Annotated in this window: 52 protein-coding genes, 1 other RNA gene, 2 pseudogenes and 1 riboswitch (2 of these 56 only partly in view); of the genes and pseudogenes, 39 read left to right on the top strand and 16 right to left on the bottom strand. The window is 68.0% G+C overall.

Going from position 1 to position 56,209, the window contains the following annotated elements:
* The 10 genes in view from AC6CHL_RS17625 to AC6CHL_RS17580 are tightly spaced (at most 28 nt apart) and all read left to right on the top strand, a layout consistent with a single transcriptional unit that may run on beyond the window.
* Positions 1-184 carry the end of a hypothetical protein gene (locus AC6CHL_RS17625; protein ID WP_498295556.1) on the top strand. It extends 2,030 nt beyond the left edge of the window, so 184 of the gene's 2,214 nt are visible here — the last part of the coding sequence; its start codon lies beyond the left edge, outside the window; the stop codon is at positions 182-184.
* Between the two features lie 6 nt (positions 185-190).
* Positions 191-2,335 (top strand): glycosyl transferase family protein, encoded by a 2,145-nt coding sequence (locus AC6CHL_RS17620; RefSeq protein WP_448132988.1) that lies wholly within the window; start codon positions 191-193, stop codon positions 2,333-2,335.
* Entirely contained in the window at positions 2,332-5,154 is a 2,823-nt protein-coding gene (locus AC6CHL_RS17615) for an NfrA family protein (RefSeq protein WP_498295554.1), read from the top strand. Before AC6CHL_RS17620 ends, AC6CHL_RS17615 begins: the two co-directional genes overlap by 4 nt.
* Before the next feature lie 22 nt (positions 5,155-5,176).
* Positions 5,177-6,223, top strand: coding sequence for an alginate O-acetyltransferase AlgX-related protein (locus AC6CHL_RS17610; protein ID WP_038692517.1), 1,047 nt, complete (start codon positions 5,177-5,179; stop codon positions 6,221-6,223).
* Positions 6,224-6,227: 4 nt separating this feature from the next.
* Positions 6,228-7,352 (top strand): alginate O-acetyltransferase AlgX-related protein, encoded by a 1,125-nt coding sequence (locus AC6CHL_RS17605; protein ID WP_498295552.1) that lies wholly within the window; start codon positions 6,228-6,230, stop codon positions 7,350-7,352.
* 12 nt (positions 7,353-7,364) lie between these two features.
* Entirely contained in the window at positions 7,365-8,945 is a 1,581-nt protein-coding gene (locus AC6CHL_RS17600) for an MBOAT family O-acyltransferase (protein WP_498295551.1), read from the top strand.
* Positions 8,946-8,958: 13 nt separating this feature from the next.
* Complete coding sequence (locus AC6CHL_RS17595; RefSeq protein ID WP_038690541.1) at positions 8,959-9,189, top strand: acyl carrier protein; 231 nt, start codon at positions 8,959-8,961, stop codon at positions 9,187-9,189.
* A 28-nt stretch (positions 9,190-9,217) separates the two neighbouring features.
* Positions 9,218-10,693 carry an AMP-binding protein gene (locus AC6CHL_RS17590; protein WP_448132990.1) on the top strand — a complete coding sequence of 492 codons (1,476 nt, stop codon included), beginning with the start codon at positions 9,218-9,220 and terminating at the stop codon, positions 10,691-10,693.
* Positions 10,690-11,376: an alginate O-acetyltransferase AlgF gene (locus tag AC6CHL_RS17585; protein WP_498295549.1), complete on the top strand. Its 687-nt coding sequence runs from the start codon at positions 10,690-10,692 to the stop codon at positions 11,374-11,376. The genes AC6CHL_RS17590 and AC6CHL_RS17585 overlap by 4 nt, the downstream gene beginning before the upstream one ends.
* Positions 11,377-11,379: 3 nt before the next feature.
* Positions 11,380-12,513, top strand: coding sequence for an acyl-CoA dehydrogenase family protein (locus AC6CHL_RS17580; RefSeq protein ID WP_498295548.1), 1,134 nt, complete (start codon positions 11,380-11,382; stop codon positions 12,511-12,513).
* Between the two features lie 98 nt (positions 12,514-12,611).
* Here AC6CHL_RS17580 and AC6CHL_RS17575 read toward each other — a convergent pair whose 3' ends face one another.
* A complete protein-coding gene (locus AC6CHL_RS17575) occupies positions 12,612-13,610 on the bottom strand; it encodes a DUF4434 domain-containing protein (RefSeq protein WP_498295546.1) in 999 nt (332 codons plus the stop codon).
* 106 nt (positions 13,611-13,716) lie between these two features.
* Here AC6CHL_RS17575 and AC6CHL_RS17570 point away from each other — a divergent pair, with 106 nt between their 5' ends.
* Entirely contained in the window at positions 13,717-14,094 is a 378-nt protein-coding gene (locus AC6CHL_RS17570) for a hypothetical protein (protein WP_498295544.1), read from the top strand.
* The gene (locus AC6CHL_RS17565) at positions 14,075-14,428 is read left to right on the top strand and encodes a hypothetical protein (protein ID WP_498295543.1); all 354 of its coding nucleotides are present in this window, start codon (positions 14,075-14,077) and stop codon (positions 14,426-14,428) included. The genes AC6CHL_RS17570 and AC6CHL_RS17565 overlap by 20 nt, the downstream gene beginning before the upstream one ends.
* Before the next feature lie 47 nt (positions 14,429-14,475).
* Here AC6CHL_RS17565 and AC6CHL_RS17560 read toward each other — a convergent pair whose 3' ends face one another.
* From AC6CHL_RS17560 to ettA, 3 genes are all read right to left on the bottom strand, one after another.
* Entirely contained in the window at positions 14,476-15,792 is a 1,317-nt protein-coding gene (locus AC6CHL_RS17560) for an NCS2 family permease (RefSeq protein WP_313246142.1), read from the bottom strand.
* A 68-nt stretch (positions 15,793-15,860) separates the two neighbouring features.
* Positions 15,861-16,535, bottom strand: a complete 675-nt coding sequence (locus AC6CHL_RS17555) for an outer membrane protein (protein WP_498295541.1) — start codon at positions 16,533-16,535, stop codon at positions 15,861-15,863.
* A gap of 191 nt (positions 16,536-16,726) precedes the next feature.
* The gene (gene ettA, locus AC6CHL_RS17550) at positions 16,727-18,391 is read right to left on the bottom strand and encodes an energy-dependent translational throttle protein EttA (protein ID WP_038690533.1); all 1,665 of its coding nucleotides are present in this window, start codon (positions 18,389-18,391) and stop codon (positions 16,727-16,729) included.
* 236 nt (positions 18,392-18,627) lie between these two features.
* On the opposite strand from ettA, the gene AC6CHL_RS17545 reads away from it, so the two are divergent.
* The 6 genes from AC6CHL_RS17545 to ribD all read left to right on the top strand — a co-directional run bounded on the left by AC6CHL_RS17545 (position 18,628) and on the right by ribD (position 23,398).
* Entirely contained in the window at positions 18,628-19,104 is a 477-nt protein-coding gene (locus AC6CHL_RS17545) for an RcnB family protein (RefSeq protein ID WP_038690532.1), read from the top strand.
* 153 nt (positions 19,105-19,257) lie between these two features.
* On the top strand, positions 19,258-20,511 hold the full coding sequence (gene glyA, locus AC6CHL_RS17540) for a serine hydroxymethyltransferase (protein WP_447591873.1): 1,254 nt from the start codon (positions 19,258-19,260) through the stop codon (positions 20,509-20,511).
* The gene (locus tag AC6CHL_RS17535; protein WP_463600352.1) at positions 20,508-20,951 is read left to right on the top strand and encodes a hypothetical protein; all 444 of its coding nucleotides are present in this window, start codon (positions 20,508-20,510) and stop codon (positions 20,949-20,951) included. Before glyA ends, AC6CHL_RS17535 begins: the two co-directional genes overlap by 4 nt.
* Before the next feature lie 206 nt (positions 20,952-21,157).
* The gene (locus tag AC6CHL_RS17530; protein ID WP_185753374.1) at positions 21,158-21,637 is read left to right on the top strand and encodes a hypothetical protein; all 480 of its coding nucleotides are present in this window, start codon (positions 21,158-21,160) and stop codon (positions 21,635-21,637) included.
* An 83-nt stretch (positions 21,638-21,720) separates the two neighbouring features.
* The gene (nrdR, locus tag AC6CHL_RS17525; protein WP_038690528.1) at positions 21,721-22,242 is read left to right on the top strand and encodes a transcriptional regulator NrdR; all 522 of its coding nucleotides are present in this window, start codon (positions 21,721-21,723) and stop codon (positions 22,240-22,242) included.
* Positions 22,243-22,315: 73 nt separating this feature from the next.
* On the top strand, positions 22,316-23,398 hold the full coding sequence (ribD, locus tag AC6CHL_RS17520; RefSeq protein ID WP_463600353.1) for a bifunctional diaminohydroxyphosphoribosylaminopyrimidine deaminase/5-amino-6-(5-phosphoribosylamino)uracil reductase RibD: 1,083 nt from the start codon (positions 22,316-22,318) through the stop codon (positions 23,396-23,398).
* A gap of 26 nt (positions 23,399-23,424) precedes the next feature.
* On the opposite strand, the gene AC6CHL_RS17515 is transcribed toward ribD, so the two are convergent.
* A complete protein-coding gene (locus tag AC6CHL_RS17515) occupies positions 23,425-24,312 on the bottom strand; it encodes a hypothetical protein (protein ID WP_498295538.1) in 888 nt (295 codons plus the stop codon).
* A 605-nt stretch (positions 24,313-24,917) separates the two neighbouring features.
* Positions 24,918-25,556: an outer membrane beta-barrel protein gene (locus tag AC6CHL_RS17510; protein ID WP_498295537.1), complete on the bottom strand. Its 639-nt coding sequence runs from the start codon at positions 25,554-25,556 to the stop codon at positions 24,918-24,920.
* A gap of 160 nt (positions 25,557-25,716) precedes the next feature.
* Positions 25,717-25,861, top strand: a riboswitch (FMN riboswitch).
* A gap of 75 nt (positions 25,862-25,936) precedes the next feature.
* On the opposite strand from AC6CHL_RS17510, the gene AC6CHL_RS17505 reads away from it, so the two are divergent.
* From AC6CHL_RS17505 to thiL, 5 genes are all read left to right on the top strand, one after another.
* On the top strand, positions 25,937-26,563 hold the full coding sequence (locus AC6CHL_RS17505; RefSeq protein ID WP_447591885.1) for a riboflavin synthase: 627 nt from the start codon (positions 25,937-25,939) through the stop codon (positions 26,561-26,563).
* Positions 26,560-27,657, top strand: coding sequence for a 3,4-dihydroxy-2-butanone-4-phosphate synthase (gene ribB / locus AC6CHL_RS17500; RefSeq protein ID WP_038690524.1), 1,098 nt, complete (start codon positions 26,560-26,562; stop codon positions 27,655-27,657). Before AC6CHL_RS17505 ends, ribB begins: the two co-directional genes overlap by 4 nt.
* A gap of 203 nt (positions 27,658-27,860) precedes the next feature.
* Positions 27,861-28,328 carry a 6,7-dimethyl-8-ribityllumazine synthase gene (gene ribH, locus AC6CHL_RS17495; RefSeq protein WP_038690522.1) on the top strand — a complete coding sequence of 156 codons (468 nt, stop codon included), beginning with the start codon at positions 27,861-27,863 and terminating at the stop codon, positions 28,326-28,328.
* The gene (nusB, locus tag AC6CHL_RS17490) at positions 28,325-28,804 is read left to right on the top strand and encodes a transcription antitermination factor NusB (protein ID WP_038690521.1); all 480 of its coding nucleotides are present in this window, start codon (positions 28,325-28,327) and stop codon (positions 28,802-28,804) included. Before ribH ends, nusB begins: the two co-directional genes overlap by 4 nt.
* Before the next feature lie 268 nt (positions 28,805-29,072).
* Positions 29,073-30,038: a thiamine-phosphate kinase gene (gene thiL / locus AC6CHL_RS17485; RefSeq protein WP_038690520.1), complete on the top strand. Its 966-nt coding sequence runs from the start codon at positions 29,073-29,075 to the stop codon at positions 30,036-30,038.
* Between the two features lie 48 nt (positions 30,039-30,086).
* Here thiL and AC6CHL_RS17480 read toward each other — a convergent pair whose 3' ends face one another.
* Together AC6CHL_RS17480 and AC6CHL_RS17475 are read right to left on the bottom strand one after the other, a co-directional pair.
* Positions 30,087-30,812: a fimbrial biogenesis chaperone gene (locus tag AC6CHL_RS17480; protein WP_253079127.1), complete on the bottom strand. Its 726-nt coding sequence runs from the start codon at positions 30,810-30,812 to the stop codon at positions 30,087-30,089.
* A 57-nt stretch (positions 30,813-30,869) separates the two neighbouring features.
* The gene (locus AC6CHL_RS17475; RefSeq protein ID WP_038690518.1) at positions 30,870-31,382 is read right to left on the bottom strand and encodes a fimbrial protein; all 513 of its coding nucleotides are present in this window, start codon (positions 31,380-31,382) and stop codon (positions 30,870-30,872) included.
* A 311-nt stretch (positions 31,383-31,693) separates the two neighbouring features.
* Here AC6CHL_RS17475 and AC6CHL_RS17470 point away from each other — a divergent pair, with 311 nt between their 5' ends.
* Genes AC6CHL_RS17470 through AC6CHL_RS17460 form a run of 3 tightly spaced genes read left to right on the top strand, consistent with a single transcriptional unit; the run spans position 31,694 to position 35,840 of the window.
* The gene (locus AC6CHL_RS17470; protein WP_498295533.1) at positions 31,694-34,267 is read left to right on the top strand and encodes a fimbria/pilus outer membrane usher protein; all 2,574 of its coding nucleotides are present in this window, start codon (positions 31,694-31,696) and stop codon (positions 34,265-34,267) included.
* 29 nt (positions 34,268-34,296) lie between these two features.
* A complete protein-coding gene (locus tag AC6CHL_RS17465) occupies positions 34,297-34,821 on the top strand; it encodes a fimbrial protein (protein WP_498295532.1) in 525 nt (174 codons plus the stop codon).
* Complete coding sequence (locus tag AC6CHL_RS17460) at positions 34,821-35,840, top strand: fimbrial protein (protein WP_498295531.1); 1,020 nt, start codon at positions 34,821-34,823, stop codon at positions 35,838-35,840. Before AC6CHL_RS17465 ends, AC6CHL_RS17460 begins: the two co-directional genes overlap by 1 nt.
* A gap of 73 nt (positions 35,841-35,913) precedes the next feature.
* On the opposite strand, the pseudogene AC6CHL_RS17455 reads toward AC6CHL_RS17460, so the two are convergent.
* A pseudogene (locus tag AC6CHL_RS17455) lies at positions 35,914-36,030 on the bottom strand (FAD-linked oxidase C-terminal domain-containing protein); the annotation flags it as partial.
* Here AC6CHL_RS17455 and AC6CHL_RS17450 point away from each other — a divergent pair.
* The 5 genes and pseudogenes from AC6CHL_RS17450 to AC6CHL_RS17430 all read left to right on the top strand — a co-directional run.
* Positions 36,027-36,293 (top strand): annotated as a pseudogene (locus AC6CHL_RS17450) (autotransporter outer membrane beta-barrel domain-containing protein); the annotation flags it as partial. The pseudogenes AC6CHL_RS17455 and AC6CHL_RS17450 sit on opposite strands and share 4 nt — an antisense overlap.
* A gap of 345 nt (positions 36,294-36,638) precedes the next feature.
* Positions 36,639-37,373: a fimbrial biogenesis chaperone gene (locus AC6CHL_RS17445; protein ID WP_353099486.1), complete on the top strand. Its 735-nt coding sequence runs from the start codon at positions 36,639-36,641 to the stop codon at positions 37,371-37,373.
* A 114-nt stretch (positions 37,374-37,487) separates the two neighbouring features.
* Positions 37,488-37,991, top strand: a complete 504-nt coding sequence (locus AC6CHL_RS17440; protein ID WP_498295530.1) for a CS1 type fimbrial major subunit — start codon at positions 37,488-37,490, stop codon at positions 37,989-37,991.
* A gap of 101 nt (positions 37,992-38,092) precedes the next feature.
* On the top strand, positions 38,093-40,555 hold the full coding sequence (locus AC6CHL_RS17435; RefSeq protein ID WP_498295528.1) for a TcfC E-set like domain-containing protein: 2,463 nt from the start codon (positions 38,093-38,095) through the stop codon (positions 40,553-40,555).
* Positions 40,556-40,576: 21 nt separating this feature from the next.
* Complete coding sequence (locus AC6CHL_RS17430; RefSeq protein ID WP_498295526.1) at positions 40,577-41,785, top strand: hypothetical protein; 1,209 nt, start codon at positions 40,577-40,579, stop codon at positions 41,783-41,785.
* Between the two features lie 72 nt (positions 41,786-41,857).
* Here the strand turns inward: AC6CHL_RS17430 and AC6CHL_RS17425 are convergent, their stop codons facing one another.
* The 4 genes from AC6CHL_RS17425 to AC6CHL_RS17410 all read right to left on the bottom strand — a co-directional run bounded on the left by AC6CHL_RS17425 (position 41,858) and on the right by AC6CHL_RS17410 (position 46,004).
* Positions 41,858-43,249 carry an FAD-binding oxidoreductase gene (locus AC6CHL_RS17425; protein WP_498295524.1) on the bottom strand — a complete coding sequence of 464 codons (1,392 nt, stop codon included), beginning with the start codon at positions 43,247-43,249 and terminating at the stop codon, positions 41,858-41,860.
* Positions 43,249-43,788 carry a metal-dependent hydrolase gene (locus AC6CHL_RS17420; protein ID WP_313246832.1) on the bottom strand — a complete coding sequence of 180 codons (540 nt, stop codon included), beginning with the start codon at positions 43,786-43,788 and terminating at the stop codon, positions 43,249-43,251. The genes AC6CHL_RS17425 and AC6CHL_RS17420 overlap by 1 nt, the downstream gene beginning before the upstream one ends.
* A 120-nt stretch (positions 43,789-43,908) precedes the next feature.
* Positions 43,909-44,277 carry a YraN family protein gene (locus AC6CHL_RS17415; RefSeq protein WP_498295522.1) on the bottom strand — a complete coding sequence of 123 codons (369 nt, stop codon included), beginning with the start codon at positions 44,275-44,277 and terminating at the stop codon, positions 43,909-43,911.
* Between the two features lie 5 nt (positions 44,278-44,282).
* Complete coding sequence (locus tag AC6CHL_RS17410) at positions 44,283-46,004, bottom strand: penicillin-binding protein activator (protein WP_498295520.1); 1,722 nt, start codon at positions 46,002-46,004, stop codon at positions 44,283-44,285.
* 80 nt (positions 46,005-46,084) lie between these two features.
* Between AC6CHL_RS17410 and rsmI the strand changes: the two genes are divergently transcribed.
* Positions 46,085-46,906, top strand: a complete 822-nt coding sequence (rsmI, locus tag AC6CHL_RS17405) for a 16S rRNA (cytidine(1402)-2'-O)-methyltransferase (protein WP_498295518.1) — start codon at positions 46,085-46,087, stop codon at positions 46,904-46,906.
* 180 nt (positions 46,907-47,086) lie between these two features.
* Here the strand turns inward: rsmI and rnpB are convergent.
* From rnpB to AC6CHL_RS17390, 3 genes are all read right to left on the bottom strand, one after another.
* An RNA gene (gene rnpB / locus AC6CHL_RS17400) (RNase P RNA component class A) lies at positions 47,087-47,437 on the bottom strand.
* Positions 47,438-47,481: 44 nt separating this feature from the next.
* Positions 47,482-47,964, bottom strand: a complete 483-nt coding sequence (locus AC6CHL_RS17395) for a DM13 domain-containing protein (RefSeq protein WP_498295517.1) — start codon at positions 47,962-47,964, stop codon at positions 47,482-47,484.
* Positions 47,965-48,204: 240 nt separating this feature from the next.
* Entirely contained in the window at positions 48,205-48,981 is a 777-nt protein-coding gene (locus AC6CHL_RS17390) for an NRDE family protein (protein WP_498295575.1), read from the bottom strand.
* A gap of 325 nt (positions 48,982-49,306) precedes the next feature.
* Here AC6CHL_RS17390 and AC6CHL_RS17385 point away from each other — a divergent pair, with 325 nt between their 5' ends.
* The 7 genes in view from AC6CHL_RS17385 to mraY are tightly spaced (at most 14 nt apart) and all read left to right on the top strand, a layout consistent with a single transcriptional unit that may run on beyond the window.
* Positions 49,307-49,753, top strand: coding sequence for a division/cell wall cluster transcriptional repressor MraZ (locus tag AC6CHL_RS17385; protein ID WP_038690512.1), 447 nt, complete (start codon positions 49,307-49,309; stop codon positions 49,751-49,753).
* Between the two features lie 14 nt (positions 49,754-49,767).
* On the top strand, positions 49,768-50,736 hold the full coding sequence (gene rsmH, locus AC6CHL_RS17380; RefSeq protein WP_038690511.1) for a 16S rRNA (cytosine(1402)-N(4))-methyltransferase RsmH: 969 nt from the start codon (positions 49,768-49,770) through the stop codon (positions 50,734-50,736).
* Positions 50,733-50,996 carry a cell division protein FtsL gene (ftsL, locus tag AC6CHL_RS17375; RefSeq protein ID WP_038690510.1) on the top strand — a complete coding sequence of 88 codons (264 nt, stop codon included), beginning with the start codon at positions 50,733-50,735 and terminating at the stop codon, positions 50,994-50,996. The genes rsmH and ftsL overlap by 4 nt, the downstream gene beginning before the upstream one ends.
* Positions 50,993-52,837, top strand: coding sequence for a peptidoglycan D,D-transpeptidase FtsI family protein (locus AC6CHL_RS17370; RefSeq protein ID WP_038690509.1), 1,845 nt, complete (start codon positions 50,993-50,995; stop codon positions 52,835-52,837). The genes ftsL and AC6CHL_RS17370 overlap by 4 nt, the downstream gene beginning before the upstream one ends.
* Entirely contained in the window at positions 52,834-54,321 is a 1,488-nt protein-coding gene (locus AC6CHL_RS17365) for a UDP-N-acetylmuramoyl-L-alanyl-D-glutamate--2,6-diaminopimelate ligase (protein ID WP_498295515.1), read from the top strand. Before AC6CHL_RS17370 ends, AC6CHL_RS17365 begins: the two co-directional genes overlap by 4 nt.
* Positions 54,318-55,760 (top strand): UDP-N-acetylmuramoyl-tripeptide--D-alanyl-D-alanine ligase, encoded by a 1,443-nt coding sequence (locus tag AC6CHL_RS17360; RefSeq protein WP_038690506.1) that lies wholly within the window; start codon positions 54,318-54,320, stop codon positions 55,758-55,760. The genes AC6CHL_RS17365 and AC6CHL_RS17360 overlap by 4 nt, the downstream gene beginning before the upstream one ends.
* Positions 55,750-56,209, top strand: the 5' end (the start) of a protein-coding gene (gene mraY, locus AC6CHL_RS17355; protein WP_038690505.1) for a phospho-N-acetylmuramoyl-pentapeptide-transferase. 626 nt of this gene lie beyond the right edge of the window; only the first 460 of its 1,086 coding nucleotides appear in the window; the start codon lies at positions 55,750-55,752; the stop codon falls past the right edge of the window. The genes AC6CHL_RS17360 and mraY overlap by 11 nt, the downstream gene beginning before the upstream one ends.

Here is a 56,209-nt window from a genome sequence, read left to right as displayed (position 1 = left end):
CAGCGATTTCGACAGCCACGACCCCTATGGCGCGCGCCTGGCCGAGAGCGGCAATCCGCAGCCCTGGTGGCAACAGCACATGGTGTGGTTGCTGGTCCTGGTCGGGCTGGTGGTGTTCGCGCTGTTGGCGGCCCGTGTAACCCAGGTCCGTCGTCGCCGCACGTCCGCAAGCAACGGTCACTGACCGGCCGTGGACGGTCTGTTCTGGAACATCCAGCTGGCCAACTACTACGCTGCCCTGGAAACAGTGGCAGCGGCGGTCGCCGTGCTGATCCTGATCTCCAGCCTCGACGACCTGTTCATCGACATCTGGTACTGGGTGCGCGAAAGCTGGCGCACCCTGACCGTCAAGAAGCGCCGCGAATACCGCCCGCTGACCCAGCAGGACCTGCTGCAGCGTCCGGAACAACCACTGGCGATCATGGTGCCGGCCTGGGCCGAGTACGACGTGATCGCGCAGATGGTGGAGAACATGATCGATGTGCTCGACTACCGCGAGTACATCGTCTTTGTCGGCACCTATCCCAACGACGCCGAGACCATCGCCGAAGTGGAGCGCATGCGGCGGCGCTACAAGCGCCTGCGCCGCGTGGAAGTGCCGCATGCCGGCCCGACCAGCAAGGCCGACTGCCTGAACTGGCTGATCCTGTCGATCTTCGACTACGAGAAGCGCCACGACATCGAATTTGCCGGGGTGATCCTGCACGACAGCGAAGACGTGCTGCACCCGATGGAGCTGCGCTTCTTCAACTACCTGCTGCCGCGCAAGGACATGATCCAGCTGCCGGTCACCTCGCTGGACCGCGAGTGGTACGAGCTGATCGCCGGCGTGTACATGGACGAGTTCGCCGAATGGCATGCCAAGGACCTGGTGGTGCGCGAAAGCGTGTCCGGCATGGTGCCCTCGGCCGGCGTCGGCACCTGCTTCTCGCGCAAGGCGCTGCTGGCGCTGAGTGAGGCCACCGACAACCAGCCGTTCAACACCGACAGCCTCACCGAAGACTACGACGTGGGTGCGCGGCTGGCGGCGATGGGCATGCATTCGATCTTCGCCCGCTTCCCGGTGCAGTTCCGCGTGCGCCGGCCGTCGTGGTTCGGGTGGGGACCGGTGCGCGAGAGCACCCAGTCGATGGCGCTGTGCGTGCGCGAATATTTCCCCGACAACTTCCGCGCCTCCTACCGGCAGAAAGCGCGCTGGGTGCTGGGTATCGGCCTGCAGAGCTGGGAGACGCTGGGCTGGCGCGGTTCGCTGGCCACCAAGTACCTGCTGGCGCGCGACCGCAAGGGCATCGTCACCTCGTTCATCAGCATCATCGCCTACATCATCTTCCTGCAGCTGCTGCTGTTCTGGCTGTTGAACGTGACCGGGGTATGGACCACCCAGTTCCCGACCATTTTCCAGGCCGGCACCTGGCAGATGAACGTGGCGCTGATCACCACCGCCGCGCTGGCCACCCGCGTGGTGCAGCGCTTCTACTTCGTCAACAAGCTGTACGGCTGGGAACACGCGTTGATGTCGATCCCGCGCATGGTGGTCGGCAACATGATCAACTTCATGGCCACCGCGCGCGCGTGGCGGATGTTCCTGCTGTACCTGCTGTTCGGCAAGCGCATGGTGTGGGACAAGACCATGCACGATTTCCCCAGTGCCTCGCAGCTGGTGCAGACCCGCAAGCGCCTGGGCGAACTGCTCACCACCTGGCAGGCCGTGGAGCCGGAGCGGCTGGAGCAGGCGCTGCAGCAACAGCAGGGCGGGCGCCAGCAGCCGCTGGGCCGCATCCTGGTGTCGCAGGGCTGGTTGGACGATGAAACCCTGGCCGAGGCGATCGCCTTCCAGGGCGACCTGGCCCGCGCGGTGATCGACGTCGACTACCTGCAGGCCGGACAGTTCCCGCTCTCGGTCGAAGCCTGCGTGCAGTGGCGCCTGTTGCCGCTGCCGGGCAGCACCGCCGATACCTTGTCGATCGCGGTGGCCAACCCGCTCAGCGAGGCCGAGCAGGCCCAGTTGCTGCACGATGTGCATGCCACCGGACTGACGCAGTCGATCGCGCGCGAGAGCGAAATCAATGCGGGCCTGCGCCTGATCAGCGGTGAAACCTACCGCATCGACGCCGTGCCGCTACTGGGCGACCTGCTGGTGGAGATGCGGCTGATCGCACGCGACCAGTTCGAGCGCGTGCTGGACGAATACAAGCCGCAGCGCGACGGCCGCATCGGCGACTACCTGGTCAAGCACGGTGTCGCCACCGAAGCGGCGATTGCCGAAGCAGTGCGCGAGCAGCACCGCCGCTCGGGCCAACCCCAATACAGCGCCACCGGAGAGCTGAAGGCATGAGAACCACCCTGCTTTCCAGCGTGATCGCGCTGAGTCTGATCGGCCTGGGCAGTGCCAGCGTGCACGCGCAGGAATCGCTGCCGCTGTCGGGCAACGCGTACCGCATCGCCGAACAGGCCTTCGGTGCCTACGACCGTGGCGACTATCAACAGGCCTACCGTACCGCCAGCGAAGCGGTGCGGTTGCGGCCGGACGTGGCGCGCCTGCGCCTGCTGCAGATCTACGCGGCGCAGAAACTGGGCCGCACCGACGAGGCGCGCGCGCTGGCGCGACGGGCACTTGCCGATGGCATCAGCGACCCGGCCCTGCCGGGGCTGGCCGCCGCTGCACCGCGTGCCGCCGCCGCCGCTGGCACCAACGTGCGTGGTGCCACCGCCGCCCGCCCGACCGCGGCCGAGCTGGCCTATCAACGCGCGTTTCCCTTGGCGGCCCAGGCCTACGAGGCGTTCAACAGCGACCGTATGGAAGAAGCCGCCAGCAAGGCCGAGCAGGCCTTCCGCCAGCAGCCGCAGCAGGGTGCCTGGGCGATCCTGTGGGTGGCCTCGCTGGAGGCCGGCGGCAAGCTGGACGAGGCGCAGCAGGCGGCGGCCACCGCGCTGTCGCTGGGCGCGCCGAACCGCACCGATATTCTTGCCGCGCAGTTGCGGATCAAACGCGAGCAGGCGGTCGTGCCGGCGCAGGCCGGCTACCAGGCGTTGATCGCCTTGCGTCCGCAGGATGCCGTGGCACCCGCGCGCCAGGCGGTGGAACTGGCGCCGGAGTCGGGCAGCCATCGCTTGCTGCTGATGACCGCGTTGCTGCTCAGCAACCAGTTGCCCGAGGCGGTAGATGCCGCGTCCGATGCGATTGAACAGGACAATGAAGACACCAACGCGCTGGTGATGCGCGGCTACCTGCAGCAACGGCTGGGTCGCAGCGCGCAGGCCAATGCAGACTTCGACCGCGTGCTGGCCCAGGATTGGCTGGATGGCCAGCAGCAACGCAACGTGCGTCTGCTGGCGGTGGATGCGGCGCTGGCCGCCGGCGACCGTGAGCGTGCCGAGCGCCTGCTGGCCCCGCTGCGCACCGATCCACTGACCGACGAAGATGCCGATACACGCCGTGCCATCGCCGATGCGGTGGCGCTGCGCACCCGTTCGATGCGCTCGGCGCGACCGGGCGTGGCGCTCACCGACACCAGCTATCCCGCGCCGATCCAGCAGTGCCGCGAAACGCCCTACGGCACCCAATGCGAACTGACCCCCACCGACCTGCAGGGCGAGGGCGGCGCCGCCCAGCGTGCCTATGCCGCCTACGGTCGGCAGGACTACCAGCAGGCCATCGAGGAGGCGCGCAAGGCCGTGCAGGCGGCGCAGGACAGCGCGCCACTGCAGTCGCTGCTCACCACCTCGCTGGCCGCCGGCGACCGCAGCCAGCAGGCCGAAGCCCGCCAGCGCCTGGATACCGCGCTGGCCACCACGCCGCAGGATGCCGGGTTGCTGATGCAGCGTGGCTACCTCAACCAGCGCGCGGGTGATCCGCGCAGCGCACTGGGCGATTTCCAGGCGGCCGAGGCAACCGGCAAGGCACCGCCCACGGTGGTGCTGGACCAGGCCTATTCCAACGCGGCGCTCGGCCAGCACCCGCAGGCGGTGACGCTGCTGCGCGGGGCGATCGACAGCGCCGACGCCGGCACGCTGCCGTTGGATGCCGCGCAGCGCTACAACACGCGCAGCTCCATCGCCAACTATTCGCGGGAATGGGGCATGACGCTGTCGGCGGGCTATCGCGGCGCGCGCCAGGCCGCCACCAACCTGGGCGGCGCAGCCATCAGCACGCCCGGCGACTCGGTGTTCGGCACGCTCGAAGCGTTCTGGCGGCCGCAGAAACTCAACAACCAGCACGGCACGATGGAACTGTATGCGCGCCTGGCCAACACGCTGTATGACGAAGGCGGCACCTTCGAATCGCTGCAGGCGGTGGACCCGTGCACCGGCATCCCCAGCGAGGATGCCCGCACGCGCGCCGAGCGGCTCAGCCGCTCGCGGTCGATCGCCGGGTGGCCGTCCACCATCGGTGCGTTCGGTGCGCGCTACACCTTCGGCCAGACCGGCCTGAGCGCCGGCATCGAGCGCCGCCAGTTCCTCGGCACCGCCACCCGCAACGGCGGCGTGTACCCGGATTCGGCCGCCATCCAGTGCCGGATCCAGATCGAATCGAGCCAGCCGCTGCAGATGACCACCGCGGCCCGCTACCGCCTGCAGGACAACGCCGGCGGCTGGATGTCCTACCTCACCTACGGCTTCTACAAAGGCACCGGTGTGCGCACCGACGTCAACCAGTGGTGGACGCTCAGTGGGTACGCCCAGGCCGGCTTTACCTGGGATGACAACCGCGCGCGCTTCACCGTGGATCAGATCGACAGCAACGGCGACATCGTGGCGCGGCTGACCGACTCCGACGGTCGCCTGCGTCGCCAGCAGTGGTTCGGTGCCGCCGAACTGCGCGCCGGCCGCAGCTACCGCTTCGGTGCCGAGCAGACCCGCTGGGTGTTGAGCCCGTACCTGGTGATCGGCGCGGACTGGATCGACCAGCGCTCCAAGGTGCGCGGCATCACCTACCCGCTGATCGGCGCGCAATCGTTCGACCTGTCCGACACCGACCGCAGCTGGTCGCTCGGTGCCGGCCCCGGCGTGGGCGTGCGCTACTGGTTCCGCGAAGACCACTACAACGCGGCGCGGTCCTACCTGGACCTGGCCGTGCAGTACCGGTTCGCCCTGGGCGGCGGCGATACGCAGCGCGCCAAGGGTCTGTTCGCTACCGCTACCTTGTACTACTGACATTGGAAAAGGCATGAACGACATGGATACGCATTCTTTGCTGACCCCCACCGCTCCCCGCCGTCGCCTGCGTGCCGGTCTGCCGCTGCTGGCCGTGCTGTGCGCACTGGCCGGTACCGGTGTCGCGCAGGCGCAGGCGCCCGCCGCCGCACCGCCCGCCGCCAGCAAGGACGACTCGGCCATCGTGCTGGTCGGCAAGGACGGCTGGTTGTTCCCTGCATGGGGCAGCTTGAGCGAGGTGGACATGCAGGCGGTCGATGCCTCCACCCGCCTGATCGCCGAAACCAAGGCCCGCCTTGCCGCACGTGGCGTGCGCCTGGAGCTGCTGCTGCTGCCCGACAAGGTGCTGTTCTACGAAGATCGCCTGCCCGCGGGCAAGGTGGTGAGTGCTTCGGTGGAAAAGCGCTACGACACCATTCTTGGCTCGCTGCAGAAGGCCGGCGTCGATGCACTGGATGCGCGCAAAGTGCTGGCCGGCGTGCGCGCGGGCGGCACCGACGTGTTCTATCGCAGCGACCAGCACTGGACCCAGGCCGCCGCCGATGCCACCGCCGATGCGCTGGCGGCACGCATCAAGCAGGCCGTGCCGAACCTGGCCGGCGAGCCCGGCACGGGCACGCCGCTGGGCAAGGAAACCCGCGAGCGCCGCTATGGCGACCTGGCCGAACTGTTCCTGCCACCGGAACAGCGTGCCGCGGTGGGCCGCGAAACCTTCACCGTGCGCCGCGCCGCCGAATCGCAGGGCCTGCTCGACAGTGGCAAGGCACCGGTGCACGTGACCGGGCACAGCATGGTGCAGGCCTACTTCGGTTTCCCGCAGAAGCTTTCCAACGCGCTGGACCGCCCGGTCACGGTGAACTGGAAGGCCGGCAACGTGGGCCCGTGGATCATGCTGCTGGAGTACCTGGAGTCCGACGACTTCCGCACCAATCCGCCGCAGGTGCTGGTCTGGCAGATGTTCGAACCGGTGTACGGGTTCGGCCCGCAGGCCCAGGGCCAGTGGGACAACGCGTCGATCATGACCCCGGCGCAGTTCACCGCGCGCGTGAACAAGGCATTGGGGCAGTAACCCGATGAGTGCACGTCCCGGCGCGCCCGCGCCCCTGCCACCGGCCGCGCCGCCCGGTGCCCACCGTCCCACCGCCGCGCTGGTGATCGCGCTGCTGGTCATCGGCCTGCTGACCGGTGGCTGGATGCTGGGCAAGGCGAAGATCCCCGCGGCCGCGTTGGCACCGGCACGCTGGGCCGACGGCGAAGCTGGCCGCGCGATCAACGAAGCGCTCAAGTTGCCGGTGCAGGCCCAGGCCGACCTGGCCACGGCCGCGCTGCGCTATCGCCTGCTCGGCGACCTGGGGCCGCAGGTGGCACTGGGGTGCCCGGACTGGCTGTTCTACCGCGACGGACTGCGCCCGCCGCCGGGTGCGGGCGAGCAGGTGCTGCAGCAGCGCGTGCGGCTGATGCAGCACTGGACCACGCAGCTCAAGGCGCAGGGCGTGCAGGTGCTGGTGGTGGTGGTGCCGGACAAGTCACGGATCGAGCAGGCGCATACCTGCGGGTTGCGCCATTCAACGGCCATGCGCGCGCGGTTGGGCCAGTGGCAGCAGGCGCTGGGTGCCGCCCAGGTGGCCTCCACCGACCTGCTGCCGGTACTGCAGCAGGGCACGGCGCCGGTGTTCTTCCGCACCGACGTGCACATGAACCGGATCGGCGCGCAGCGCGCCGCCGACGCGGTGGCCGCCTCGGCGCTGCCGCTGCTGGGCGGACGTGGCGCGCAGGCGTTCGAGGTGGGCGCGCCCGGTGCGGCCAAGCCACGCATGGGCGACCTGATCGTGCTGGCCGGGCTGGAGAAGGCGCCGCCGGCCTGGCGCCCGGCGCTGGACCGCGAGCCGGAACAGGTGATCGCGCCGCTGCGCAGTGGCGGCCTGCTCGATGACACCCCGCCGGTCGAGGTGCTGCTGCTGGGCAGCTCCAACGGCCGCCGCAGCCTGTTCGCCGAACGCCTGGGCAATGCGCTGGGGCGCGAAGTGTGGAACCAGAGCCTGGATGGCGGGCAGTTCTCCGGTGCGCTGCTGGCGGCCTGGCCGCAGCGTGCGCAGTGGCCGCCCACGCTGAAGCTGGTGGTCTGGGAATTTTCTGAAATGGCCCTGTCCTTGCCGTTGACCGACGGTGAGCAGGCAACGCTGGCCGAGATCGACTGAGCGCTACGGACGATGCTTTTCAACTCCTTCCTGTTCCTGCTGGTGTTCCTGCCGATCGCGCTGGGCGTGCACTACGCCCTGGGCGCGGTGAAGCCACGCCTGGCCGCCCTGTGGCTGTGCGTGGCGTCCATCGTGTTCTACGGCTGGTGGAACCCGCAGTTTGTGATCCTGCTGTCGGGCTCGATCGTCTTCAACTACCTGGTCAGCCTGGTGATCCTGTCGCTGGCCAAGCGACCGAAACTGCAGCTGCTGGCCACCGTGCTGGGCGTGGCCGCCGACCTGCTGTTGCTGGTGCACTACAAGTACTTCGCGGCGATGGTGAACTTCGTCGGCGAGATGGACTTCAACGTCGGCCCGATGGATGCGCTGATCCTGCCGTTGGGTATCTCTTTCTTCACCTTCACCCAGATCGGCTACCTGCTCGACTGCCGCGCCGGCGTGGTCAACGACCGCAGCCCGCTCAGCTACGTGCTGTTTGTGACCTTCTTCCCGCACCTGATCGCCGGCCCCATCCTCCATCACAAGGAGATGATGCCGCAGTTCAGCAAGCGCGAAACCTACCGGTTCCAGGCCGACAACCTGTCGGTGGGCGGCATGTTGTTCGTGATCGGGCTGGCCAAGAAAGTACTGCTGGCCGACACCATCGCCCCGTATGCCGATGCCGGCTTCGCCTCCACCGGCGAGGTGCAGTTCTGGGGCGCCTGGGCCACCGCGCTCAGCTACGCGCTGCAGCTGTACTTCGATTTTTCCGGGTACTCGGACATGGCGCTGGGCCTGGCGCGCATGTTCGGCATCCGCTTCCCGCTCAACTTCAATTCGCCTTACAAGGCGACCAGCGTGATCGACTTCTGGGCGCGCTGGCACATGACGCTCACCCGTTACATCACCGCCTACCTGTACTACCCGGTGGCGATGGCGGTCACCCGCTGGCGCACCCGCCATGGCCGCGCCACCGGCCCGGCCGCGGTGGCCTCGGCGGGCGGCTTCCTGTCGATGATCGTGCTGCCCACGGTGTGGGCGATGGGCCTGGCCGGCATCTGGCACGGCGCGGGCCTGCAGTTCCTGATCTTCGGCCTGCTGCATGCCGGCTACCTGTCCATCAACCATGCCTGGCGCGTGTTCGTCGGCGGCCGCAAGCCGGCCGCGCTGCGCCAGCTGCGCTGGTACCAGCACGCCGGCTATGTGCTGCTCACCTTCGGTGCGGTACTGGTGGCGCAGGCGTTCTTCCGCGCCGACGGCGTGCACGATGCCTGGGAGCTGGTGCAGGCCATGTTCGGCGTGCGCGGTTGGGAAAGCCTGGAGAACCTGGGCTACCTTGGCGGCATGGGGCTGGGCGACAGCTGGCGCCTGCTGGCTGGCCACCACGTGCAGCTGCTCTACATCCTGGTGCTGCTGGCCATCGTCTGGCTGGCACCCAACGCGCAGCAGATCATGGGCGTGTACGGCCCGTCGCTGGCCAAGCCCAGCCCGGCGCCCCGCGCGTGGATGCGCTGGCAGCCCAACTGGCAGTGGCTGCTGGTGATGCTGCTGATGCTGGGGCTGTCGCTGCTGAGCCTGCACAAAGAATCCCGTTTCCTCTACTTCCAGTTCTGACAAGGTGAACCCGATGGATATCCAGACCCTCCAGGCCCAGTTGATCGACATCGTCGAAGCGGTGATCGGCACCCGCGTGCAGCCGGACGAATACATGGAGTCGCTGTTCGACTCGATGTCCAAGGTGCAGCTGATGGTCGAGGTCAAGGACCGCCTGGGCGTGACCTTGCCGGTCGATGAGATCGATGCGCTGGTCGATTCGGTGCAGGTGCTGGCCGACTACGTGGCCGCGCACCAGCGCTGAGCCCACCCCACCTGCAGGAGCTGTCCGCATGCGTTTCGATTTCGAAAACTGCCGCTTCGTCGCGCTGGAGCACGCCCCGCATGCACCGGCCCTGCACGATGCCGACGGCAGCCTGGACTGGGCCGCGCTGCATGCGGCCACCCAGGCCTGGATCGGGCGCGCGCAGGCGGCCGGCGTGCAGCCCGGCTACGCGCTGGTGATCTCCGGGCACAAGCAGTCTGCGTTCGTGGTGGCCATGCTGGGCTGCCTGCAGATGGGCGTCACCTATGTGCCGGTGGACACCATCAACCCGGCCGCGCGGCTGCAGCGGATCACCCAGCTCACCCATGCCGGCGCGGTCTACGATGCCGCCACCGATACCTTCGGGCCCGGTGCCGACGCACCGCGCGCGCTCAGCGTGCCGGACCTGGCCTACATCATGTTCACCTCCGGCAGTACCGGTGACCCGAAGGGCGTGCAGATCGGCCGCGACAGCGTGGCGCTGTTCACCGGCTGGATTACCGACTGCCTGCAGCTGGGCGAGGCGCCGGCCTTCCTCAACCAGATGCTCTTCAGCTTCGACTTCTCGCTGTTCGACCTGTGCGGTGCGCTCGGCACCGGCGGCAGCTGCGTGCTGTGCCCGCGCGAGGTGATCGCCGACAGCGAACGGTTTGTCGAACACCTGCGTCAGTCGGCGGTGGCGGTGTGGGCGTCCACGCCCTCGTTCGTGCGCCAGCAGATGCTCAACCCGCGCTTCAACGCCGAGCACCTGCCCTCGCTGCGCGTGTTCGTGTTCGGCGCCGAATCGCTCACCCCACGCGTGGCCGAAGAGCTGTGGGCGCGCTTCCCGCAGGCGCGCATCATCAACTCCTACGGTCCCACCGAGGCCACCTGTTCCACCACCTGGGTGGAGATCGACCCGGCGCTACGCGCGGCCGCGCCCAACCCGTTCCCGATCGGCGTGGCCAAGCCCTATGCCGAGGTCTTCATCGACGACGGCGAAATCTGCATGGCCGGCGACCACGTCATGCGCGGCTACCTGGATCGCCCGGACCTGGACCAGGGCGTGCTGTTCACCCATCACGGCAAGCGGGCCTACCGCAGCGGTGACCTGGGCGACCTGGATGCGGAAGGGCGGGTGACCTTCCGCGGCCGCAAGGATGACCAGATCAAACTCAACGGCTACCGCATCGAGCTGGCCGAAGTGGATGCTTCGCTGTCCACCCTGGACGGCGTGGTGGCCGGCGCGGCGGTGGTCCTGCGCCGGCCCGATGGCACCTTGGTGCGCATGATCGGCTTCGTCGAACTGTCCCAGCCCGGCGAAGGCGCGGTGCAGCCGCTGCCGGCGTCGCTGCAGGACTGGAAGGCGCAGCTGGGCCGTCGCGTGCCGCCGTACATGATTCCCTCTGAACTGATCGCCGTTGATGCGCTGCCGACCGGCACCAGCAACAAGGTGGATCGCCGACAACTGGAGCAGCGCTACGCAATGGCGCGCACGCTTCGCCGCCAGGAACCCACTGCATGAAACTGCCCTTGATCTCGCTCGCCGCCGCCGTGCTGGCCCTTTCGCCGCTGGCCGCCACCGCCCAGCAGACCGCCCCCGAAGGTCGCCTGGCCCAGCTGTATGCGGCACGGCCGCCAGCCGGTTCGGCGTTCGTGCGCGTGCTCAACCCGGGCAGCGCCGCGCTCAAGGTCGCCGTCGGTCCGGGCGCCGAACAGAGCATCGGCCCGGCCACGCGGGCCAGCCGCTACGCCATCGTCGAGGGCGGCAAGCCGTTCACCGTGCGCGTGGCCGGCAAGCCCCGCAGCCAGCCGCAGGTTGCCGCTGGCAGCTTCACCACCCTGGTGCTGGACGCCGCCGCCCCGTCAAAGCCGCTGGCCGCTCTCGCTGATGGCGGTGGCACCAGCGATGCGCTCAAGGCCGAGATCCGCTTCTACAACCTGGCCAGCGGCTGCGCGCAGGGGCGCCTGGCCATGGCCGACAAGGGCGCCGTGGTGTTCCCGGCGGTGGCCAGCGGCAGCAGCACTGCGCGCGGCATCAACCCGGTCAAGGCACGCCTGGTGGCCGGCTGCGGCGGCAAGGACAGCGCCCCGCTGGCCCTGCCGGCGCTGCAACCCGGCGACCACTACAGCCTGTTCCTGACCGGCAGCGCCACCGCCCCGGTGCTGCAGGGCCAGCTCAGCGGCACCGACCCGGTGGGCCGCTGATCCATGCACACCCGTCCGGTATTCGGTGAAGACCACGCGCTGTTCCGCGCGCAGGTGCGGCGTTTCATCGCCGAGCAGATCGCCCCGCACTACGCACAGTGGGAGCGCGACGGCATCACCCCGCGCGCGCTGTGGCGTGCGGCCGGGGAGGCTGGCCTGCTCAACTGCCAGCTGCCCGAGCCGTACGGCCTGGGCGGCGACATCGGCCACGCCGCCTGCGTGATCGAGGAACTGGCGCGCGCCAACTACCTGGGGATCGGCTTCTCGATCCACTCGGACATGGTGGCGCCGTACCTGATGCAGTACGGCAGCGACGAAGTACGCACGCGCTGGCTGCCGGCGATGGCGCGCGGCGAGGCGATCGGCGCCATTGCGATGACCGAACCGGGCGCGGGCAGCGACCTCAAGGCGGTCCGCACCCGTGCCGAACGCCAGGGCGAGCATTACCTGCTGAACGGCCAGAAGACCTGGATCACCAACGGCAGCAACGCCGACGTGGTGGTGGTAGTGGCCACCGTGGCGCCCGAGCTGGGCGCGCGTGGGCTCACCCTGTTCTGCGTGGACACCACCTTGCCGGGCGTCACCCGCGGCGCACCGATGGCCAAGATCGGCCAGCACGCGCAGGACACCAGCGAGCTGTTCTTCCAGGACGTGGCGGTACCGGTGTCGCACCTGCTGGGTGAAGAACAGCGCGGCTTCGACTACCTGGGCGAACAGCTGGCGGCCGAGCGCATGGCCATCGCGTTGCGCGCGGCGGCATCGGCCGAGGGCATGCTGGATGAAACCGTGGCCTACGTCCGCCAGCGCAAGGCATTCGGGCGCTTCCTGATCGACCACCAGAACACCCGTTTCGTGCTGGCAGGCGCGGCGGCCCAGCTGGCGATGCTACGCAGCTTCCTCGACCAGTGCCTGGCCGCGCAGCTGCAGGGTCGGTTGGACGCAACGGTGGCGGCGATGGCCAAACTCAACGCCACCGAACTGCAGGGCACGATCCTCGACGACCTGCTGCAGCTGCATGGTGGCTACGGCTACAGCAGCGAGTACGGCATCGGCCGCGCCTGGACCGACGCACGCGCGCTGCGCATCTTCGGTGGCAGCAGCGAAATCCTGCGCGAGATCATCGGCCGCACGCTGTAACCGCGGCGGACTGCATGCCCTGAACAAACCGTGCGGTACCACCGGCGGCGCTTTCGCGGCCGGATGTCCCACCCCGGCCGGTACACCCCACGCGCGCGCTACAACCCCCACTGCCGCCGCAACGCCTTCGCCTGCGGTGTGTCCTGCGACAACCACGGGTCCAGCGCATACACCAGCACGTGTTCGGCACCGCTGTCGCGCGCCCACGCCAGTTGGCGTTCAATCCGCGCCGCGTCGGCGGTTTCGCCCTTGAACTGGGTGCCGTCGTGATTCTCACCGGGCAGCTCGCGGAACAGTTCCACGATCGCATCGAACGCCACGCCGCGTTGTTTCAGCATCGCCAGCAACGGCTTGAGTTGCTGCACATTGCCGGCCCCGGCAACGCCCACGCCGTCCTGCACCATCGGCCGCAGCGGCACCTGGTCCAGCAGGCTGGCCCACACCGTCTCCAGGCGGCCGCTGGTCTGCAGGCGGCTGAAGTAGGTGGAGATGGCGCAGTCGCCGCCGCGCGCCTGGGCCGCTGCATGCAGGCCGTGCAGCCACTGGCCCAGCCACTGCACGCGGGCCGGATCGGCCCAGTGGTACTGCTCGATCTCATACGGCAGGTACCAGCCGCCGAAGGCCTGAAGGCGGGCCCACGGTGCCTGCGCCAGCCACTGCTGGGCGCGCGCCAGGCTGCTGGCGAAGAAGGCCTGCAGCGCGGCGTCATCGCCGCCGATTGCCTGCCACCACGATTGCTCGAAGGGCAGCCCCACCCGCACCGTGATGCCCGCTTCGCCTGCGGCGGTGAACAGCATGCGCAGGCCGGCATCGGTCAGTTGCCAATCGCCTTCCGGCGCGCCGTGGATACCGGTCCACTGCAGCACCAGCTGCTTGCAGCCCAGGCGCTGGGCCAGCCCCACCGAGCGCTGCCAATCGGCCATGGTCCAGTCCAGGTGGCTGCGCCAGGGCTGCAGGAACGTGCCCTCTACCTGCACCGGCATCGAACAGCCGGGCAGGGTGGCCAGTGCACCTACGGCGGGCGCCAGCAGCGCGGCACGCAGCAGCCGGCGACGCAACGGCGAAGACAGATCGACAGGCAGGGGAGAATCGCTCATGCCCCATCATCCCAGAGCCGCGTTGCGTAGGGGTGAACCGCGCGGCGTGCGCCCTGGACGTGGATGATCGCGTTGCGTAGTGCAGGGCCGGCTTCGCCCATGCGTCATGCCGACATCGAACGTTGATCGGGTCACGGCAGTCGGCAGGGGCGCGACCCTACCGGGGGTGCGGCATGGTCATGGCGCAGTTGCAGGTGCAGTTGGAGGGGCCAACGCCAACGCCAACTCTGCCGCCGACTCGGACACCGAAATCGCCACCGAAATCGCCACCGAAATCGACACCGAAATCGACACCGAAATCCCCACCGAAATCCCCACCGAAATCCCCACCGAAATCGCCGTCGCCGTTGCTGGTAGGGTCGCGCCCCTGCCGACTGCCGACCCTCTGCCCACATCCGGGAATGGCATGACCTTTATCGAGATGATCGGTTTCGACGTTGCAGAGCCGGCTTCGCTCATGCGTCATGCCGACATCGAACGTTGATCCGGTCTCGGCAGTCGGCAGGGGCGCGACCCTACCGGGGGTGCGGCATGGTCACGGCGCAGTTGCAGGTGCAGTTGGAAGGGCCAACGCCAACGCCAACTCTGCCGCCGACTCGGACACCGAAATCGACACCGAAATCCCCACCGAAATCCCCACCGAAATCCCCACCGAAATCCCCACCGAAATCGCCGTCGCCGTTGCTGGTAGGGTCGCGCCCCTGCCGACTGCCGACCCTCTGCCCACATCCGGGAATGGCATGACCTTTATCGAGATGATCGGCTTCGACGTTGCAGAGCCTGCTTCGCTCATGCGTCATGCCGACATCGAACGTTGATCGGGTCACGGCAGTCGGCAGGGGCGCGACCCTACCGGGGGTGCGGCTTACTCCAGCGCGTAGCGCAGCACGAACAAGCCGGCCACCAGCCACACCGCCGGGTGCACGTCGCGCCATCGCCCGGTGCCGGCCTTGAGCACGGCATAGGCGATGAAGCCGAACGCCAGGCCGTTGGCAATGGAGTAGGTGAACGGCATCGCCAGCGCACACAATGCGGCCGGCACCGATTCGGTCAGGTCGCTCCAGTCCACGTCCACCAGCTCGCGCAGCATCAGCCCGGCCACGAACAGCAGGGCAGGGGCGGTGGCATAGCCGGGCACCATCGCCGCCAGCGGCGAAAACAGCAGCGCGGCCAGGAACAGCGCGGCCACCACCAGCGCGGTCAGGCCGGTGCGGCCACCGGCCTGCACGCCCGACGCGCTTTCGGCAAACGCAGTGGTGCTGCTGGTACCCAGCAGCGAGCCGGCCACGATGGCGGTACTGTCGGCCAGCAGCGCACGCCCGAAGCGCTTGGGCGCGCCGGGCAACTTGAGCAGGCCCGCACGCCCCACCACGCCGTACAGCGTGCCGGTAGCGTCGAACACTTCCACCAGCACGAACACCAGCACCACCTGCAGCAACACCGCAATCGGCGCACCGCCGTTGTGGTGCAGCAGCCCGGGCAGGTCCAACTGCAGGAAGGTGGGGGCCAGGCTGGGCGGCAGCGACACCAGCCCATGGAACTGCACGTCACCGAGCAGCCACGCCGCGCCGGTGACGGCCAGAATGCCGATCAGGATCGCGCCGCGCACCTTGCGCGCTTCCAGGATCGCAATCAGCAGGAAGCCGGCCAGGGCCAGCAGCGGTGGCGCGGTATTGAGCGGGCCCAGCGCCACCAGCGTATCGGTGTTGGCGATGATCACCCCGGATTTCTGCAGCGCGATGATCGCCAGGAACAGGCCGATGCCCGCCACGATCGCCGCGCGCAGCGAGGGCGGAATGCCCGCCACCAGCCAGGCCCGCACGCCGGTCAGCGACAGCGCCAGGAACACCAGCCCGGAAATGAACACCGCCGCCAGCGCCTGCTGCCACGGCAGGCCGGCCGCGCCGACCACGGTGAAGGCGAAGAACGCGTTCAGGCCCATGCCCGGAGCCATGCCCACCGGGAAGTTGGCGGCGAACGCCATCACCAGCGAACCCAGTGCCGCGGCCAGGCAGGTGGCCACGAACACCGCGCCCGGGTCCATGCCGGTGGTGGCCAGGATGTCCGGGTTGACGAAGACGATGTAGGACATCGTCAGGAAGGTGGTCAGCCCGGCCAGCACCTCGGTGCGCACGGAGGTGCCGTGCTGCTGGAGCTGGAAGACGCGTTCGAACAGGGACATCGCAGATCTCTCGTGCCGGGGGCGCACTGCCTCGCCCAGGCGGACCTGCGGGTGCGTCGTGTGGCGGGTTAGAAGTGGTAATTCAACTTCAGCGTAACGCTGCTGTAGTCGGTATGGAAGCTGCGGCGGGCCGCGTCGGGGTAGTTCGGATCGTGCAGCTGCACCGGGCTGGAGCCCAGGTTGGTGTAGCGGTACTCCACGCCGGCGGACAGGCGCTCGTTGAACCGCACCAGCACGCCTGCGCCGACATTGACGCCGGTGGAGACATGGCGGGCGTCGGTCTCGAATTCCGCCACGCGGCAGCCGTTGGTTTTCTCGACCAGCGATTTATCGCAGCCCAGGGTGTACTCCTGGCGGGCCACGGTCACGCCGGTGGTCAGGTAGGGCAGCACCGGGCCGGCCGCGTAGCCGAGCATCAGGTTGACCGACCCCGACCGGGTTACCGCGTCCTTGCCGTAGTACGGGCTGTGCGGGTGGTTTTCGCGGTCCTTCCAGTCGCGGTCGATGCTGCCGACGGCAAGGCTGCCTTCGATGCCCATCACCACGTTGCTGTCGAACTGCCAGGTGCGACCGGCCTGCACGCCGCCGGTGAACCCGCGCGGGCTTTTTTCAGAGGCGTTGGCGTTGCTGCGGTCCTGGCTCTTGCCTTCTGCATGGCTCGCCTGAACGCCCATGTAGCTGCCTTCCCAGTTCGCCGGGGCCGCCGCGGCGGTGCCCGACAGCAGCAGGGCTGCGGTACTCATGACCAGTGCTTTCATTGGTGGTGTCCTACGTTGGTCGCAACTGCGTGGGGTGCAATTGCGTGAGGTGCGTAGGAGACCTGAAGTCGTTATCTATGGATATGCAATTAGTTGCATCCTGCTGCCTATGGCTAGCGGTGGGTACCGACCCGAATGCAAAACGGCCGCGCAGTGCGCGGCCGTTTCTCGTTCCGTTACTTCAGCGCCTTGAAGCGCAGGCGCTTCGGTGCGGCGTCGTCGCCCATGCGGCGGCGCTTGTCTTCTTCGTACTCGCGGTAGTTGCCCTGGAAGAACTCCACGTGCGAGTCGCCTTCGAACGCCAGGATGTGGGTCGCGATGCGATCCAGGAACCAGCGGTCATGCGAAATGACGAAGGTGTTGCCCGGGAACTCCAGCAGCGCATCTTCCAGCGCACGCAGGGTTTCGATGTCCAGATCGTTGGACGGTTCATCGAGCAGCAGCACGTTGCCACCCTGCAGCAGGGTCTTGGCCATGTGCAGGCGGCCACGCTCACCACCGGACAGCGAACCCACCAGCTTCTGCTGGTCCTGGCCCTTGAAGTTGAAGCGGCCGATGTAGGCGCGCGACTGGATCTCCACGCCATTGATGTTGAGGATGTCCAGGCCGCCGGCGATTTCCTGGAAGACGTTGTGGTTGCCTTCCAGCGCGTCGCGGCTCTGGTCCACGTAGGACAGCTTGACGGTCGGGCCGACCACGATCTCGCCGGTGTCCGGCTTTTCCTGGCCGGTGATCATCTTGAACAGGGTCGACTTACCGGCACCGTTGGGGCCGATGATGCCCACGATCGCGCCACCGGGCACCAGGAAATTCAGGTCGTCGAACAGCAGGCGATCACCGAACTTCTTGGAGACGTTCTTGAACTCCATCACCGCATTGCCCAGGCGCTCGCCCGGCGGAATGAAGATTTCGTTGGTCTCGTTGCGCTTCTGGTAATCCACCGACTGCAGTTCTTCCAGGCGGGCCAGACGCGCCTTGCCCTTGGTACGGCCGCCCTTGGCGTTCTGCCGCGACCACTCCAGTTCCTTCTGGATCGCCTTCTGGCGGGACTTTTCCTGGTTGTCTTCCTGGCGCAGGCGGTCGTCCTTCTGGGTCAGCCAGTCGGTGTAGTTGCCCTTCCACGGAATGCCGCGGCCGCGATCCAGTTCCAGGATCCACTCGGCGGCGTTGTCCAGGAAGTAGCGATCATGGGTGACCGCCACGACGGTGCCGGTGTAGCGCGCCAGGAACTGTTCCAGCCATTCCACGGACTCGGCGTCCAGGTGGTTGGTCGGTTCATCGAGCAGCAGCATGTCCGGCTTCTGCAGCAGCAGGCGGCACAGCGCCACGCGGCGCTTTTCACCACCGGACAGGGTGCCGACCACGGCCTCCCACGGCGGCAGGCGCAGCGCATCGGCGGCCACGTCCAGCTGGTTTTCCAGGGTGTGCGCGTCGCCGGCGGCCAGGATCGCCTCCAGGCGCTCCTGTTCCTTGGCCAGCTTGTCGAAGTCGGCGCCTTCCTCGGCATAGGCCAGGTACACCGCGTCCAGCGCGGCCTGGGCCTGCAGCACTTCGCCCACGCCTTCCTCGACCGACTCGCGCACGGTCTTGGTCGGGTCCAGCTCCGGTTCCTGGGCCAGGTAGCCGACCTTGATGCCGGCCTGCGGGCGGGCTTCGCCCTCGAAGTCGGTATCCACGCCGGCCATGATCTTGAGCACCGTCGACTTGCCCGAGCCGTTCAGGCCCAGCAGGCCGATCTTGGCACCCGGGAAGAACGACAGCGAGATGTCCTTGATGATCTGCCGCTTGGGCGGGACCACCTTGCTGACGCGGTTCATGGTGTAGATGTATTGCGAGGACATGAGGTCTCCGAAGGCGCAACCCTGCGCCCGTTCCAGGCGGAACAGGAACAGATGAATAAAGGGGTACCCCCGATTATAGCCGGAAGCGATGACAGACGCCGGTCTGCCCATGGGGCGGGGCTTGCCGGGGCCTGAATGGGCCGTCAAAGCCGTTGAAATGGAAACCGTTTCCAGCCGGAAACCGTTCAGATGCCGTCAGCATGATGGAGCCATCAATCCACCAAGCGAGGCCAATCATGCGCATGAATCGATTTGTGGTCGGGGCCGTCGCCTCGCTGCTGGCCCTTGGCACGGTGGCACCGGCCTTCGCCGACAACGACCACCGCGGCCGTGGGCACGACCGCCATGATGACCGCCACGACCGCCGCCACGATCGCCACGACCGGCATGATCGCCGCGACTGGCGCGACGACCGCCGCCGCGAGGCCCACCATGACCGTCGCTACTACGACAACCGCGGCTATTACCGCCCGGCACCGCCGCCGCGCGTGGTCTATCGCCCGGCCCCGGGCTACGGCTCCTATGGCTGGGCGCGCGGCCACCGTTACCGCGAGTACTACGGCGGCCCGGTGTACGTGGTCAACGATTACAGCCGCTACTCGGTGCGCCGCCCGCCGCGTGACCACCACTGGATCCGCGACGACCGCGGCAACCTGCTGCTGGTCGCCATCGCCACCGGCATCATTGCCGACTACGTGATCAACAACCGGTAAGCCCGGCGGCAGGCACGCTGCCCGGCCTGGACGGCGCCCTTCGGGGCGCCGTTCCGCGTTCCGGGGGCCGTGCGCCCGGATTGGTCACCCCGCGCCGCGGGGACTACAATCCAGAGCTCGCGCTGTACCCCCTCTGCCTGCCTGGAGTAACCGATGTTCCCGCGTGACGTCCGCATCGAAACCTACGATCCCGAACTGGCCAAGGCCATCGCCGCCGAAACCCAGCGCCAGGAAGACCACGTCGAGCTGATCGCCAGCGAGAACTACACCAGTCCGGCGGTGATGGAAGCCCAGGGCAGCCAGCTGACCAACAAGTACGCCGAAGGCTACCCGGGCAAGCGCTACTACGGTGGCTGCGAGTATGTGGACATCGCCGAACAGCTGGCCATCGACCGCCTCAAGCAGCTGTTCGATGCCGACTACGCCAACGTGCAGCCGCACAGCGGTTCGCAGGCCAACCAGGCGGTGTACTTCGCGCTGCTGCAGCCGGGCGACACCATCCTGGGCATGAGCCTGGCCCATGGCGGCCACCTGACCCACGGCGCCAAGGTCAATGCGTCGGGCAAGCTCTTCAATGCGGTGCAGTACGGCGTGGACGAAGCCGGCCTGATCGACTACGACGAAGTGGAACGCCTGGCCGTCGAGCACACGCCGAAGATGGTCGTTGCCGGTTTCTCGGCGTACTCGCAGGTGGTGGACTGGGCGCGCTTCCGCGCCATCGCCGACAAGGTCGGAGCCTACCTGTTCGTGGACATGGCGCACGTGGCCGGCCTGGTCGCCGCAGGCGTCTACCCAAGCCCGCTGCCGCACGCCCACGTGGTCACCTCGACCACCCACAAGACCCTGCGCGGCCCGCGCGGCGGCATCATCATCGCCAAGGGCGCTGACGAAGACCTGGTCAAGAAGCTGCAGTCGATCGTGTTCCCGGGCATCCAGGGCGGTCCGCTGATGCACGTCATCGCCGGCAAGGCCGTGGCCTTCAAGGAAGCGCTGGAACCGGCCTTCAAGACCTACCAGCAGCAGGTGGTCAAGAACGCCCAGGCGATGGCCAACACGCTCATCGCGCGCGGCTACAAGATCGTCTCCGGCGGTACCCAGAACCACCTGATGCTGGTCGACATGATCGGCAAGGATGTGTCGGGCAAGGATGCCGAAGCCGCCCTCGGCAAGGCCCACATCACCGTCAACAAGAACTCGGTGCCCAACGACCCGCGTTCGCCGTTCGTGACCTCCGGCCTGCGCCTGGGTACCCCGGCCGTCACCACCCGTGGCTACCTGGAGCAGGACTGCGTGGACCTGGCCAACTGGATCGCCGACGTGCTCGACGCCCCGGCTGACGAGGCCGTGATCGCCCGCGTGCGTGATGCGGTGAGCGCCCAGTGCGCGAAGTACCCGGTCTACGGTTGATCGATCTGTTCGATCAGCGCCGTTTCTACCTGGCCGTGGCAGCCCTGTTCGGGTTGCCCGGCCTGGTGCTGGGCGTGACCGGGGCGGGGCTGGGGGTGTGGGTCGGGCTGACCGAGCCGACGCATGCCGGCTTGCCGCCGCCGCCGGTACTGGTCGGGTGGGGCCTGGCTGGCCTGCTCGGCCTGCTGGCCTGGGTGCGCCTCAGCGCGGCATGGCTGCTGGCCGGGCAGGAGGGCCTGCGCTGGCTGCATCCTGCCTGGTGGTATCTGTTGGGGGCGGGAATGGCTGCCGCACTGGCACTGGTGGGCATGGCGATGGCAGACCGGATGCCCGGCCACACCCCCGTGCTGCTCCTGTTGGCGGGACCCCCGGTGCTCTTCCCCGCGGCACTGCTGCTGGTGCAGCGACGTCGCCTGCGCCGGGCGGGTCTGCACGGCTGACCGCCTGGTGCAGGGACGCCATGCGGTCGTGGCGTGATCGCCCGCGTACCGCACGCGGACTGACCTGCGCGCTCGAGCAGCCCGCGGCAGGCTGGCCCGCCTGGTCAGGCAGCCACGATTTTTCGGATTAATTGCATATTCGGTCGGGGCGGTTGCCTCTAGCGTGGCCCGTTGCCGTGACGTGCGGCTGTTTCGAGGCAGAACACGTGACGTATCCCGTCCCTCCGCAGTTGATTCCCTCGCCTTCCCGGTATCAGATCGGTTTCGCCGTCCATCTGCTGGCAGTAGGTCTGCCCTTGATGCTCGTCTCGTTGTCGTGCTTCGTGACGATCGTGCCGTTGGCCGCCTTTGAAGGCGGTGTTTCGCTGGTCGGACTGCGGCGGGGCTTCCTGGCGTGGTACGGCACAGTGCTGGCGGGCGCTGCGGCGATGGCGCGGCTGGGCTGGGACTGGTTGGTGCGGCGCCGGCCGCTGCGGCAAGGCAGCGCCCGGGCCTGGTGGTTCCTGCTGGCCGCGCTGCTGGTGCAGGCCGTGACGTGGTGGGCCATGCTGCGGTTCGGCAGCGGCCTGGAGTCCAGCCAGTACGGGCGTTACCTGTGGGCCGGCACGCCGCTGGCCGGTTGCGCGGCGCACCTGGCCTGGCTGCGGTGGCGGGAGGGGGCCGGGACGATGACCCTGCGCACCTGATATTTGTGCGGGCTGTCCTTCTCAGGTACCGTTGCGACGCTGCCGTGACCACGGCATGACGTTTTCCTGATGCAAGGCGTTCCATGTACTGTCCGTTCTGCCAGCATGCCGATACCCGTGTGATCGACTCGCGCGTCTCTGAAGACGGGGCGACGATCCGGCGTCGGCGTGAGTGCGAGGCCTGCAACGAACGCTTCAGCACCCTGGAAACCATCGAGTTGAAACTGCCGGCCATCGTCAAGAGCGACGGCAGCCGCGAAGCCTTCGACGCGCGCAAGGTGCGCAGTGGCTTCGATCGCGCGCTGCAGAAGCGCCCGGTGCCCGAAGACGAAATCGAACTGGCGGTGCGTGCGGTGATGCAGCAGGCACGTGTCTGCGGCGAACGCGAAATCCCGTCGATCAAGATCGGCGAGTTCGTCATGAATGAACTGCGCAAGCTCGACCATGTGGGCTATGTGCGTTTCGCCTCGGTGTACCGCAGCTTCGGCGACGTGGCCGATTTCCGCGAGGAAATCGAAAAACTCGAACGCGACCTGCCGGCCAGCACCGAGCAACTGCAGCTGCTGGGCGGTGTGATTCCGCTGGAAAAGAAAAAGAAGGGCTGATGCCGGTCGCCTCGCGGCGCCCCCGGCTGGGCTACCATCGGCGCTGCACGCCTGCCGCCGACTGATCATTGCCATGACTGAATTTTCCGCGCTCGACCACCTGCACATGGCCCAGGCGCTGCGTCTGGCCGAACGGGCGGCTTACACCGCGCGGCCCAATCCCATGGTGGGCTGTGTGATCGCCCACGGCAGCGAGGTGGTAGGGCAGGGTTGGCACCAGCGCACCGGTGGCCCGCACGCCGAAGTCTTTGCACTGCGCGAGGCCGGCGACCGCGCGCGGGGTGCCACTGCCTACGTCACCCTGGAACCCTGCGCGCACCACGGCCGCACCCCGCCTTGCGCGTTGGCCTTGATCGAGGCGGGCATCACCCGCGTGGTGGCGGCGATGCGCGATCCCTTCCCGAAGGTCGATGGCGGCGGCTTCGTGCTGCTGCGGGAAGCGGGGATCGAGGTTGCCGAAGGCCTCATGGCCGCGCAGGCGCGCGACCTCAACCGCGGGTTCCTGTCGCGCATCGAGCGCGGCCGGCCGTGGCTGCGGGTGAAGCTGGCCGCCAGCCTGGATGGCCGCACCGCGATGGCCGACGGCACATCAAAGTGGATCACCGGCGCGGCCGCGCGCGAGGACGTGCAGCACTGGCGCGCGCGTGCGGGTGCCATCCTGACCGGCGCGGACACCGTGCTGGCCGACGACCCGATGCTGACCGTGCGCCTGCCCGACACCGAGGTGCTGCCGCCACTGCGCGTGATACTCGATTCACGCCTGCGCTCGCTGGAATGCGCGCGCGTGCGCGAAGGAAATGGTCGCGCGCTGTACCTGCACGAGGCGGCAGTGAGTGCGCCGGACGCGGCCGATGCGGACTTTGCCAGCGTGGCCAGCCGCGAGGGTCGCCTCGACCTGGGCGCGGTGCTGGCGCTGTTGGCCGCGCGCGAGATCAACGAAGTGCACACCGAAGCCGGTGCGACGCTGGCCGGCGCATTGCTGGCCGGCGGCTGGGTGGATGAGCTGCTGCTCTACCAGGCGCCCACGTTGCTGGGCGAACACGGCTTGCCGCTGCTGTCCGGGCTGGGCATCCATGCGATGGAGCAGCAGCGTCGGATGCGCGTGGTGGACCAGCGCCAGGTGGGCGACGACCTGCGGCTGCTGCTGCGGCCCTGATCCGGGGATCAGGGCCGGCTTTCATCTCAACGGCAGGCGTCGGTCCACATCATTTCGGCAATCGAGCGCAGCGCCTTGCACTCCTGCACCATGGCCTCCACCGATTGGGTCTGGGCCTTGTCCCGCAACTCGTCGGCCATCGCATCCACGCCATTGAGCTGCTCCGGCGCGATCTTCGCCACGCACTGCCGGTGCTGCTGCAACAACAGGTCGCAGCTGGCCACGCCGGTCAGCGTCGGCGCGTCCTTTGCGGCAGCTTCCTGCTGCCACGCATCGAACGGCAGCAGCGCCTCCACCACCGGCGCCACCAGCGCGTCGAGGTTGCCGCTGTACCAGTAACCGTTGTCCTTGGCCGGGTACAGATCCACGCTGCCGCGTACCTCGCGGCGCGGACCGCTGCTGACCGCCGCCACGTAGCCGTCGGTGAAGCGCTTCAGCCCGGCCGGGGTGTTGTCGGCCACGCTGGCGTCGAACAGCGGGCGCAGGCTATCCAGTACGGTCACCTGGCAGGTGAAGTCGACCGTGGCGACCTTCGCGCCGTCCACGGCGTCGTTGTCGCGCAGGGTGCTGCCCTGCGCGCGGCACCGGGTCTTGCCCAGGTTGGCCGCGACCACGGCAGGCATCGCCTCGATACGCGCGTTGTCGCTGCCTGCTGCCGCGAGCAGGCCCTGCAGCGGTGCGGCGAGCGCACCGGCGAACGCGCCCTTGTTGAATTCAAGCGAGTCCTGGCCATCGAAGGCAGGGCGCAGCGCGTCATTGAGCGTGCGTGCCGCCGCGGCGTCGTCTTCCAGCATCACGCGGGCGTACAGGTCGAAGGTCTGTTCGGGCGTCAGCGGTGCCGGTGCAGCGGCAGTGGCCAGCAGCGGCATGCACAGCAACAGCGAGGTGGCGGCCAGTACGTGGCGGTTTTTCATGGCGGTCAGCGTCCAATGCAGGGCGCGGAAGCCTAGCGCATTTCACCTCTACATCGATGGCGCGCCGGAGAAGAGCCAAAAAAAGTTCTTCGCCCTTCTGTGGGGCAGGCAGAAACGTGCTTTGACGCTTTCCAGGCGCGGCCGTCGGCGGGTCGGGCACTGGGCCCCCATGCCCTTTCCGGCGAATGTCCCCCGGCGTCGGCCTGCGGCCGCCACCTCCTCCTTTATTTCGCCTCCAAGGGCATGGGGGCCCAGCGCCCGACCCACCGCCCAGCGTCAGAAAAGCGTGGCGTCCACCTGCGCACCGCAAGCCGAGCCCCGTAGCAGCCGGTAGGCTCCTGGGCAAAATAAAGGAGGAGGCCGCTACGCGGCCGGGGGACATTTGCACCAGGGGCCTACCGGCTGCTACGGGGCCCTCACGCTCGCGACCGGCCGGATCGGAGACGCCAGCCGGCCTGCACCCCCGGCTATCCGCGTCGCGGCGTACCCACTCTGCAACGGCCTTGCAACAAGACGCTCCGCTCAGATGGGCGAAGAAACAAAAAAAACGGGCCCCTTTCGGGACCCGTTCGATCACGGCGCAGCGGCGAACCGCTGCAGCCCGATCAGAAACTCGCGCGCACGCCCACCGAATACTGGGTGACTTCGTCGTACGCCTGCACTTCACCCACCAGACCCCAGGTCGGAGTGAAGTTGACCTGGCCACCAAGGGTGCCGGTCCAGGTGCCGTCCATGTCGCTGCCGTCGATGTAACCGGCCTTCAACCAGGCTTCGGTACGCGGCGAGGGCTTGCCACGCACGCCCAGGGTGGCGCGGGCAGCGTTGGTGTGTTCCTTGAAGCGCTCGGTGTCGAAGCCGTCGGCTTCGTACTTGGCTTCATTGTTGATGCGCAGCCAGGCGATGTCGGTGGTGAAGTCCACGCGGTCGCTCATCGGCATGTGGTAGCCGATGCCCATCTCCGGCTGCTTCAGCTCCTGCTTGACGCGCACGTCATAGCTGCCCAGGTCGTAGGTGTTGGTCTTGGACACCGTGCTGTAGGCACCGAACACGTGCACCTGCTCGGCGATGGCGAACGAGCCGCGGACGTAACCGCCGTCCAGCTTCGGCTTGGAGGGGGCGCCATTGCGGTCCAGCTGCAGCTGGGTCCAGCCACCTTCCACGTAGGTGTAGCTCAGGCCTTCGGCCGCAACGGCGGAAAGCGGGGCGGCGGCCAGCAGGGCGGCCGCCAGGAGAATCTTGCGCATGCAGGTTCCTTGGGTGGTGTTGAGGTCCATTTCAGCCGACCCATCAATGGGCGACAGGAGCGGCGATCACTGCCGCGCGAGCGGATTTTAACCAGAACTTCACAAAAAGCGAGCAGTCAGGTTGCCCTGTTACAATGGCCGCGCCGGCTCGCCGGTACACAAACGTCTTCAGGGCGGGGTGCGATTCCCCACCGGCGGTAGGTGCGCAAGCACGAGCCCGCGAGCGCTTCCGGCCCCGCCGGAAGGTCAGCAGATCCGGTCCAATGCCGGAGCCGACGGTATAGTCCGGATGAAAGAAGACGGTGCGACCGGGCCTTGGGCTCGGTGTGCACCTATATGCCTTGCGGCGTTTTTCGCTCACTTTTCGCGGAGAACGTTCCTTGTTTACTGGAATCATCGAAGGCGTCGGCCGTCTGGCCGCACGCGACACCCTCGGCGGCGACGTCCGCTTTACCTTCAACGTGGGCACCCTGCCGTTCGACAACGTGCAGATGGGCGAGAGCATCGCCATCAATGGCGTCTGCCTGACCGTCATCGCCCACGATGCCACGTCCTTCCAGGCCGACGCGTCCACTGAAACCCTCGGCCTGACCACGCTGGGCCAGCTGGCCGACGGCGCGGTGATCAACCTCGAACGCGCCATGCGCCCGACCGACCGCCTCGGCGGCCACCTGGTCAGCGGCCATGTCGACGGCCTGGGCCAGGTGCTCTCCATCCATGACGACGCCCGCGCCCAGCGCTGGCGCTTCGCCGCGCCGCCCGCGCTGCTGCGCTACATCGCCAAGAAGGGCTCGATCTGCGTGGACGGCGTCAGCCTGACCGTCAACGAGGTGGATGCGCAGGGCTTCGAGGTCGCGCTGATCCCGCACACCGTGGCCAATACCGCTTTCGCCGCCACCGGCGTGGGCAGCGCGGTCAACCTGGAAATCGACCTGGTGGCCCGCTACGTGGAACGCCTGATCAGTGTGCCGGCCACCGGTTCGCACGTACAAGGAGATGCGGCATGAACTTCGCCCCCATTCCGGAGATCCTGGAAGACATCCGCCTCGGCCGCATGGTGGTCATCGTCGATGACGAAGACCGCGAGAACGAAGGCGACCTGATCATGGCCGCCGAGCTGGTCAAGCCGTCGGACATCAACTTCATGGTCACCCACGGCCGTGGCCTGGTGTGCCTGCCGCTCACCCGCGAGCGCGCCGCCGACCTCGGCCTGGCGCCGATGGTCCAGGCCAACACCGCGCAGTTCCAGACCAACTTCACGGTCAGCATCGAGGCGGCCGAGGGCGTTACCACCGGCATCTCGGCCTACGACCGCGCCCACACCATCCGCACCGCGGTGAAGCCGGACGCCAAGCCGGCCGACCTGCACCAGCCGGGCCACATCTTCCCGCTGATCGCCCAGCCGGGCGGCGTGCTTACCCGCGCCGGTCACACCGAAGCGGGCGTGGACCTGGCCATGCTGGCCGGGCTGGAGCCGGCCGGCGTGCTGGTGGAGATCCTCAACCCCGACGGCAGCATGGCGCGCCGCCCGGAGCTGGAGGTGTTCGCCCGCGAGCACGGCCTGAAGATGGGCTCGATCGCCGACCTGATCGCCTACCGCCTGGCCACCGAGAAGACGGTCGAACGCGTGGACGAGCGCGAGATCGACACCGAGTTCGGCCCCTTCAAGCTGGTCACCTACCGCGACCGGATTGCCCACGACCTGCATTTCGCCCTGGTCCGTGGCACCCCGGACACCGAGCCCACCCTGGTCCGGGTGCAGGTGGAAAACCCGCTGGCCGACCTGCTGCACTGGCGCCGCGACGACTTCGGCGTGGCCTCCACCGACGCCCTGCGCGCCATTGCCGCCGCCGAGCGCGGCGTGATGGTGGTGCTGTCGGCCCCGCGCGACACCAACAGCCTGCTGGCCCGCCTGCGCCAACAGCCGGCCCCGGTGACCCCGGGCAAGGACAAGGATGTGAGCCAGTGGCGCCGCAACGGCGCCGGTGCGCAGATCCTGTCCGACCTCGGCCTGGGCAAGCTGCGCGTGCTGGGCACCCCCCGCCGCCAGATCGGCCTGGCCGGCTACGGGCTGGAAGTAGTGGAAACGGTCACCCCCTGACCGCCCGCCCGTAGAGCCGGGCTTTGCCCGGCTACCCCCACGAACCACCGCGCAACGCCAGCCGGGCAGAGCCCGGCTCTACGGGGCCAGGCAACGCCAGCCGGGCAGAGCCCGGCGCTACGCGGCCATGGCCGCCGGCCCTTGTCCGGCGTAACTGGCCCGCCCGCGTTAAACTAGTCAACCTTTTGGACCCCACGCCGAACATGAGCCACTACGAAGGCGACCTCCGTACTCCGGAAAAGGCCCGTTTCGCCATCCTCGCCAGCCGCTGGAATGCCCGCATCACCGACGTCCTGGTCGCTGGCGCGCGGCAGAGCCTGGCCGGCAACGGCATCGACGAAGCCGCCATCGACGTGATCCGTGTGCCCGGCGCATGGGAACTGCCGCTGGTGGCCGCCCGCCTGGCCGCCGCGCATGAACATGCCGCGATCATCGCCCTGGGCTGTGTGATCCGCGGCGACACCCGCCACTACGAACACGTGGCCGATGGCTGCGCCGAAGGCCTGATGCGCGTGCAGCTGGATTTCGGCGTGCCGGTGCTCAATGGCGTGCTCGCCGTGGAACGCGCCGAGGATGCCGAGGCCCGTGCCGGCGGCAGCCATGGCAACAAGGGTGAGGAAGCCGCACTGACGGCGTTGGAAATGGTCAATCTTCTGGAGCAGTTGCCGTGAACAAGTCGAACCCGGGCAAGCCCTCCGGTAAACCCGTCCGCCGTGATGGCATCGACCCCGTGCTGCGCTCGCGCGCGCGCCGTCGTGCCCTGCAGGCGATCTATGCGTGGCAGATTTCCGGTGGCAATGCGCAGACCGTGATTGCCCAGTTCGCGCACGAGCAGGCGCGTGAAATCGCCGACCTGGCCTATTTTGAAGCGCTGATCCACGGCGTGCTCGACAACCGCAAGGACCTGGACGAGGCACTGACCCCGTACCTGGATCGCAGCATCGACGAAGTGGACGCCATCGAACGCGCCGCGCTGCGCGTGGCCGCCTTCGAAATGCGCTACCGCCTGGACGTGCCGTACCGCGTGGTCATCAACGAAGCCATCGAGTCGGCCAAGCGCTTCGGCTCCGAGCATGGCCACACCTACGTCAACGGCGTGCTGGACCGCGCGGCCGTGGAATGGCGCAAGGTCGAATCGGGTCACTGACCCGCCGGTGGTAATGACCCGCCGGTGGTAATGACCCGCCGGTGATAATGACCCGCCGGTGATAATGACCCGCCGGTGGCAACGACCCGCCGGTGGTGATGACCCGCCGGTGGTAATGACCCGTCTGGTAGTGCCGGCCGCTGGCCGGCAACCGCCGGGATGCTGAGGTTGCCGGCCAGCGGCCGGCACTACCGACAACCGCGCGCAGCGCGGCACGTACAACCGCCCACCGCGCATTGCGCGGCACGTACAACCGCGGGAGCGCCCCATGTCCCTTGCCGAATTCGCCCTGATCGACCGCATCCGTGCCCGCACCGCCGAGCGCGACGACGTGGTGCTCGGCATCGGCGATGACGCCGCGCTGCTGCAGCCGCGACCGAACGAACAGCTGGTGGTCACCGCCGATACGCTCAACAGCGGCGTGCATTTCCCGGCCGAGACCATGCCCTTCGACATCGGCTGGAAGACCCTGGCGGTCAACCTGTCCGACCTGGCCGCCATGGGCGCACGCCCGGCCTGGTGCACGCTGGCGCTGTCGCTGCCCGACGCGCACCCGGACTGGATCGAATCCTTCGCCGACGGCTTCTTCGCACTGGCCGACGAACACGCCATTGCGCTGATCGGCGGCGACACCACGCGTGGCCCGCTGTCGCTGTCGGTCACGGCGATGGGGCAGGTGGCACGCGGCCAGGCGCTGCGCCGCGACCGCGCCCAGGTAGGCGACGACATCTGGGTCAGTGGCACGCTCGGCGATGCCGCCGGTGCGCTGCAGTTGTGGCAGCGCGGCGAGTTGAACATCGCCACCGCCACCGTGCTGGGCGACTACGAAACACTGCGCCTGCGCCTGCTGCGGCCCACCCCGCGGGTGACGCTGGGCCTGCGCCTGCGCGCCTTCGCGCATGCCGCGGTGGATATCTCCGACGGCCTGCTGGCCGACCTGGGCCACATCACCACGCGCAGTGGCGTGCGTGCTGAGGTGGATGCCGACGCCGTGCCGCTGTCACCGGCCCTGCGTGCGGTGCTTGGCCGCGATGCCGCGCGGGCGTGTGCCCTGCGCGGCGGCGACGATTACGAACTGTGCTTCACCGCCGCCGCCGACCAGCGCGAGGCGCTGCATGCCGTGGCCGAATCGCTGCGCCTGCCGCTCACCCGCATCGGCCGCATCGTGGAAGGGCAGGGCGTGCACTGCGAAGGCGAAACCGGCCCCGGCGGGTACCAGCACTTCGCGGAGTGAGTTGAGCAGCCGGGCAGAGCCCGGCTCTAGGGCGCGCAATGCGGGGTGTTACGGGGCGCCTACAGTGGCCTGTTGGTCGCGCGGGGTGCCGTAATCATCCAGCCACTGGAACGTCACCTGGTTCGGCATCGATGCACCCGTCGGCAGCGCATAGCGCACCTGCTGGCCCGGGGCGATCATGTCCACGTCCACCTTGCGGCCGTCAGCCAGCGTCAGCGTGCTCAGCGTCACGTGGTAGGCAGTGGGGTTGGTGACCTGCAACGCATTGTCTGCACTGGACCATACCAGTGCTGCAGCGGCATCACGCGCTGCTCCTGGCAGACCCGCAGGCCGGTGGAACAGCTTCACCCGCGTGCGCACCGCGAACTGCAGCAGGTTCTTGCCCGCGGCATCGGCCGGTTTGGGTGGGATATCCAGCAGGTTGAAATAGAACACCGATTCGCGGTCGGTCGGCAGCGCCGGTTCCGACGGACGCGGCGCATACGTAATGCGGTAGGCCTGGCCCTGGTGGGCATTCAGCAGGCGCGGCTCGGCTGGCGTCAGCCGGAAGGGGGTTCGCACGTTCTCTGGACGCGCCTGGCTGTCACCATCGTCGATCCAGACCTGGGTCATTGCCGGTTGCCCGCCGGTATTGCTGGCCTTGATCGTGACGTCGCGGCCTTTCTGGGCGTCATGGACAATGCGGGTGCCCTGCAGGGTTACCGCTGCCGACGCGGGCAGGGACGCCAGGAAGACGGCCAGCGCGAAGGCCCCAGTCGATGCACGGGGTTTCATATGTCACCTCTCGATGGAAGGGATGACCAGCGGTGACGCCAGCCATCCCGGGGCGGCTCAGCGGTAAAGCACCACGAAGTCACCGGATGCATTGGCGATGCCGGCCGTAGCATCCTGTCCCGGCGACGCGTACCACGCGGAGTAGTCAAGCTGGCCGCTGCCATTGGCGGCGATGGTCACCCACTGGGTGGGGTCCTCACCGATCTTCTGCTGGACGCCGGCGGCGTCATACAGCGCGACGCCGACCTGGCGCGCGGTGGACGCCGCAGTCAATTTCAGATTGCCGGTGCTGCCATCCGGCGTACCGCCGAAGCGTACGCCCACGTCCTGCGAGGCGCCCGAACCGGTGCAATCCAGGCTGATGCTGAAATTCTTCTGGCCCGCCCGCGTTGCAGCGTTCACCGATGCGAGGTCGACCTGACCCATCGCCACGGTGATCGTGCCGCCGGTGGATTGCACGGCACAGGTGGAGGTGAGCAGTTCACCGGTGATTTCCAGATTCTCGGCGAAGGCAGGAGCAGCGACGGCGGCCAGCAGCGACAGTGCAAGCAGGCGGATCTTCGGATTCATGAAGGTATCTCGTGTTGATGGAAAGGGCGTCACCCAGAGGCGAACGGCGGCAGTGTCTGCGATACCCGGTACTGCGGACATGCAAGAAGTTGCAAAAGACCCTGGGCGACGATGGCTTTGAAATCATTCCGAAGGCGACGTTTCTGCATGTCGCACGGCCGGACCAGGCATTTCGACGTGTTCAACCGGTTGGGCTAGGACAAGTTGCGTCGCCCATCGTTTGCAATAAGTTGCATGGCCTGGGTGGCATCGCAGGCCTAGCCTCCCACTTCTCCCCATTGCACGACGTCCGGGTTCAGCCGGGCATTGCCATGCACCTGTCTGTTTCCGCCCCGCTTCGCACCCTGTCGGCAGCCATTGCACTGGTGTTGACCGCACCTGCATGGGCAGCGCCCGCGCCGGCCATCGAGTTCAGCGAGGGCTTCCTGCTCGGTGGCGACGCCATCGACATGTCACGCTATGCCAATGGCAATCCACTGCCCGCCGGTGACTACGCGGTGGAAGTGAACGTCAATGGCCAGTTTCTGCTGGCACGCGACATCTCCTTCGTCGCGTCCAGTGACCCGCACATCGCCACGGCCTGTCTGCCCGCCGAGCTGGTAGGCCATCTGTCGTTGAAGCCGGCCTATCTGGACGCATTGGCAGCGCAGGACGCCACCTGTATGGATCTGCCGGCACTGGTTGAAGGCGCAACCGTGGCCTTCGACAGCAGCAGCCTGCAGCTGGATATCAGCGTGCCGCAGGCCGCCCAGGCACAGCATGCGCGCGGGTATGTCGCCCCGGCGCAGCGCGACCGCGGCATCAACGCCGGGTTCATTGACTACAGTTTCAACCAGCACCGCAGCGATGGGCGCGACAACCGCTACCTGGGCCTGCGTGCCGGCCTCAACCTGGGCGCGTGGCGGTTGCGCCATCGTGCATCGGTGAACCAAGGCGAGCGCGGTACCCATCACGACGTGATCAGCAGCCACCTGCAACGCGACCTGCCAGACTGGAACAGCCAGCTGCTGCTCGGACAGGGCAATACCGGTGGCGAACTGTTCGACAGCGTGGCGTTCACCGGCGTGCGCATGGCCACCGACGAGCGCATGCTGCCCGATTCACTGCGCGGCTATGCACCGGCGGTACGCGGCATCGCCGAAGGCAATGCAGTGGTGCGCATTCACCAGAACGGCAACATCATCCACGAGGCCAACGTCGCGCCGGGTCCGTTCCTGATCGAAGACCTGTACCCGACCAACTTCGGTGGTGACCTGGTTGTCACCGTGACCGAAGCCGACGGCCGCGAACAGCGGTTCTCGGTCAGCTTTTCTGCGGTGCCACAGGCACTGCGGGTCGGCTCTTCCCGCTTCAGTGCCACGGCTGGCGTGCTGCGCGACGCCGGCGGCAACGTGGAGCCCCTGCGGTTTGCCGAAGGCACCTACGCGCGTGGCATCAGCAACCGCCTGACTCTGCTCGGCGGTGCGCAGGCGGGTGAGGCGTACCAGTCGGTGCTGGCCGGTGCAGCCATCAACACCGCGATCGGCGCCTTCGGTGCCGATGTGACCCACTCGCGCGCGCGTCTGCGCGGAGACGATGCGGTGACCGGCAACAGCATCCGCTTGAACTTTCAGCGCTACGTTGCACAAACAGGCACCAACGTCGGTCTTGCCGCCTATCGCTACAGCACGCGCGGCTACCTCACCCTCAACGATGCCGCGCGCGCGCACGACGATGCGTGGGGCTACAGCACGCGTGCGCGACAGCGCTACCAGGTCAATTTCACCCAGCGGCTTGGCGCGCGCAGCTCGGTGTACCTCAGCGGCGGCCATGTGGCTTACTGGGACAGCACGCAGCGGCAGAACGACTTTCAGCTCGGCTTCCAGAGCACGTTGGGCCGCGCCAACTACAGCCTGTCGGCAATGCGTTATCGCCTCGGTGACGGTCGCCAGGACACCCGCTACACCTTCACCTTCGGCGTGCCATTGGGGCGAAGCCCGAGTGCGCCACGTGCGACCACCCAGGTGGGCCATTCCGGCCAGGGTGGCAAGCTTCAGCTGGGGGTCGCAGGTGCGCTGGGCGAATCCCGCGCACTGACCTACAGCGCCACGGCCAGCCGGTCGGCCGCCGAGTCGGGCAGCGTTGACACCTATGTTGCTTACCAGGGCGGCACCGTTGCGTTGAACGCGGGCTACAGCCAGGCCCAACGCTACCGCAGCCTCAACCTGGGGGCGGCTGGCAGCGTGGCGCTGCACGCGGGTGGCATCAACTTCGGTCCCGCGGTGGGCGAGGGCTTCGTGCTGGTCCAGGCCGAGGGCGCCGAAGGGGCGAAAGTGGGCTATGGCGACCCGATCCGTGTGGCCGGCAATGGCTACGCGTTGTTGCCGCATGTCAGCCCCTATCGCTGGAACCAGATCGACCTGGACCCGTCCGGCCTGCCGCTGGAAGTGGAGCTGCTGCAGACCTCCCAGCGCGTGGCGCCCACCGCGGGCAGCATCGTGCGGGTGGCGTTCACCGCGCGCCGCGAGCGCACGTTGTTCATCGACGCCACCGACGCCCTTGGGCAGCCGCTGCCGTTCGCGGCGCGGGTGGAGGGCGACGACGGGCGCACCATGGGCGCGGTCGGGCAGGGCGGGGTCATCCAGCTGCGCGGCGCGCAGGACAGCGGCACGCTGATCGTCGACCCCGATGGCCCGCACCGCTGCCGGCTGGAGTATCGCAGCCCCGAAGCACCCGACGCCTATGGCCTGTCCTGGACCCAGGCGATATGCCAGCCACAGCCGCGCCTGTCACCCGGGCTGCGCGCGGCGCTGGCCGTGCCGGAAGCCGGTGACAGGGATGTGTTGTCCGCATCTGCTGACGCCAGTCAGACCGGCATGACCACTCCCGATGTGTCCCACCGCTGATGTCTTCCACGCACCCACGAGGTTTCCGTATGTTCCGTTCGCTTCCCATCCGTTCCGTCGCCCACCTGGCCGTGTGGGGCGCATTGATTGCCAGCGCGCCATCGGCATTCGCAGACACCGCCACGCTGACCATCAACGGCCGCGTACTGCCCGGCACCTGCACGCTGACAGCGCCTGCGATCACATTGGATCCGGTCAGGGCCAACGATCTTGTCCAGGGCGACAACCAGGTCAAGGCCGGGGCACTCAACTTCGCGGGCTGCGTAGGCGTCACCCGGGCCACGCTGTCGTTCGACGGCACCGCCGCCGATGGCGATGCCGAGCGCTGGAAGAACACCGCCAGTACCGGTCCCGCCGATGGCGTGTCGGTCGCATTGTTGGCCGGTGCAACGGGCACCACGTACCTGAAGCGCGGCGACAGCGGCATCGTGGTGCCGGTCACCGGTGCGACCGCCAGCTATGCGCTGCGCGCCGGCTACTACCTGCCGGTGCTGGGGGGGCTGACCGCCGGCGCGGTGCAGACCGAGATCACGGTGACGGCGGCCTACGACTGATGAGCGCTGCCAGTGTCCGTCAGCCGACAGCTTGTGCCAAGCGGCGCGTCCGCAACGGCGCCGCGCTGGTGGTGGCGCTGTTGTCACTCTCCCCGCTAGCCTCTGCCGGCTGCATCCGGCTTGCTCCCGGCGACCAGGACCTCACCGTCAGCCTCACGATGCCGAACCTGGATCTGCCGGACAGGCGATTGACGGTGGTCAGCAGCGGCTTTGTGACGGGGGGGTATCAGTGCGACAGTGGGCAGAATGCGTTTCTCACTGAGCTGCCGTTCAGCGGATTGACGTACGAGCGAGAGATTACGGACGCCGGGAGGACCTACAGCGTGTATAGCCTTGGGCCGCGCTCGCCGCTGATCGGCTTCGTGCATTTGGTGGACGCAGTTGACTCTAACGGTGGCCGCAGCCAAGACTCGGTGCCCGTGGGCAGGCGTCATCGCAATCCCGGCTTCGTGTCGCCCGCAACTGAAGGGGTCTCGGTCAACCTCGCCGTCGTGCTGTTCTTCCGCGGTGGGGCCATGGAGAGCATTCCGTTGACATCGCTGGGCACGGCGACCTCGTGGGACGAGAACGATCCTTCGCAGAGCATCCAGCACCACGTGAGCCTCGAGGTGAACGTGCCCACGCTGACCTGTACGCTGGCCGACAGTTCGCAATCGCTGGATCCGGTGTCGGCCGATCTTCTGGCGGCTGCGGGCAGTACGGCAGGGGAAAAGGCGGTGGCAGTGGCCATGACCTGCCCGAGTGCAAACGTGGATGTGGAGATGGTGCTGACCGATGCCAACGACGCCGGCAATGCTGGCAGCCTGCTGACGCCTGCGGGCGGGTCCGACGCAGGTGGCGTGCGGCTGGAGATGCTGCGCGCAGGCAACCCGGTGCAGTTCGGACAGCGTTGGCAGCACGGCTGGTCCAGCAAGGGCAGCCAGGACGTTCCCTTCACCGCGCGCTACAGGCGCACGGCCGATGCCCTGCAACCCGGGACGATCATTGGCGAGGCGGTGCTGACAGCGACCTACCGATGAAGGCGCGCCGCCGCGACATGGTGCTGCCATAGCGGGTAGGTGCGGGAGCCGCGCTGGGGTCGGCCGTGCAGGTTCACACCGGCGGCAGCACCTTGCCCGGGTTGAGGATGCCATCGGGGTCCAGCGCGTGCTTGATCGCCCGCATCGCTTCCAGCGTGGCCGGTGAAAAGGCCTGCGCCATGAAATCGCGTGTTTGGCCATGACATGCGTGCCGGCAACATCGTGCAGCCGTACATGGCGGTGAACTGGCTGCGCGGCATGCGGGCCAGTACGTTGGAATTCAACGGCGAAACGCTGGGTGCCGACGTGCCGCGTGACCGCTACGAAGTGCAGGCGGGTGCGGAGCTGACGCTGGGCCAGCGCTGGTCGGCCTGGGGCGGCATGAGCGTGCAGCGGGGTGCTTACGATTACCGCAACGTTGGGGGTCAGTTGGGCATGCGCGCGCGCTGGTAACAAAGAAAGGAGCCGGGTAATGCCCGGCTCCTCACTGCTTTGTGCGTCATCGTAGCGTCGGGCTCTGCCCGGCTGCTGTCTGCGGATGTTCAAGCGCAGCCGGGCAGAGCCCGGCTCTACGGCGCGCTGTGTGGGGAAGGCTGGGGGCGTGCACGGCAGGACACGGTGGCCCCGGCGGCCGGGAGACGCAGCCTGAGGCACGCGCCACTCCGCACGTTGCATGGCAACGTCCATTTTTATCGGAATCATTGCATTTGCACGCCGCTACGCGTTTTTGATACATGTTGCATGGATGGTGACGTGAAATTCCTGTGAAATAGCCACTCGCCTCCCCACGGGCTCGCCATGCAACGCGTCCTCTGTTTTCTTCTGCTGGCCATTGTCGCCAGCACAGCCCATGCACGAACGCCCCAGATCAATGTGGGTGTGCTGTTCGACTACCTGGAACCCACCCACAGCAACCTGCTCAAACGCATCCGCAACACCGGTGACGCAACCGCCTACGTGCGCGTGGAAGTGACCCAGATGCATTTCGATGCGGACGGAAAGGCCAGTGAAACACCGGTGGACGGTGCGGCGCTGGTACGCAACGACCCTGCCGCGCACGGTGTCATCGCCAGCCCCAGCCGCCTGATCATTGCCGGCAACGGCCAACAGGCCACGCGCCTGGTGTATCGCGGTGCACGCGACCAGGAACGCTACTACCGTTTGCGCTTCATCCCGGTGGCACCCAGCGCCGAGGAGTTTTCGCTCAGCGAAGAACAGGCGCGGGAAGCAGCGGAACTGAGCGCGTCCATTCGCATGTTCACCGGATACGGCACGATCCTGTTCATCGCACCGGAACACGCCACCTACGACACCCGCGTGCAGGATGACCGCGTGTACAACCACGGCAACGCCACCGTGGTGCTGGACAACCTTCGCCAGTGCGAGAGTGCCAGCCCGGACACCTGCACACCCGGCATCATCGTCCATGTCCGCCCCGGGCGCTCCTACGCGCTGCAGCGGGCCGACAGCCAGTTCCTCCGCTACGACCTGAAGGAGGGCGACAGCCAGCGCAGTATCGATTCGCGCCGCTGATCGTTCCGTTCCTCCCGCTGTTCATGCCCCACCGGGTCCGCCAGGCACCCGCCGGGGTTGCTGTGCCCGTGTCCTGGCATCTCGTATCCATTCACTACTACCTGGAGCAACTCCATGTCTCTGAAAACGTACGCGCTGGCTGCCGCCGCGGCGGCGCTGCTGGCCCCGGCGCTCAGCCACGCCGCCACCGAAACCAAGTCGATCACCGTCAACGTAACGGCCGACGTGCCCAACAGTGCCGGCCTGCAGGTGTCCACGCCCGATGGCTGGGAAGGCCTGCCACAGAACCTGCCGTGGGATACCGCACGCCAGACGCTGGGTGAACTGACCGGTCGCGTCATCAACGTCAAGTCGCCGGCGGCCATCACCGCCTACCTGTCGGCCCCGGCGCAGATGGCCTCCGCTGCCGATGTCGTGGACCTGGTGGTGAAGCTGGACAACGTGGCCGTGCCGGACACCGCCGCCGCAAAGATCACCGTGGCCAACGCAGCGCAGGCCGCCGCTGGCAAGTCGCTGGCCTTTGCCATCGCCCCCACGGTGCCGGCCGACGGCTACAAGCAGGGCAGCTATGGCGGCCAGTTCCACATGATCTTCGAAAGCGATATCGCCGATCCGTGAGCCCTGCAGGTGCTCCCTGCCGCATCCACGGATGCGGCAGGGAGGCCGGAGTAAACACCGTGTTTCCCAGACTCCATCGCGTACGCTTGCCCCTGGCTCGATTGACCGTCGCCATCGGTGCCGTGGTCGTTGCCGCGTCCTCGCAGGCCGCGGGCCTGGCGCTGGGTGAGCTGCCCAGCCTTCTGGAACAGCGCGAGCGCATGCCGGCGGAGTTCCGCGACCACCTGTTCGGCAACCCGCTGACCGTGCGGGTGGAGCTCGACGGGCAGTACCTCGGCGATGCCGAGGTGCTGCTGCATGAAGACAACCGCATGCAGCTGATCGGCTTTGGCGAAAGCCATGACAGCCCCTGGCCACAGACCGAACGTGCACGCTGGGCCGAGCAGCTGTCCGAGCCGATGGCGCTGGGCGTATGCAGCCCACACTGCCGCGGACTGTCCGCGCTGCACTACAGCCTGGCCAACTCATTGCTTACCCTGCTGACCCCGGCGGGGACACAGCAGGACGCCCGCCATGTTGCATTGCCTGCGCACGGCAGCCACGGCCTGATCGTGCGCAACAGCCTGGCCGTGTACGCCGGCGAGGACCAACCGACCAGTGCACGCTACAGCGCCGAACTGAATGGCAGTATCGGCCACTGGAGCACGGTAGGCAGCTACCAGTACTACGCGCAGCCGGATCGCACCGAGCACTACCTGAGCGCGCTGTACGCACAGCGCGAACTGGGTGACCACTTCGTGCGTGCCGGCTATTTCCTGCCCACTTTCGAGGGCATCATCCGCCAGCCGCGCGCGCCCGGCACGCAGAACGACACGGCACTGGGCCTGATGCTGGGTTCATCGGATGTGCTGCTGGCCGACACCCGCAGCGCCAGCGCCTACCCGGTATATGTCACCGCCAGCCGCGAAGGCGTGGTGGAGATCCTTCGCGACGGCAACCTGCTGTCCACCCAGGCGGTCACCCCGGGTATCCAGGAAGTCGATACACGACGCCTGCCCGGCGGCATCTACAACGTGGAACTGCGCGTGCTTGAAGACGGCCGCGAGGTGTCACGCGAAACCGCCTCCATCCACAAGCCCAGCCGCTGGCGCGATCCAACGCGACGCTGGCGCTACAGCGCGTTCGCCGGCCAGCAGCGCGGGCTGCTTGACAGCGGAAGCGCACCCCAGGAAGGCAAGGTTGCCGCCGGTGCCGTAGTCAACTACCTGCTGCATCCGCGCGCGGTGGCCGGCGTTACCGTGCAGCAGATCGGCGAGCGCCGCGCCGCGGGGCTGTCGATGGACTGGCAGGCCAGCGATCGCTTGAATACCTACACCAACTTCTACACCTCCCGCGATGCCGGGCGCGGGGTCGATCTGCAGGCGCTGTATCGCTATCGCAGCGGATCGGTGGTAGCCAACCACGCGCGCAGCTGGGCCGAACAACGTCAGCGCGTCGTGCCTGGCGCGGGTGCAGCGCCGCAGTGGGAGACCCGGGGCGGTTGGCAGGACACCTCGGCCGTGTCCATCACCCACCGTTTCAGCCATCGCGACAACGCCAACCTGCGCGTGGCACGCAGTTCGGGATTCACCCGCGGCACCGGCATCGACGTGTCGTACGGTCGCCGCGAAACCCTGTTCGGCAAGCACGACGTCAACTGGCGGATCTCGGCCTACGACCGCCCCGGCAGCCGCTACACCCAGTATCGCCGCCAGCGCGGGATCGATCTGACCCTCAGTGTGTCGTTGGGCAGTGATCGCCGCAGCTACAGCGGTAGCCTGGGCAGCCGCACCGGCGACGGCGGCCAGCGCGAGACCTACGCGACTGCGACGGCCACCCAGCGTGTGGATGGGGCGCTTGTGCAGAGCGTGAACGGCACGGTCAGCGCCGAGCGCGGTGGCATCGGTGCCGGTGCCGGCGCCCATCTGCAGAACCCGTTGCTGGAAGGCGACGTGCAGGTGTACCGGGAGGCCGACAGCGGCAGGTTCAGTGGCACTGCCAACCTCGACAGTACGCTGGTGCTGGGGGCCGGGCACGCGGCGATGCTCGGCCGGGGTCGCAGTGGCGGCGTGGATACCGGCGTCATCGTAGATGTGCGCAGTGACTACCCGGATGTCGCACTCCGCGCCGATGACAACCACGGCGGTGGCGTCGTGCTGCGGCCGGGCCGCAACTTCGTCCCCGCCACCGCCTATCGGGCCGGCCATATCCAGTTCGATTTCGAGGGCCGCCATGCGCCGGCAGCCACCCTGCAGCCGGCCACGCTCAGCTACCACCTCAACAAGGGCGGCGTCATGCATGCCACGGTGGACGTGCTGCGCACCTTCACTGTCATGGGCCAGGTACTGGATGCCGATGGCAACGGCGTACGCGGCGTGCAGGTGATCAACCACGCCGGGCGCAGCGTCAGCCAGGAAGATGGCTTCTTCACCCTGGAACTGAGCGCACGTGCGCCGGTCGTGGAGCTGCGTTACCCGAGTCTGGTCAGCTGCGTGCTGACCATGGAAGAAGCGCAGCACCCTCGCGAGGGCGATGTGCTGATGGTGGGCAGCATTGGGTGCCCGAGCCCGCTGGCGGGCCCGTGAACCGATTCCCAAGGAGATCCTGTGATCGCTATTGAACGCTCCACCGCCGGCTCCGGCGCATGCGGGCCCATCGTGTGGCTGCTGGCGCTGATGATGGGCGTGCTTGTGCCCGCGCAAGCGGCCGAGTTGAACATCACCGCCGAATTCCGTCCCTCTGCACTGGACCCCACGCATAACCGGTTCGTCAATACAACGCCCCAGTCCGGTTTCTGTGCGTCGCATCCGGCCTTGTGCAGGCCCGGTGATTTCACGATCAACACCGGGATGAGCGTAGTCCAGCGGCGTCTGTTCGGGGGGGGCACTGATCCACGCGAGAAATGGTACCTGGCGGCCGATGGGAACTGGCAGGATGTGACCGTCCGCAACGCGAACAATCACGAGCTGAAGGCGCGGATCCGGCTGTTCCTCGTGGGCCTGCAATGGAACGTGGGCAATGACGGCTCTAGCCCCGGCAGCTATGGCGCCGCAAGCGGCGGCTGTCGGGGTCGAATAGGTGTTGGTTCAAATACCCTCTATCGATACGCCTGGGACGTTGCGGAAAACAATGTCGTCTGCGTCCGCTCCCCCAGAGCGGCGACCGATCGCATGGCGCGGTTGACCTTTTCCATCGGCTATTACCTTGAAACACCCAACCCGCTGCAGGCGCAGGATGGCCAGTACACCGGCAGTGTCACCTACACCGTGGGCAATGGGCAGCAGATTGATCTGGGCCAGGGCGACTATTCGGATTCCGAACTGACGTTGCAGTTGCTGCTGAACGTGGTCCACGACTTCAGGGTACAGTTTCCGGCCGACTCGCCAAGCGTACAGCTGGCACCAGAGGGGGGCTGGTCGCGCTGGATCGACCATGGGCTGCCGCCCGCGCGCTTGCGTCAGGAACTGCCCTTCCATCTGACGACCTCGATGGACTTCAGCATGAAGCTGCTGTGCGAGCATCCGGCGGGCACCGGCTGTGGCATCCGCAACCACGCGGATGACGTGGTGGTGCCGGTGGATGTCGACGTGACGCTGCCCGGCATGACCAACCTCCGCGACGGCCGTCCGGCGCAGTTCACCGCGCTGTCGTCGAACGATGCACAAGCACCGCGCTTCACCCCGGACGGTTACCTGATGCAGCGGCGTTCGACGCTGCGCTTCACCGCCGAACGTGAGGCGGTGACGGAAATGCTGCGGACGCCCGGCTCACACTGGTCTGGTGACATGACCGTGGTGTTCGACGCCAACCCCTGAGCGCAGCACGCGTCGCACAACTGGGTGTGCCGCGCGCAGCGCGGGATTCATCGCCCACATCAACGCAGGTCCTTATGCGGGCGGCAGCACCTTGCCCGGATTGAGGATGCCGTCCGGATCCAGCGCGTGCTTGATCGCCCGCATCGCCGCCAGCGTGGCCGGTGAAAAGGCCTGGACCATGAAATCGCGCTTGGCCAACCCGATGCCGTGCTCGCCGGACAACGTGCCGCCGAGTGCCAAGGTCAGTTCAAAAATCTTCGGCAGCGCGGCATGCGCGCGTGCGTTTTCGTCGGCGTCGTCGGGGTGGTACAGAATGTTGACGTGCAGGTTGCCGTTGCCGGCATGGCCGAAGGTGACGATGGTCAGCGTGTAGTCGCGCGCCAGCGCCTGCACCCCTGCCACCAGGTCGGGGATACGCGACACCGGCACCACCACGTCTTCATTGATCTTGCCCGGCGCGATGCTGCGCAGCGCGGGCGACAGCGCCTTGCGCGCGGCCCACAGTTTCTCGCGCGCGGCGCCTTCCATCGCCACGTCCAGCGCGATCATGCCGTCACCCTCCGCGGCGGTGGCCAGTGCCTGCAACAGGTAGGGCAGGGTGTCGTGGTCGCCGTCGGCTTCCACCAGCAGCATCGCGCCGGCCTCGGGCACGTCCGCGCCATTGCGACGCAGCAGCTCCAGGCTGCGTGCGTCCATGAATTCCAGCCGCGTGGGCACCACCGGTTGCGCCATCAGCCGCGACACGGCCGCCGCGGCCGCATCGGCATCGCGGTACAACACGCGCAGCCCGGCCTGGGCGACCGGCAGCGGGGTGAGCTTCAGTGTGGCTTCCACGATCAGCGCCAGCGTGCCTTCGCTGCCCACCAGCAGGTGGGTGAGGTCGTAGCCGGTGGCGTCCTTGGTGTAGGCGCCGCCGCAGTGGATGAGGTCGCCTGCGCCGGTAACCGCCACCAAGCCGAGCACGTTGTCGCGGCTGGTGCCGTACTTCACTGCGCGCGGACCACCGGCATTGCACGCCAGGTTGCCGCCGATGCTGCAGATGTCGGCGCTGGACGGGTCCGGTGCCCAGAACAGGCCGTGCGGCATCAGCGCCTGCTGCAGGTCGCCGTTGAGCACACCCGGTTCGACCACCGCGCAGCGGTTGCCGGGCTGGATGTCGAGGATGCGTGCCATGCGCGCGAACGACAGCACGATGCTGCCATTGACCGGCACCGCCGCGCCGGTGGTGCCGGTGCCCGCGCCGCGTGCCACCAGGGCGACATGGTGCGTGCGGCAGGCGCGGACCAGCGCCACCACCTGCTCGCGGTCACGCGGAAACGCCACGCCGAGCGGCAGCTGGCTGCGCCAGGAGTTGTCCTGCGCGTGGGCGGCCAGCACCGCGTCATCGGTGCGCCAGCCGTCGTCGCCCAGCAGGGCATGTACGGTGGACAGAAAGGCAGCGGGCAGGGCGGGGGTGGTCGACATCAGGCGTTCCGGGAATTCACAGGGGCGCGTTGGATCAGCCTCCAGCCGATCACGGCGGCGGCCAGCGGCAACCACACCCAACGCAGTTCAGACACAACAGTGGCCAGCCCGCGCGCGCTGAAGAACTGCCCGGCGAACGGCGACACACGGATCGGGCGCCACGGCGCGAACAACCGCTCGCCACTCCATGGCCACCACAGGGCAACACCCAGCCCGCCGGAGGTGAACGCGTCCAGCAGCGGGTGCGACAGCGCACTGATGCCAACGAACGCGGCGGCCTGCACTGCACTGGCGCGCAGGCGCGTATGCAGCAGGGCAGCGAGCACGGCCAGCACCGCAGCGAACACGATCGAATGACTGGCCCCACGGTGGCCGAAGCTGTCGGCATAGGGAATGTGCAGCGCGAAGGCCAGCACATCGGCGTCGGGCAGCATCGCCGCGACCACGCCGGCGGCCAGCAACGGCGCAGAGATGCGCCCGCGATCGGACGCACACCACAGCGCCAACGGAATCGCCGCATGCGTGAACACACTAGGCATGCGCCACGCCCCCGGCCGCTGGCCGGCGCAAGGCAATGCCGGAATCACCCCACCGCCGCGTAGAGCCGGGCTCTGCCCGGCTGCACGCCATGCCGGAATCATCCACATCCCACCGATCCATCAGCAATCCTCCAGCCGGAATGCATCGCGCAGCCAGTTCAACTGCGGCGGTTCCCCCCAGGCATCGATCACATCGAACCGGCAAGGCCGCGTCGCCAGGGCCGGGTGAGACGACAGAAACAGCTGCGCGGCCAGCACCAGCTTGCGCCGTTTGCGCAGGTCCACCGATGCCGCGCCGCCGCCAAACCCGGCACTCGAGCGGTAGCGCACTTCCACGAACACCGTGGTGTCGCCGTCGCGCATGACCAAGTCCAGTTCACCGCCGCGATAGCGCGCGTTGGCGCTGATCGGCTGCAACCCGGCGTTGCACAGGTACGCCTGCGCGGCAGCTTCCACCGCCGCGCCCCGCTGTGCCCGCGCGGTTGGCATGGGGCTTAGTTGGCGCTGGCGATCGGCATCGGCCGGCCGCCGCTGAAGGTCGACCAGGCCGGCACGCGCAGCACGTTGCCGTTGCTGTCCAGGAACAGCGTGCCGGTGGCGCCGGGCAGGCCGCCTTCGTTGGCCATCTTGTCCAGGTAGGCGCTGATCTTCCACGCATCGAAGCCGAACGCGAACAGGCGGCCGGCCGCGCCACGCGCCGTGGGCAGAATCTGCCCGGCGGTGCTGGCCGACGGCAGGCCCGGCACGCCACGCACGTTCCATGCTTCGTTGGGGTACACGATGCCGTCCAGGGCCATGTCTTCTTCGGCCTTGCCGGCGCCCACGGTCAGCTGCGAGGTGCCCACGCGGGTGGCGCCACCGGCGCCGGCCAGTGCCAGCTGCGGGGCCAGCGCGCGCGCCTGCGGGGCCTTCACCGCCAGCAGCACGCCATCGACGGCGCCGGCGTTGCGGATCTGCGCGTCGATGTTACCCACGGTCTCGCCCACGCCGATGCTGGCCACCACCTGGCCGCCACGCTGGGCGAAGCGCTCGCGGAACGCGGCGGCGGCACGGCGGCCGTTGTCGTCATTGCTGTGCACCACCAGCACCTTGCTGCGCTCGCGGCCACGCAGGTATTCGGCGGCGATGATGCCGTCGTCTTCCGGGGCCAGCGAGAAACCGGCGCTGCCGGCCGGCGGGCTGCTCTTGCCGCGGTTCAGCGCCAGCACCGGCACCGGCAGCTGGGCGCGGCCGAACACCGCGTCCACTTCGTCGCGGCCGAGCGGACCGACCACGAAATCGACCCCGGCATTGACCGCCTTGTCGTAGGCCGCCACGGCACCGGCGGCGGTGCCGGCGGTATCGATGAACTGAATGTCCGGGCGGCGGCGGCTTTCACCGTAGTAGCCACTGAGCAGGCCGTCGCGCACCGGCTGCGCGGCCGTGGCCAGGCGGCCGCTGAGCGGCAGCAGCACGGCCATCTTTACCGGCGGGCGGTAGCCATCGCTCATGGCCGGCGGGCGCTTGCTGGTGTCGAACTGCAGGGCCTGTTCGCGATCGAACGGACGCGGCAGCGGCAGGCCACGCGCGATCAGGGCGCGGCCGGCGAAGTTGTACAGCGGCTCGTTGGCCGGCAGCGCGGCGGCACGGGCGCGCAGGGTGGCATCGTCGAGCGTGCCCAGCACGCTGGCGATGGCCTGCTGGTTGTCGATGCGGGCCTGGCCGGTGAGCGCGGCATGCGCGCGGGCGCGCTCCTGCGCGGCACCGAACAGGTCGCCGGTGGCCTGCAGCGCGTTGGCGCGGGCCAGCTGCCAGCGGGTGCGCAACGGCGGGGCGACGTTGTCGGCCGATTCCTTCAGCAGCGCCAGGGCCTGCGCCGGCTGCTTGTCGGCCAGCGCCAGTTCGGCACTGGTGAGGTGGTAGCGCTGCAGGCTGGCACCGTTGAGCTGGCGCGGGGTGATCTGTGCCAGCAGGGTGCGTGCGCGGGCGGTGTCGCCGGCTTCGTGCCAGGCGAACGCGGCGTCGGCCAGTGCGGCCGCGCGGGCGGCGCCCTTGAGGGTGTTGGCCAGCGCTTCCAGCTGCACGGCGGCATCGCGCGGTTTGCCTTGATCGATCAATGCCAACGCCTGGGCCTGCGCCGGCGATTCGGGCGCGCTGGTCAGGCTCGTCGTGGCGCAGCCGGCAAGCAGCAGCAGCGACAACGACAGGGCGGAGATCCGTGCGACGGGCTTGTTCATGATCAGGTCCATTCGATGGGGGCAGCGGCCGTGGCCGGGGAACGGTACGATTCTACCCTTGACCCACGAGTGCCGTTGCGATGAGTGCTGTCCCCACGCTGTATGTCGTTGCCACCCCGATCGGCAACCTGGCCGACCTGACACCGCGGGCGCAGGACGTGCTGCGCTCGGTGGCGGCGATCTGCGCCGAAGACACCCGCCGCAGCGGCCAGTTGCTGGCCCACTTCGGCATCCAGCAACCGCTGGTAGCCCTGCACGACCACAATGAAGAAGCGTTGGCGCAGCGCATCGTGGCCCGGCTGCAGGCCGGCGAGTCGCTGGCGCTGGTGAGCGACGCGGGCACCCCGCTGGTGAGTGACCCGGGCTACCGCCTGGTGCGCGCCGCCCGCGAGGCCGGCATCCGGGTCAGCCCGGTGCCGGGCGCCTGCGCGGCCATTGCCGCGTTGAGCGTGGCTGGCCTGCCCAGCGACCGCTTCACCTTTGAAGGCTTCCTGCCGGCCAAGGCCTCGGGCCGCCGCGAGCGCCTGCAGGGCCTGGCCGCGGAAACCCGCACGCTGGTGTTCTACGAATCCTCGCACCGCATCACCGAATCGCTGGCCGACATGGTGGCCACCTTCGGCGCCGAGCGCCCGGCGGTGCTGGCGCGCGAACTGACCAAGCTGTTTGAAACCGTGCTCGACGGCACCTTGGCTTCGCTGCTGCAGCAGGTGGAAGCCGACGACAACCAGCGCAAGGGCGAGTTCGTGGTGATGGTGCAGGGCGCCGCCGACGACGAGCAGGCCCAGCTGGCCGCCGGCCGCCGCCTGTACGCCAAACTCAGCGAACACCTCCCGCCATCCACGGCAGCCAAGCTCGCCGCCGAACTCACCGGCGCCCCCAGAAAAGCCCTCTACGGCGGTTGATCGGCCGGTAGAGCCACCCCACGGGTGGCTGCACGCGATGCCAAAAAAGGTAGAGCCACCCCACGGGTGGCTGCACGCGATGCCAAAGAAGGTAGAGCCACCCCATGGGTGGCTGCACGCGATGCCGGAACGTAAGGCAGCCACCCATGGGCTGGCTCTACCTTCGGCATTGCAATGAAAGGGCGGAGCCGGCCGATAAGCCGGGTTTTGTCGTGGACAGTCATTCCTCTAGGCGCTACGTCACCGCAGCGCTCAAGCAACCTACCCGGACCCGACGCGGGCCACGCCATTAGGTCCCTATTTGGTCTTGCTCCAGGTGGGGTTTGCCGTGCCGGTCTGTTGCCAGACTCGCGGTGCGCTCTTACCGCACCATTTCACCCTTACCGGCTTCCCGAAGGAAACGTAGGCGGTATCTTTCTGTTGCACTTTCCGTCGGCTTGCGCCGCCCAGGCGTTACCTGGCACCTTGCCCTATGGAGCCCGGACTTTCCTCGGCATCCGCAAGGGATGACGCGACTGTCTGGCCGACTCCGCCGCGCGCATTGTCCCACATCCCGGCGTGCGGAGGGCGGGCGATCACCCCGGCGTTCGGTATTGCCCGGCCGAGATGAACTGCGCGAAGCGCTCGCACCACACCACCACGGTGGTGAATTCCTCGACATCCACGCCCGCTGGCACCTCGACCAGGAAGCGGTTGAACGTCTTCACCTCGCCAATGCGAACCGCATCGGCCTTGATCCGTTCAAACCCGGCCTTGGTGTCGACGAACTCGCGGGTCAGGTACACCTTGTAATCCGGGCCCGGGGCGATCTTGCCGGTGAACGCGACCTGGGTGGCGCTCACGCTCAGCGCGCCATCGGCCCAGTGCAGCGCATCGCTGCCCTTCTGGTCGCGGTGGAGGCTGGCGTGGTAGCGGGCCTGCTCCATCGCGGCCTGTACCTGCTGCACCGGCGGATCGTCGGGGGCGGTCAGGATCGGCAGGAAGTACACGCCCAGGCCGAAGCCCACGCCAAGCACAACCAGGTGGCTGATCAGAAGAAGGAGGATGCGTCGTCGCATGGAAGCTCCGTACCGAGTGGAGAAGCGGCAACGGCGCCGCCCCGCCATCCTCGGCACGCAGCGCGTCGGGTCAAGGCGCCTTGGAGGCGGAGTCGGGCCGGCATCCTTCACAGAACCGGCTCCATCGGGACCGAGGGGTCGGGAATGCCTTCTGTCGCAGCGGCGTTAAACTTTCGTGAACACCCTTGCTTGTGGCTGAAGTGCCGCAATGCCCGGTCCCTGAAGATCGGCTTGGCAACGTCAAAGTGCGCCGATCTGCGCCCTTGCCGCCAGCCGCGTCTCGCCGATGCAGCTGCCGTCCGGCCCGAACCGGCGCTCGTGGATGAAGCCCTCGCCGTCGGCATCCAGCGCGATGATCGTGCTGGCGCGGGTGCCGTACTCGGGGCTGCGGATGAACGCCGCGCTCAGCCAGCGCTCGCGTTCCAGGCCGATGCCGGTGTCGGGCAGGGCGCTGTCGTCGGCCCGGGTTTCATCGGCCAGCGCCGCCCACAGTGGGGCCAGGTCGTCGCTGCCGCTGGCGATCCAGCCCTGCACGGCGGCGTTCAAGCGCGCGGTCTTGGGCCACGGCGCATCCAGCGGCCCGTTGGACATGCCGTGCACGCCGGGCGCCAACGCCTGCCGGCCCGCCGGGTGGTTGCCCAGGAACTCGCAGCTGTCGCGGTCGGCCAGCAGCAGATTGAACGGGGCGAAGGTGGCGGCGCGGGCGGCCAGCGCATCGGCGAAGCGGGCGGCCGGGGCGGTGTCACGCAGGTAGTCGGCCACCAGTGCGCCGCGGGAGGGGCCGGTCTGGCGGGCCAGCGGGTCGCGCACGTTGGTCACCACCGCCATGCGGCCGCCGGGTCCGACCCCGGCCCAGGTGCCGCCCGAGCGCAGGTCGCGTCCGGCCAGCAGCCCGTGGTCGGGCGCCGGCCAGGCCGCCAGCGCGGCGGTGGGGCGGGCGTGGAACTCGTCGCGGTTGCCGGCCATCAGCAGCTGCCAGCGGGGGTGGGTCTTCCAGGCAAGGGCAAGCAGGCACATGGCCGGCATTGTGCCGGGTTTGCGCAAGGCCAGGCCAATGGCGACGGGTGTTGGCATGAATACGCGCCTATGTTTCACGCCCTCTACACGGGCCTGAACTTCGCCCCAATCTCAAAAAATGAGACGAAACAGCAACTTGTGGATAAGCCTTGAACAAGTCTCTAAACATTGCTGCAAGCCCTTGATGTTCAAAGTGATTTCCCGCTCGCAAAGTTGTTGACAACCCAATCGGCACTGCTAAGGTGGGCAACAGAGGCAAAACCGGGTTTTTTGTGGTTTTTCGTGGTTCAATGTTTCATCCGGGCGAAGGAAAGGTGCACGCGTCGTGTTTCAGGGCGAGACGGCCATCACGGTTGACGATAAAGGACGCATGGCGGTTCCCACCGCGCATCGTGACCTTGTCGCGCGTGTGAGCAACAACCGCCTGGTCCTGACCTACAACCCCTTCGAGTCCGGCTGCCTGTGGCTGTATGCCGAAACCGAGTGGGAACGGGTCCGCGACGACGTCATGGCCAAACCCAACACACAGCGCGTCGTGCGTCTGCTGCAACAGAAGCTGGTCGGTTCGGCCGCGCATCTGGAGCTGGACGGCAACGGCCGCATCAGTATTCCTGCCAGCCACCGCGGTGCCGTTGGCATTGAAAAGAAGGCGGTTCTGCTCGGCATGGGCGACAAATTTGAATTGTGGAGCGAGCAGGCACATCGCGCGTTGATCCAGCAGACGTTGTCTGACGGGGATCTGGGCGATGGGTTGCTCGACCTGAAGTTGTGAGCCGGGGTGCCCGGATGCGCGGAGCAGCGCAGACCGGTCACCTTCCGGTGTCGCAGTCGCCGGCGGGGCACCTGCCGGTTCTGTACACACAGGTCCTGGACGGCCTGAGGGTGATCGAAAACGGTACGTATCTCGATGGCACGTTTGGTCGTGGCGGTCACGCCCGCGGCGTGCTCGAGCAACTCGGTCCCGGAGGCCGGCTGCTGGTCATGGACAAGGATCCTGAAGCGATTGCGGTAGCCGAGCGCGATTTCGCGCCGGACCCGCGCGTCTCGATCTTCCGGGGCAGCTTCGCCGACCTGCTGCACTGGGACGCCACCGCCGACGGCCTGGACGGGGTGCTGTTCGACCTGGGCGTGTCCTCGCCGCAGCTGGACGTGGCCGAGCGTGGTTTCAGCTTCGGCAAGGACGGCCCGCTGGACATGCGCATGGACCCGGACAGCGGCGAAAGCGCGGCGCAGTGGCTCAACCGTGTTGAAGAACGCGAGCTGATGGACGTGCTGTGGACCTACGGCGAAGAGCGCCAGGGCCGCCGCATCGCCAAGGCCATCGTGGCCCGCCGCGACAAGCAGCCCTTCACCCGCACCGCCGAACTGGCCGAGCTGATCGCCTCGGTGATGCCGCGTGGCAAGGACAAGATCCACCCGGCCACGCGCAGCTTCCAGGCCATCCGCATCCACATCAACCGTGAACTGGCCGACCTTGAGGCGGGCCTGGACGCGGCGATGGCGCGGCTCAAGCCCGGTGGCCGGCTGGCGGTGATCAGCTTCCATTCGCTGGAAGACCGCATCGTCAAGCAGTTCATGAACCGCCACGCCAAGGCCCCGCCGAGCAATCGCCGGCTGCCCGAGCTGGCCGCGTTCGTGCCGACCCTGGACCTGCACGGCGGCGCCATCAAGGCCGAGGACGACGAGCTGGCGGTCAACCCGCGCTCGCGCAGCGCCGTGCTGCGCGTCGCCGAAAAGCGCGAGGTGGCCGGGTGAGTCGCCTGCTGCTCATCGTGCTGCTGGCCTGCACCGTCGCCTCGGCGATCGGGGTGGTGTTCATGCGCCACCGCCACCGCCAGACCTTCATCGAGCTGTCCAAGGTCGAGCGTGCGCGTGATGAGCTCAACATTGAATTCGGCCGCCTGCAGCTGGAGCAGGCGACCCTGGCCGAGGCCACCCGGGTTGACCGGGTGGCCCGCGAGAAGCTGGGCATGAAGTTCCCGGAAGCGGCGGACGTGGTGGTGATCCGGCCATGAATAAATCCGGTCGCAACCGCACCCGCAACAGTTTCAACCTGCGCCAGCGCCTGAAGTGGGTGGGTCTGGCGCTTGGGCTGTGCTCGGTCTCGCTGGTCGGCCGTGCCGCCTACGTGCAGATCATCAACAGCGATTTCTACCAGCGCCAGGGCGAAGCCCGGTACCTGCGCGAGCTGCCGATCAACACCTCGCGCGGCATGATCACCGACCGCAACGGCGAGCCGGTGGCGGTGTCCACCCCGGTCGCCTCGATCTGGGTCAACCCGCAGGAACTGCTGCGCGCGCCCGACCGCATTCCGGAGCTGGCCACCGCGCTGGGCATGCCGCTGGATGAGCTGACCTCCAAGCTGTCGCAGAAGTCGGACAAGGAATTCATGTACCTGCGCCGCCGGATCAACCCGGACGACGCGGAGAAAGTGGTGGCGCTGAAGATCCCGGGCGTGGCCTCGCAGCGCGAGTTCCGCCGCTTCTACCCGCAGGGTGAGGCGATGGCGCACGTGCTGGGCTTCACCAACATCGACGACCGCGGCCAGGAAGGGCTGGAGCTGGCCTTCGACGAATGGCTGCGCGGCAAGGCCGGCGCCAAGCGGGTGATCCGCAACCGCAAGGGCGACACGGTGGAGAGCGATCTGCTGCGCGCCGCCGAGCCGGGCAAGGACCTCACCCTCAGCATCGACCGCCGCATCCAGTTCCTGGCCTTCAAGGAACTGCGCAACGCGCTGATCGCCAACAAGGCGGCCGGCGGTTCGATGGTGATCATGGACGTGGCCACCGGCGAGATCCTGGCCATGGTCAACCTGCCTACCTACAACCCCAATTCGGTCGGCGGCGCTGCCCCGGACACCCGCCGCAACCGCGCGGTGACCGACCTGGTCGAGCCCGGCTCGACCATGAAGCCGTTGACCATCGCCTCGGCGCTGCAGTCCGGCGTGGTCACCAAGGACACCACGGTGGATACCAACCCGGGCTACATGGCCGTGGGCCGGTTCACCATCAAGGACGTGCCGCGCAACAACGGCGTGCTCAATGTCACCGGCGTGATCACCCGCAGTTCGAACATCGGCGCGGCCAAGATCGCCGCCAAGATGCCCGACCAGGTGTTCTACGACCACGTCCACAGCTTCGGCTATGGCGTGTCCCCGCACAGCGGTTTTCCCGGTGAGTCGGCCGGCGTGCTGAAGCGGCCTGGCCGCTGGGACGGTGCCACCAAGACCACCATGTCCTACGGCTATGGTCTGAATGTCACGCCGCTGCAGATCGCCACCGCGTATTCGGCGCTGGGCAACGGCGGCCGTCTGATCGCGCCGACCTTCGTCAAGGGCCAGCGCAACGAAGGCAAGCAGATCATCGACCCCAACATTGCCAAGGATGTGGTGGCGATGATGGAAACGGTGGTCACCCAGGGCGGCGCCAAGCAGGCGGCGGTGCTGGGTTACCACGTGGCCGGCAAGACCGGTACCGCGCGCAAGGCGGGCCCCGGCGGTTACGAGCGCGGGCATTACAACGCGCTGTTCGCCGGCGTGGTGCCGGCGACCAACCCGCGCTTTGCCACGGTGATCGTGATCAACGACCCGCAGGCCGGCAAGTACTACGGCGGCCTGGTGTCCGCGCCGGTGTTCCACAACGTGATGGAAGGCGCGCTGCGCCTGATGGACGTGCCGCCGGACGACATCGAGTCGTGGCTGGCGGCGCAGCAGTCCGGAAAGCTGGGGCATACCACCTCGTCGTTGCCGGTGCCGCCGCCGGAAACGGTGATCGCCCCGGATGCCGCCGCCGAATTCGATGCCGCGCTGCCCAGCGCGCACGCCACGGTGCCGCCCGCGCAGGGAGGCACCCAATGAGCCAGACGATGTTGCTTTCGCAGTTGATCCCCGATGTGGCGCTGAGCCACGACCCGTCCATTACCGGCCTGGTGCTGGACAGCCGCGCCGTGCGCCCGGGCAATGCCTTCGTGGCGATCGCCGGCTTCGGCGCGCATGGCCTGGGCTTCGTCGCACAGGCGCAGGCCAATGGCGCCGGCGCGATCCTGTTCGAGCCGCCGGCACCGGCCGAGCTGCCGGCCCCGGCCGACGCCATCGCCGTGCCCGGCCTGCGTACGCGCATGGGCGCGATGGCCGACCAGTTCCACGGCCATCCGTCGCGCGCGATGACGATGGTGGGCGTGACCGGCACCAACGGCAAAACCTCCACCGTGCAGCTGCTGGCCCAGGCCTGGCACCTGCTCGGCACCGCCAGTGGCAGTATCGGCACCCTGGGCGTGGGTCTGTATGGCCACGTGGTGCCAACCGGCTTCACCACGCCGCTGGTGCTGCAGATGCATGAAGTGCTCGCGCAGCTGCGCGACGACGGCGCGCGCGCGGTGGCGATGGAAGTCAGCTCGCACGCGCTGGACCAGGGCCGCGTGGATGCCGTGCACTACGACGTGGCGGTGTTCACCAACCTCACCCGCGATCATCTCGATTACCACGGCGACATGGCGCAGTACGGCGCGGCCAAGGCCAAGCTGTTCCACCGCGATGGCCTCAAGGCCGCGGTGGTCAACCTGGACGACAGCTTCGGCAGCGAACTGCTGCGCACTGTCGGTGCCTCGGTACGCCAGATCGGGCTGAGCTCGCGCGGCGCACAGCAGGCCACCCTGCGCGCTGATTCGCTGATGCTGGACGGCCGCGGCATCGCCTTCGACCTGGTGGTCGATGGTGCGCGCTACCCGGTGCAGTCGCCGCTGCTGGGCCGCTTCAACGTGGACAACCTGCTGGCCGTGGCTGGCGCACTGTATGCGCTGGACCATGCACCGGCCGCGATCGCCGCGCTGCTGTCGCAGCTGCAGCCGATTGCCGGGCGCATGAACCGGCTCGGCGGCGAACACGGCCTGCCCACCGTGGTGGTCGACTACGCCCACACCCCCGACGCGCTGGAACAGGCGCTGGCCAGCCTGCACGATCACCTGGCCGGGCGCCTGGTCTGCGTGTTCGGCTGCGGCGGCGAGCGTGACACCGGCAAGCGGCCGCAGATGGCCGCCATTGCCGAGCGCGGCGCCAACGTGGTGATCGTCACCGACGACAACCCGCGCGGCGAAGACGGCGACGTGATCGTGGCCGACATCGTGGCCGGGCTGGCCAATCCCGCCGCCGCCCACGTGCAGCGCGACCGCGCCGCCGCCATCGCCACCGCGATCGGCCTGGCCGGTGCCGGCGACATCGTGCTGATTGCCGGCAAGGGCCACGAGCCCTACCAGGAAGTGCACGGTATCCGGCACGCCTTCGACGACACCGAGGTGGCCGGCCGCGTGCTGGCCGCGCGTGCCGCGCAGGAGGTCGCAGAATGAAGCGCACCCCGCTGTCGCTGATCGCACATTGGGCCGGTGGCGAGATCCATGGCGACGACACCGCCATCGACGCCATCAGCAAGGACACCCGCACGCTCGCCCCGGGCAGCCTGTACGTGGCGCTGCGTGGCGACCGCTTCGACGGCCATGACTTCGCCGCCGATGCCGTCGCGCGCGGTGCTTCGGCGATGCTGGTCGAGCGCCTGCTGGACGTGGCGCTGCCGCAGATCCTGGTGGCCGACACCCAGCACGCGCTGGGCCGCATCGCCCATGGCATGCAGCGCGACCGTGCCGCCGGTGTGTTCGCCATCACCGGCAGCAACGGCAAGACCAGCGTCAAGACGCTGCTGCTGGCGATCCTGCAGCAGGTGGCACGCGAAGAACACAAGGTGGTGTACGCCAACCCGGGCAATCTCAACAACGAGATCGGCCTGCCGCTGGCGGTGCTGGATGCCCCCGAAGACGCCGATTTCGCCGTCTACGAGATGGGCGCCGGCAAGCCGGGCGACATTGCCTACCTGACCGACATCGTGCGCCCGCGGTACGCGCTGGTGAACAACATCGCCCCGGCCCACCTGGAGCGGATGGGCAGCCTGCAGGGCGTGGCCACCACCAAGGGTGCGATCTACGCGGCGCTGCCGGCCGATGGCGTGGCGGTGATCAACGCCGACGATGCCTTCGGCATCTGGTTCGAGCAGCACATCGTGGGCCAGCCGCCGCGCTGCCGCGTGCTGCGCTACGGCCTGGACCACAGCGCCGACGTGAGTGCGCTGGCCATCCGACCGAGCGCCACCGGCAGCCAGTTCCTGCTCACGGTGAAGCCCGCGCCGCGCATGGATGCGCAAGTGGTGCGGTCGCAGGATGCGATGGAGCACCAGGTGGAAATCGCGCTGGCCCTGCCGGGTCGCCACAACATCAGCAACGCGCTGGCCGCCGCCTCGCTGGCGCTGGCCGCCGGCATCGGCCTGGACCAGATCGCGCTGGGCCTGGCCCGCGCCGAACCGGTGCCGGGCCGCCAGGTTGCGCACCAGCTGCCCAACGGCGCGGTGCTGATCGATGACAGTTACAACGCCAATCCCGGCTCGCTGGCCGCGGCGATCGACGCGCTGGCCGGCGGCAAGGACGAAGGCTGGCTGGTGCTGGGCGACATGCGCGAACTGGGCCCGGACGGCCAGGCGCTGCATGCCCAGGCCGGTCGCCGCGCACGCGATGCCGGGATCAAGCGCCTGTACACGCTGGGGCCGCTGAGCGCCGCCGCATCGAGCGCCTTCGGCGACGGCGGCCGGCACTTCCAGGACCACGACACGCTGGCCGCCGTGCTTGCCTCCGACCTGCATGCTGGCGTGCGCTGCCTGGTCAAGGGCTCGCGCGGCAGCGCCATGGACAAAATTGTGAAAGCGCTGTTGGCGCGAGGAGAGGAAACCCCCCATGTTGCTTGAACTGGCCCGATGGTTGCAGCAATTGGAGAGCCTGTTCGGGCTGTTCGGCTATCTGACGCTGCGCGGCATTCTTGCCGCGCTGACCGCGCTGTTCCTGTCGCTGTGGCTGGGCCCGGCGATGATCCGCAAGCTGGCCCAGTTCAAGGGCGGCCAGCCGATCCGTACCGACGGCCCGCAGACCCACTTCTCCAAGGCCGGCACGCCGACCATGGGCGGCTCGCTGATCCTGCTCACCATCACCTTGTCGGTGCTGCTGTGGGCCGACCTGCGCAACCGCTACGTGTGGGTGGTGCTGGCGGTGATGCTGTGCTTCGGCGCCATCGGCTGGTACGACGACTGGATCAAGATCGTGCGGCGCGACCCGAACGGCCTGAAGTCGCGCTGGAAGTACCTGCTGCAGTCCATTTTCGGCCTGGCCGCCGGTCTGTTCCTGTTCTACACCGCCGACG

It is taken from the genome of Stenotrophomonas sp. GQ19, from assembly GCF_059758695.1.
This window is presented reverse-complemented; position numbering and strand designations above follow the sequence as displayed.

Bases quoted from the DNA above. Each gene is read 5' to 3' on its own strand.
- AC6CHL_RS17615 (WP_498295554.1), top strand. From the start codon at position 2,332: ATGAGAACCACCCTGCTTTCCAGCGTGATCGCGCTGAGTCTGATCGGC.
- AC6CHL_RS17610 (WP_038692517.1), top strand. From the start codon at position 5,177: ATGGATACGCATTCTTTGCTGACCCCCACCGCTCCCCGCCGTCGCCTG.
- AC6CHL_RS17605 (WP_498295552.1), top strand. From the start codon at position 6,228: ATGAGTGCACGTCCCGGCGCGCCCGCGCCCCTGCCACCGGCCGCGCCG.
- AC6CHL_RS17600 (WP_498295551.1), top strand. From the start codon at position 7,365: ATGCTTTTCAACTCCTTCCTGTTCCTGCTGGTGTTCCTGCCGATCGCG.
- AC6CHL_RS17595 (WP_038690541.1), top strand. From the start codon at position 8,959: ATGGATATCCAGACCCTCCAGGCCCAGTTGATCGACATCGTCGAAGCG.
- AC6CHL_RS17590 (WP_448132990.1), top strand. From the start codon at position 9,218: ATGCGTTTCGATTTCGAAAACTGCCGCTTCGTCGCGCTGGAGCACGCC.
- AC6CHL_RS17585 (WP_498295549.1), top strand. From the start codon at position 10,690: ATGAAACTGCCCTTGATCTCGCTCGCCGCCGCCGTGCTGGCCCTTTCG.
- AC6CHL_RS17580 (WP_498295548.1), top strand. From the start codon at position 11,380: ATGCACACCCGTCCGGTATTCGGTGAAGACCACGCGCTGTTCCGCGCG.
- AC6CHL_RS17575 (WP_498295546.1), bottom strand. From the start codon at position 13,610: ATGAGCGATTCTCCCCTGCCTGTCGATCTGTCTTCGCCGTTGCGTCGC.
- AC6CHL_RS17570 (WP_498295544.1), top strand. From the start codon at position 13,717: ATGCCGACATCGAACGTTGATCGGGTCACGGCAGTCGGCAGGGGCGCG.
- AC6CHL_RS17565 (WP_498295543.1), top strand. From the start codon at position 14,075: ATGCCGACATCGAACGTTGATCCGGTCTCGGCAGTCGGCAGGGGCGCG.
- AC6CHL_RS17560 (WP_313246142.1), bottom strand. From the start codon at position 15,792: ATGTCCCTGTTCGAACGCGTCTTCCAGCTCCAGCAGCACGGCACCTCC.
- AC6CHL_RS17555 (WP_498295541.1), bottom strand. From the start codon at position 16,535: ATGAGTACCGCAGCCCTGCTGCTGTCGGGCACCGCCGCGGCGGCCCCG.
- ettA (WP_038690533.1), bottom strand. From the start codon at position 18,391: ATGTCCTCGCAATACATCTACACCATGAACCGCGTCAGCAAGGTGGTC.
- AC6CHL_RS17545 (WP_038690532.1), top strand. From the start codon at position 18,628: ATGCGCATGAATCGATTTGTGGTCGGGGCCGTCGCCTCGCTGCTGGCC.
- glyA (WP_447591873.1), top strand. From the start codon at position 19,258: ATGTTCCCGCGTGACGTCCGCATCGAAACCTACGATCCCGAACTGGCC.
- nrdR (WP_038690528.1), top strand. From the start codon at position 21,721: ATGTACTGTCCGTTCTGCCAGCATGCCGATACCCGTGTGATCGACTCG.
- ribD (WP_463600353.1), top strand. From the start codon at position 22,316: ATGACTGAATTTTCCGCGCTCGACCACCTGCACATGGCCCAGGCGCTG.
- AC6CHL_RS17515 (WP_498295538.1), bottom strand. From the start codon at position 24,312: ATGAAAAACCGCCACGTACTGGCCGCCACCTCGCTGTTGCTGTGCATG.
- AC6CHL_RS17510 (WP_498295537.1), bottom strand. From the start codon at position 25,556: ATGCGCAAGATTCTCCTGGCGGCCGCCCTGCTGGCCGCCGCCCCGCTT.
- ribB (WP_038690524.1), top strand. From the start codon at position 26,560: ATGAACTTCGCCCCCATTCCGGAGATCCTGGAAGACATCCGCCTCGGC.
- ribH (WP_038690522.1), top strand. From the start codon at position 27,861: ATGAGCCACTACGAAGGCGACCTCCGTACTCCGGAAAAGGCCCGTTTC.
- thiL (WP_038690520.1), top strand. From the start codon at position 29,073: ATGTCCCTTGCCGAATTCGCCCTGATCGACCGCATCCGTGCCCGCACC.
- AC6CHL_RS17480 (WP_253079127.1), bottom strand. From the start codon at position 30,812: ATGAAACCCCGTGCATCGACTGGGGCCTTCGCGCTGGCCGTCTTCCTG.
- AC6CHL_RS17475 (WP_038690518.1), bottom strand. From the start codon at position 31,382: ATGAATCCGAAGATCCGCCTGCTTGCACTGTCGCTGCTGGCCGCCGTC.
- AC6CHL_RS17470 (WP_498295533.1), top strand. From the start codon at position 31,694: ATGCACCTGTCTGTTTCCGCCCCGCTTCGCACCCTGTCGGCAGCCATT.
- AC6CHL_RS17465 (WP_498295532.1), top strand. From the start codon at position 34,297: ATGTTCCGTTCGCTTCCCATCCGTTCCGTCGCCCACCTGGCCGTGTGG.
- AC6CHL_RS17460 (WP_498295531.1), top strand. From the start codon at position 34,821: ATGAGCGCTGCCAGTGTCCGTCAGCCGACAGCTTGTGCCAAGCGGCGC.
- AC6CHL_RS17445 (WP_353099486.1), top strand. From the start codon at position 36,639: ATGCAACGCGTCCTCTGTTTTCTTCTGCTGGCCATTGTCGCCAGCACA.
- AC6CHL_RS17440 (WP_498295530.1), top strand. From the start codon at position 37,488: ATGTCTCTGAAAACGTACGCGCTGGCTGCCGCCGCGGCGGCGCTGCTG.
- AC6CHL_RS17425 (WP_498295524.1), bottom strand. From the start codon at position 43,249: ATGTCGACCACCCCCGCCCTGCCCGCTGCCTTTCTGTCCACCGTACAT.
- AC6CHL_RS17420 (WP_313246832.1), bottom strand. From the start codon at position 43,788: ATGCCTAGTGTGTTCACGCATGCGGCGATTCCGTTGGCGCTGTGGTGT.
- AC6CHL_RS17415 (WP_498295522.1), bottom strand. From the start codon at position 44,277: ATGCCAACCGCGCGGGCACAGCGGGGCGCGGCGGTGGAAGCTGCCGCG.
- AC6CHL_RS17410 (WP_498295520.1), bottom strand. From the start codon at position 46,004: ATGAACAAGCCCGTCGCACGGATCTCCGCCCTGTCGTTGTCGCTGCTG.
- rsmI (WP_498295518.1), top strand. From the start codon at position 46,085: ATGAGTGCTGTCCCCACGCTGTATGTCGTTGCCACCCCGATCGGCAAC.
- AC6CHL_RS17395 (WP_498295517.1), bottom strand. From the start codon at position 47,964: ATGCGACGACGCATCCTCCTTCTTCTGATCAGCCACCTGGTTGTGCTT.
- AC6CHL_RS17390 (WP_498295575.1), bottom strand. From the start codon at position 48,981: ATGTGCCTGCTTGCCCTTGCCTGGAAGACCCACCCCCGCTGGCAGCTG.
- rsmH (WP_038690511.1), top strand. From the start codon at position 49,768: ATGCGCGGAGCAGCGCAGACCGGTCACCTTCCGGTGTCGCAGTCGCCG.
- AC6CHL_RS17370 (WP_038690509.1), top strand. From the start codon at position 50,993: ATGAATAAATCCGGTCGCAACCGCACCCGCAACAGTTTCAACCTGCGC.
- AC6CHL_RS17365 (WP_498295515.1), top strand. From the start codon at position 52,834: ATGAGCCAGACGATGTTGCTTTCGCAGTTGATCCCCGATGTGGCGCTG.
- AC6CHL_RS17360 (WP_038690506.1), top strand. From the start codon at position 54,318: ATGAAGCGCACCCCGCTGTCGCTGATCGCACATTGGGCCGGTGGCGAG.